51 protein-coding genes and 1 pseudogene (1 of these 52 running past the window's edge) are annotated in these 55,871 nt (G+C 63.7%); 24 read left to right on the top strand and 28 right to left on the bottom strand.

The window, feature by feature from the left end; all coding sequences use genetic code 11:
- From AC19YT_RS10205 to AC19YT_RS10240, 8 genes and pseudogenes are all read left to right on the top strand, one after another.
- Positions 1–119, top strand: a pseudogene (locus AC19YT_RS10205) (IS30 family transposase); the annotation flags it as partial.
- A gap of 385 nt (positions 120–504) precedes the next feature.
- On the top strand, positions 505–1,266 hold the full coding sequence (locus tag AC19YT_RS10210) for a hypothetical protein (protein ID WP_095109185.1): 762 nt from the start codon (positions 505–507) through the stop codon (positions 1,264–1,266).
- A gap of 268 nt (positions 1,267–1,534) precedes the next feature.
- A complete protein-coding gene (locus AC19YT_RS10215; protein ID WP_095109186.1) occupies positions 1,535–2,776 on the top strand; it encodes an SfnB family sulfur acquisition oxidoreductase in 1,242 nt (413 codons plus the stop codon).
- Between the two features lie 38 nt (positions 2,777–2,814).
- Positions 2,815–4,008: an SfnB family sulfur acquisition oxidoreductase gene (locus AC19YT_RS10220; RefSeq protein ID WP_500610181.1), complete on the top strand. Its 1,194-nt coding sequence runs from the start codon at positions 2,815–2,817 to the stop codon at positions 4,006–4,008.
- Positions 4,008–5,369, top strand: a complete 1,362-nt coding sequence (locus tag AC19YT_RS10225) for an LLM class flavin-dependent oxidoreductase (RefSeq protein WP_500610182.1) — start codon at positions 4,008–4,010, stop codon at positions 5,367–5,369. The genes AC19YT_RS10220 and AC19YT_RS10225 overlap by 1 nt, the downstream gene beginning before the upstream one ends.
- Positions 5,370–5,449: 80 nt before the next feature.
- Entirely contained in the window at positions 5,450–6,259 is an 810-nt protein-coding gene (locus tag AC19YT_RS10230; protein WP_095109189.1) for a MetQ/NlpA family ABC transporter substrate-binding protein, read from the top strand.
- A gap of 2 nt (positions 6,260–6,261) precedes the next feature.
- Positions 6,262–7,383: a methionine ABC transporter ATP-binding protein gene (locus AC19YT_RS10235; RefSeq protein WP_500610183.1), complete on the top strand. Its 1,122-nt coding sequence runs from the start codon at positions 6,262–6,264 to the stop codon at positions 7,381–7,383.
- Positions 7,373–8,017, top strand: a complete 645-nt coding sequence (locus tag AC19YT_RS10240; protein WP_095109191.1) for a methionine ABC transporter permease — start codon at positions 7,373–7,375, stop codon at positions 8,015–8,017. Before AC19YT_RS10235 ends, AC19YT_RS10240 begins: the two co-directional genes overlap by 11 nt.
- 48 nt (positions 8,018–8,065) lie before the next feature.
- Here AC19YT_RS10240 and AC19YT_RS10245 read toward each other — a convergent pair whose 3' ends face one another.
- A complete protein-coding gene (locus AC19YT_RS10245) occupies positions 8,066–10,804 on the bottom strand; it encodes an RHS repeat domain-containing protein (protein ID WP_500610184.1) in 2,739 nt (912 codons plus the stop codon).
- A 143-nt stretch (positions 10,805–10,947) separates the two neighbouring features.
- Between AC19YT_RS10245 and AC19YT_RS10250 the strand changes: the two genes are divergently transcribed.
- Complete coding sequence (locus AC19YT_RS10250) at positions 10,948–11,574, top strand: class I SAM-dependent methyltransferase (RefSeq protein ID WP_500599890.1); 627 nt, start codon at positions 10,948–10,950, stop codon at positions 11,572–11,574.
- 95 nt (positions 11,575–11,669) lie between these two features.
- On the opposite strand, the gene AC19YT_RS10255 is transcribed toward AC19YT_RS10250, so the two are convergent.
- The 4 genes from AC19YT_RS10255 to AC19YT_RS10270 form a co-directional block, all read right to left on the bottom strand.
- The gene (locus AC19YT_RS10255) at positions 11,670–13,904 is read right to left on the bottom strand and encodes a glycoside hydrolase (protein ID WP_500610185.1); all 2,235 of its coding nucleotides are present in this window, start codon (positions 13,902–13,904) and stop codon (positions 11,670–11,672) included.
- Between the two features lie 122 nt (positions 13,905–14,026).
- Positions 14,027–17,080: an efflux RND transporter permease subunit gene (locus AC19YT_RS10260; RefSeq protein WP_500610186.1), complete on the bottom strand. Its 3,054-nt coding sequence runs from the start codon at positions 17,078–17,080 to the stop codon at positions 14,027–14,029.
- Positions 17,077–18,147, bottom strand: coding sequence for an efflux RND transporter periplasmic adaptor subunit (locus AC19YT_RS10265; RefSeq protein WP_500610187.1), 1,071 nt, complete (start codon positions 18,145–18,147; stop codon positions 17,077–17,079). Before AC19YT_RS10265 ends, AC19YT_RS10260 begins: the two co-directional genes overlap by 4 nt.
- On the bottom strand, positions 18,144–19,238 hold the full coding sequence (locus AC19YT_RS10270) for an efflux RND transporter periplasmic adaptor subunit (RefSeq protein ID WP_095109197.1): 1,095 nt from the start codon (positions 19,236–19,238) through the stop codon (positions 18,144–18,146). Before AC19YT_RS10270 ends, AC19YT_RS10265 begins: the two co-directional genes overlap by 4 nt.
- 250 nt (positions 19,239–19,488) lie before the next feature.
- Between AC19YT_RS10270 and AC19YT_RS10275 the strand changes: the two genes are divergently transcribed.
- Positions 19,489–20,649, top strand: coding sequence for an AAA family ATPase (locus AC19YT_RS10275; protein ID WP_500610188.1), 1,161 nt, complete (start codon positions 19,489–19,491; stop codon positions 20,647–20,649).
- 304 nt (positions 20,650–20,953) lie between these two features.
- On the opposite strand, the gene AC19YT_RS10280 is transcribed toward AC19YT_RS10275, so the two are convergent.
- Entirely contained in the window at positions 20,954–22,033 is a 1,080-nt protein-coding gene (locus AC19YT_RS10280) for a fatty acid desaturase (protein ID WP_500610189.1), read from the bottom strand.
- 100 nt (positions 22,034–22,133) lie between these two features.
- Between AC19YT_RS10280 and AC19YT_RS10285 the strand changes: the two genes are divergently transcribed.
- Complete coding sequence (locus tag AC19YT_RS10285) at positions 22,134–23,138, top strand: AraC family transcriptional regulator (protein WP_095109200.1); 1,005 nt, start codon at positions 22,134–22,136, stop codon at positions 23,136–23,138.
- A gap of 132 nt (positions 23,139–23,270) precedes the next feature.
- On the opposite strand, the gene AC19YT_RS10290 is transcribed toward AC19YT_RS10285, so the two are convergent.
- Entirely contained in the window at positions 23,271–23,963 is a 693-nt protein-coding gene (locus AC19YT_RS10290) for a Crp/Fnr family transcriptional regulator (protein WP_095109201.1), read from the bottom strand.
- Between the two features lie 86 nt (positions 23,964–24,049).
- Here AC19YT_RS10290 and AC19YT_RS10295 point away from each other — a divergent pair, with 86 nt between their 5' ends.
- The gene (locus tag AC19YT_RS10295) at positions 24,050–24,550 is read left to right on the top strand and encodes an Mpo1 family 2-hydroxy fatty acid dioxygenase (RefSeq protein WP_500599879.1); all 501 of its coding nucleotides are present in this window, start codon (positions 24,050–24,052) and stop codon (positions 24,548–24,550) included.
- 210 nt (positions 24,551–24,760) lie between these two features.
- On the opposite strand, the gene AC19YT_RS10300 is transcribed toward AC19YT_RS10295, so the two are convergent.
- The 6 genes from AC19YT_RS10300 to AC19YT_RS10325 form a co-directional block, all read right to left on the bottom strand.
- Positions 24,761–25,741: a sulfate/molybdate ABC transporter ATP-binding protein gene (locus AC19YT_RS10300; protein WP_095109203.1), complete on the bottom strand. Its 981-nt coding sequence runs from the start codon at positions 25,739–25,741 to the stop codon at positions 24,761–24,763.
- A 3-nt stretch (positions 25,742–25,744) separates the two neighbouring features.
- Positions 25,745–26,611 (bottom strand): sulfate ABC transporter permease subunit CysW, encoded by an 867-nt coding sequence (cysW, locus tag AC19YT_RS10305; RefSeq protein ID WP_095109204.1) that lies wholly within the window; start codon positions 26,609–26,611, stop codon positions 25,745–25,747.
- A 12-nt stretch (positions 26,612–26,623) separates the two neighbouring features.
- Entirely contained in the window at positions 26,624–27,442 is an 819-nt protein-coding gene (gene cysT, locus AC19YT_RS10310; protein ID WP_095109205.1) for a sulfate ABC transporter permease subunit CysT, read from the bottom strand.
- A 101-nt stretch (positions 27,443–27,543) separates the two neighbouring features.
- Complete coding sequence (locus AC19YT_RS10315) at positions 27,544–28,554, bottom strand: sulfate ABC transporter substrate-binding protein (protein ID WP_095109206.1); 1,011 nt, start codon at positions 28,552–28,554, stop codon at positions 27,544–27,546.
- Between the two features lie 135 nt (positions 28,555–28,689).
- On the bottom strand, positions 28,690–28,872 hold the full coding sequence (gene oscA, locus AC19YT_RS10320; protein ID WP_020293745.1) for a sulfur starvation response protein OscA: 183 nt from the start codon (positions 28,870–28,872) through the stop codon (positions 28,690–28,692).
- A 282-nt stretch (positions 28,873–29,154) separates the two neighbouring features.
- Positions 29,155–31,050: an FTR1 family protein gene (locus AC19YT_RS10325; RefSeq protein WP_500610190.1), complete on the bottom strand. Its 1,896-nt coding sequence runs from the start codon at positions 31,048–31,050 to the stop codon at positions 29,155–29,157.
- Positions 31,051–31,535: 485 nt separating this feature from the next.
- Between AC19YT_RS10325 and AC19YT_RS10330 the strand changes: the two genes are divergently transcribed.
- Genes AC19YT_RS10330 through AC19YT_RS10345 form a run of 4 tightly spaced genes read left to right on the top strand, consistent with a single transcriptional unit; the run spans position 31,536 to position 34,681 of the window.
- The gene (locus tag AC19YT_RS10330; RefSeq protein WP_500599875.1) at positions 31,536–32,933 is read left to right on the top strand and encodes a COG3014 family protein; all 1,398 of its coding nucleotides are present in this window, start codon (positions 31,536–31,538) and stop codon (positions 32,931–32,933) included.
- Between the two features lie 13 nt (positions 32,934–32,946).
- On the top strand, positions 32,947–33,315 hold the full coding sequence (locus AC19YT_RS10335; RefSeq protein ID WP_095109209.1) for a YcfL family putative periplasmic lipoprotein: 369 nt from the start codon (positions 32,947–32,949) through the stop codon (positions 33,313–33,315).
- 34 nt (positions 33,316–33,349) lie between these two features.
- On the top strand, positions 33,350–33,937 hold the full coding sequence (gene lpoB / locus AC19YT_RS10340; RefSeq protein WP_095109210.1) for a penicillin-binding protein activator LpoB: 588 nt from the start codon (positions 33,350–33,352) through the stop codon (positions 33,935–33,937).
- A gap of 3 nt (positions 33,938–33,940) precedes the next feature.
- Positions 33,941–34,681: a penicillin-binding protein activator LpoB gene (locus AC19YT_RS10345; RefSeq protein WP_095109211.1), complete on the top strand. Its 741-nt coding sequence runs from the start codon at positions 33,941–33,943 to the stop codon at positions 34,679–34,681.
- Positions 34,682–34,723: 42 nt separating this feature from the next.
- Here AC19YT_RS10345 and AC19YT_RS10350 read toward each other — a convergent pair whose 3' ends face one another.
- The 3 genes from AC19YT_RS10350 to AC19YT_RS10360 all read right to left on the bottom strand — a co-directional run bounded on the left by AC19YT_RS10350 (position 34,724) and on the right by AC19YT_RS10360 (position 37,940).
- Positions 34,724–35,356, bottom strand: a complete 633-nt coding sequence (locus AC19YT_RS10350; protein ID WP_095109212.1) for a LysE family transporter — start codon at positions 35,354–35,356, stop codon at positions 34,724–34,726.
- Between the two features lie 92 nt (positions 35,357–35,448).
- Entirely contained in the window at positions 35,449–36,030 is a 582-nt protein-coding gene (locus tag AC19YT_RS10355) for a mechanosensitive ion channel family protein (protein WP_095109213.1), read from the bottom strand.
- Positions 36,030–37,940 (bottom strand): ATP-binding cassette domain-containing protein, encoded by a 1,911-nt coding sequence (locus AC19YT_RS10360; protein ID WP_500599870.1) that lies wholly within the window; start codon positions 37,938–37,940, stop codon positions 36,030–36,032. Before AC19YT_RS10360 ends, AC19YT_RS10355 begins: the two co-directional genes overlap by 1 nt.
- Positions 37,941–37,990: 50 nt before the next feature.
- Between AC19YT_RS10360 and AC19YT_RS10365 the strand changes: the two genes are divergently transcribed.
- Positions 37,991–38,455, top strand: a complete 465-nt coding sequence (locus AC19YT_RS10365) for a TIGR02444 family protein (RefSeq protein ID WP_500610191.1) — start codon at positions 37,991–37,993, stop codon at positions 38,453–38,455.
- Here the strand turns inward: AC19YT_RS10365 and AC19YT_RS10370 are convergent.
- The gene (locus tag AC19YT_RS10370) at positions 38,452–39,378 is read right to left on the bottom strand and encodes an AlgP family protein (protein WP_500610192.1); all 927 of its coding nucleotides are present in this window, start codon (positions 39,376–39,378) and stop codon (positions 38,452–38,454) included. The two genes, AC19YT_RS10365 and AC19YT_RS10370, sit on opposite strands and share 4 nt — an antisense overlap.
- A 192-nt stretch (positions 39,379–39,570) precedes the next feature.
- Between AC19YT_RS10370 and AC19YT_RS10375 the strand changes: the two genes are divergently transcribed.
- Entirely contained in the window at positions 39,571–40,233 is a 663-nt protein-coding gene (locus AC19YT_RS10375) for an FKBP-type peptidyl-prolyl cis-trans isomerase (protein ID WP_500599865.1), read from the top strand.
- 67 nt (positions 40,234–40,300) lie between these two features.
- Here the strand turns inward: AC19YT_RS10375 and rsd are convergent, their stop codons facing one another.
- From rsd to AC19YT_RS10410, 7 genes are all read right to left on the bottom strand, one after another.
- A complete protein-coding gene (gene rsd, locus AC19YT_RS10380) occupies positions 40,301–40,759 on the bottom strand; it encodes a sigma D regulator (protein ID WP_500599892.1) in 459 nt (152 codons plus the stop codon).
- A 211-nt stretch (positions 40,760–40,970) separates the two neighbouring features.
- Positions 40,971–41,489: a disulfide bond formation protein B gene (locus AC19YT_RS10385; RefSeq protein ID WP_095109218.1), complete on the bottom strand. Its 519-nt coding sequence runs from the start codon at positions 41,487–41,489 to the stop codon at positions 40,971–40,973.
- 233 nt (positions 41,490–41,722) lie between these two features.
- On the bottom strand, positions 41,723–42,955 hold the full coding sequence (locus tag AC19YT_RS10390) for a heme biosynthesis protein HemY (protein ID WP_095109219.1): 1,233 nt from the start codon (positions 42,953–42,955) through the stop codon (positions 41,723–41,725).
- Positions 42,952–44,076 carry a uroporphyrinogen-III C-methyltransferase gene (locus AC19YT_RS10395; protein ID WP_500610193.1) on the bottom strand — a complete coding sequence of 375 codons (1,125 nt, stop codon included), beginning with the start codon at positions 44,074–44,076 and terminating at the stop codon, positions 42,952–42,954. Before AC19YT_RS10395 ends, AC19YT_RS10390 begins: the two co-directional genes overlap by 4 nt.
- 16 nt (positions 44,077–44,092) lie before the next feature.
- Positions 44,093–44,860, bottom strand: a complete 768-nt coding sequence (locus AC19YT_RS10400) for a uroporphyrinogen-III synthase (RefSeq protein ID WP_500610194.1) — start codon at positions 44,858–44,860, stop codon at positions 44,093–44,095.
- Positions 44,857–45,798, bottom strand: a complete 942-nt coding sequence (hemC, locus tag AC19YT_RS10405; protein WP_095109222.1) for a hydroxymethylbilane synthase — start codon at positions 45,796–45,798, stop codon at positions 44,857–44,859. Before hemC ends, AC19YT_RS10400 begins: the two co-directional genes overlap by 4 nt.
- A gap of 137 nt (positions 45,799–45,935) precedes the next feature.
- A complete protein-coding gene (locus AC19YT_RS10410; RefSeq protein ID WP_095109223.1) occupies positions 45,936–46,682 on the bottom strand; it encodes a LytR/AlgR family response regulator transcription factor in 747 nt (248 codons plus the stop codon).
- Between the two features lie 607 nt (positions 46,683–47,289).
- On the opposite strand from AC19YT_RS10410, the gene argH reads away from it, so the two are divergent.
- Positions 47,290–48,684 carry an argininosuccinate lyase gene (argH, locus tag AC19YT_RS10415; RefSeq protein WP_095109289.1) on the top strand — a complete coding sequence of 465 codons (1,395 nt, stop codon included), beginning with the start codon at positions 47,290–47,292 and terminating at the stop codon, positions 48,682–48,684.
- Between the two features lie 55 nt (positions 48,685–48,739).
- Here the strand turns inward: argH and AC19YT_RS10420 are convergent, their stop codons facing one another.
- A complete protein-coding gene (locus AC19YT_RS10420) occupies positions 48,740–49,399 on the bottom strand; it encodes a glutathione S-transferase family protein (RefSeq protein ID WP_500610195.1) in 660 nt (219 codons plus the stop codon).
- Between the two features lie 125 nt (positions 49,400–49,524).
- On the opposite strand from AC19YT_RS10420, the gene AC19YT_RS10425 reads away from it, so the two are divergent.
- From AC19YT_RS10425 to AC19YT_RS10435, 3 genes are all read left to right on the top strand, one after another.
- Positions 49,525–49,812: a hypothetical protein gene (locus AC19YT_RS10425; RefSeq protein WP_095109225.1), complete on the top strand. Its 288-nt coding sequence runs from the start codon at positions 49,525–49,527 to the stop codon at positions 49,810–49,812.
- A 180-nt stretch (positions 49,813–49,992) separates the two neighbouring features.
- Positions 49,993–50,241, top strand: a complete 249-nt coding sequence (locus AC19YT_RS10430; protein WP_095109226.1) for a TIGR02647 family protein — start codon at positions 49,993–49,995, stop codon at positions 50,239–50,241.
- Between the two features lie 169 nt (positions 50,242–50,410).
- Positions 50,411–53,260, top strand: coding sequence for a class I adenylate cyclase (locus AC19YT_RS10435; protein ID WP_095109227.1), 2,850 nt, complete (start codon positions 50,411–50,413; stop codon positions 53,258–53,260).
- A gap of 6 nt (positions 53,261–53,266) precedes the next feature.
- On the opposite strand, the gene rnk is transcribed toward AC19YT_RS10435, so the two are convergent.
- The 3 genes from rnk to cyaY form a co-directional block, all read right to left on the bottom strand.
- Positions 53,267–53,680, bottom strand: a complete 414-nt coding sequence (gene rnk, locus AC19YT_RS10440; protein WP_095109228.1) for a nucleoside diphosphate kinase regulator — start codon at positions 53,678–53,680, stop codon at positions 53,267–53,269.
- 135 nt (positions 53,681–53,815) lie between these two features.
- Positions 53,816–54,046, bottom strand: a complete 231-nt coding sequence (locus tag AC19YT_RS10445; protein ID WP_095109229.1) for a DUF1289 domain-containing protein — start codon at positions 54,044–54,046, stop codon at positions 53,816–53,818.
- Between the two features lie 4 nt (positions 54,047–54,050).
- Complete coding sequence (gene cyaY / locus AC19YT_RS10450; protein ID WP_095109230.1) at positions 54,051–54,383, bottom strand: iron donor protein CyaY; 333 nt, start codon at positions 54,381–54,383, stop codon at positions 54,051–54,053.
- 239 nt (positions 54,384–54,622) lie between these two features.
- Between cyaY and lptM the strand changes: the two genes are divergently transcribed.
- Together lptM and lysA are read left to right on the top strand one after the other, a co-directional pair.
- Entirely contained in the window at positions 54,623–54,781 is a 159-nt protein-coding gene (gene lptM, locus AC19YT_RS10455; RefSeq protein ID WP_095109231.1) for an LPS translocon maturation chaperone LptM, read from the top strand.
- A 9-nt stretch (positions 54,782–54,790) separates the two neighbouring features.
- Positions 54,791–55,871: the 5' portion of a diaminopimelate decarboxylase gene (gene lysA / locus AC19YT_RS10460; RefSeq protein ID WP_095109232.1), read on the top strand. 167 nt of this gene lie beyond the right edge of the window; only the first 1,081 of its 1,248 coding nucleotides appear in the window; it begins with the start codon at positions 54,791–54,793; the stop codon falls past the right edge of the window.

A 55,871-nucleotide genomic window follows, 5' to 3' on the forward strand; every position in this document is an offset into this window, starting at 1 on the left:
TGACCGTCGAAGCCGTCAATCGGACAGTAGCGAGGATCAATCTACGCCCGCGCAAGCGCTTGGGCTGGAAGACGCCGTACGAAGTGCATACAGGGGTGAGCGTTGCACTTATGTGTTGAATTCAGGCACTACATATCTATATCGAGCAACATTAAATTCACCCAGCGCTTGTAACAACACGCCCTTATCCCCGTCTACAGCAGCGCTTACAACCTCCATTTCAACGCGGCTATATCGGCATAAAGTTCGCCAAGGGCCAGCGCTTAATGCCAATTCCAAGTAGGAGTTTTCTGAACAAATCTCTATTTACAAGTTAACTCCCGCGCACCCTTGACACTGTAACAAGTAAGCACTTATCTGTTTAATACCGATCACCCCACAACAACTTAAACTCCAACCGCACCCATATTGAACGCGCAACTTATGACGCCCCACGGATGTTCCTTTTCAACATCCAGGGCCGTTCAGAAACGGACTTCGCTGCACTGTTTCAAGGAGAACACCATGACCCGTACCGCCCCCCAACCCGAGCTGGCTGCTCCCAGCCTGTCCTGTTCCCACAAGCACAACGTCAATGCGACCAACGCCGCCCACCTGCTCATCGATATCGCGCCCTACCCTGGCATGGATGAGGGTGACCTGATCGAGCTGTTCTGGGACGACTGCTATGTCACCTCCACCGTGCTGGCAGCCGCCGACATCGGCCAAACCATCAGCCTGCGGGTCCCCGAAAGCTTTATCCGCAACGGCACATCGTGCGTCCACTACCGCCTCATGCACGTGGGCCACGGCCCGCTGCTCTCGGCGGCGCGGCGGGTGCAGGTCAAGCTCGACTGCCCCGGGGGCCAGCCATCGCCCCTGTGCGGCGACGAGAATCAGAGCCTGGAACCCTTGGCCATCCCTGGCGCCATTCGCCGCCAGGGGGTGAACGCCAACCAGGTCAAACGCGGCGTGCCACTGACCATCGCGCCGTACCTGAACATGGCCGCCGAGGATGAAATCACCCTGCGCTGGGGCGACGTGCGCCTGGACCTGCCCAAGGTGCGCGCCGACGAGGTGGGCAAGCCGATCAACATCTGGGTGCCGCCGGCCGTGATCCTGGAGGCCGGCGAAGACAACCAGTTGGAAATCACCTATTGCATCCTCGACCGCGCCGGCAACAACTCACGCTGGGCGCCGCCGCGCAAGCTGCGCATCGGCTGTGCCACCCCCTACCAGATCCCCGCCAGGCCCGCGCTGCAAGCTGCCGAAACCCGGCGCGGCTGACCCTCGCCCCTGTAGCCGCCAATGGCTACAGGGGCGGGCCTGCCTTGCCCCGAAGCCTCGTTCTGACCTTCTATGCATATTCCTAAAAGTTAGTTTATTAATTATTTATACGCGCTTAGGGTATATGCACCGGACCACCGGACATTCTTGTTTTCGTTTTCGCCGCCCATCGGCGGCGTTCCATGAGATGTGAGGTAGGTATGGTCCGGAACACAATTTCCCCAGTGCATAACGCCAGGGCATTGCGTGCAGCCAAGGAGCGGCGCTGATGTCCACACTGGCCGATGCACCCCTGTCCAGCGACCTGGACATCGCCCCGCTGCTGCTGCCCGCCCAAGTGCTGCGCAACGACGCCCAAGCCCTGCTGGCGGCCCGCGAGCTGGCGCAAACCGCACGCCAACACGCTGCCCGGCGCGACCAGCAGCGGCGCTTGCCGTGGTCGGAAATCGAACAGTTCACCCGCAGCGGCCTGGGCAGCATCTCGGTGCCGCGCCAGTACGGCGGCCCGCAGGTGTCGTTCGCGACCGTGGCCGAGGTGTTCGCGATTATCTCGGCGGCCGACCCGGCGCTGGGGCAGATCCCGCAGAACCACTTCGGCATCCTCCACGTGCTGATCGACAGCGCCACCGAGGCGCAGAAAAAACAGCTGTTCAAAAGCATCCTCGACGGCTGGCGCATCGGCAACGCGGGCCCCGAACGCGGCACCCAAAACACCCTGACCCTCAAGGCCCGCCTCACCGCCCAGGGCGATAGCCTGCTGCTCAACGGCCAGAAGTTCTACTCCACCGGCGCCCTCTTCGCCCATTGGGTGGCGGTCAAGGCGCTCAACGATGACGGCAAGCAGGTCATGGCGTTCGTACGCCGGGGCACGCCGGGGCTGCGTATCGTCGATGACTGGTCAGGCTTTGGCCAGCGCACCACCGCCAGCGGCACCGTGCTGCTCAACAACGTGCCGGTGGATGCCGAGTTGGTCATCGATAACTGGCGCCTGAGCGAAACCCCCACGACCCAGGGCGCGGTCTCGCAATTGATCCAAGCCGCCATCGACCTGGGCATCGCCCGCGAAGCCATCGACGACAGCATCCGCTTCGTGCGGGAAAAGGCGCGGCCATGGATCGACGCCAACGTCGAGCGCGCCAGCGACGACCTCTACGTGATTGCCGACATCGGCAAACTGAAAATCGAATTGCACGCCGCCGAGGCGCTGCTGCGCAAGGCCGGCCAGGTGCTAGACGAAGTCAACGCGGCGCCGGTAACCGTCGCGTCGGCCGCCCGCGCGTCCATCGCGGTGGCCGAAGCCAAGGTGCTGACCACCGAACTGGCGCTACTGGCCAGTGAAAAGCTCTTCGAGCTGTCGGGCAGCCGCGCCACCCTCGCCGAATTCAACCTCGACCGCCACTGGCGCAACGCCCGGGTGCACACCCTGCACGACCCGGTGCGCTGGAAGTACCACGCCATCGGCGCCTATCGCCTCAATGGCAGCGTGCCGGCCAGGCATTCCTGGATCTGACGCCCCGCAGACTTTTGACCAGATCTCTGGAGAAACACATGACCTATTCCCCCCACGTCGCGGTGATTACCAGCGACGAGCAAGCCCTGATCGTCGCCAGCGACCTGGCCGAAGACTTCAAACGCGACAGCGCCCTGCGCGACCGCGAGCGCCGCTTGCCCCACGCCGAGCTGGAAGTGTTTTCCCGCTCCGGGCTGTGGGGCATCACGGTGCCCAAGGCTTACGGCGGCGCAGACGTGTCCCACGTCACCCTGGCCAAGGTCATCGCGCTGATCGCCCAGGCCGATGGCTCCCTGGGGCAGATCCCGCAGAACCACTTCTACGCCCTCGAAGTGCTGCGGGTGAACGGCACCCCCGCCCAGCAACAACGCCTCTACGCCGAAGTGCTGGCCGGGCGGCGCTTTGGCAATGCCTTGGCCGAACTGGGCACCAAGAACGCCCACGAACGCACCACCCAACTGCGCCGCGACGGCGCCGGTTATCGCATCAACGGCCGTAAGTTCTACGCCACCGGGGCGATCTATGCCCAGCGCATCCCCACCTCGGTGGTGGACGAACACGGCGTGCAGCAATTGGCCTTCGTCCCCGCTGACAGCCGCGGGCTCACCGTCATCGACGACTGGAGCGGCTTCGGCCAGCGCACCACCGGCAGCGGTTCGGTGGTGTTCGACAACGTCTACGTCGCCGCCGAGGACGTGATCCCGTTCCAGAGCGCCTTCGAGCGCCCCACGCCGGTGGGCCCACTGGCGCAGCTTCTGCACGCCGCCATCGACACCGGCATCGCCCGCGCCGCGTTTGAAGATGCCCTGCATTTTGTGCGCACCAAGACCCGGCCGTGGATCGACGCCCTCAGCGACAAGGCCAGCGACGACCCCCTGACCCTGAAAAGCTTCGGCCACCTCAGCGCCCGCCTGCACGCCGCCGAAGCCCTGCTGGAGCGCGCCGGGGAATTCCTCGACCGCGCCCACGCCCAAGCCGACACGCAAACCGTGGCCGCCGCGTCCATCGCCGTCGCCGAGGCCCGGGCCATCAGCACCGAAGTGTCCCTGGCGGCGGGCAGCACCTTGTTCGAGCTGGCCGGCAGCCAAGCCACCCTGGCCGAACATGGCCTGGACCGCCACTGGCGCAACGCCCGCGTGCATACCCTGCATGACCCGGTGCGCTGGAAGTACCACGCCGTGGGCAACTACTACCTCAACGACGCAAACCCGCCACTGCGGGGGACGATCTGATGAGCCAGGGCGCGAAGAAAAAAATCCTCCTCAATGCCTTCAACATGAACTGCATCGGGCACATCAACCACGGCTTGTGGACCCACCCGCAAGACACCTCGACCCACTACAACACACTCGAGTATTGGACCGAACTGGCCCAATTGCTGGAGCGCGGCCTGTTCGATGGTTTGTTCCTCGCCGACATCGTCGGGGTGTACGACGTCTACCAGCACTCGGTGGCCGTGCCCCTCAAGGAGGCCATCCAGTTGCCGGTCAACGACCCGTTGCTGCTGGTCTCGGCCATGGCCGCCGTAACCCGCCACCTGGGGTTCGGCCTGACCGCCAACCTCACCTATGAGCCGCCGTATCTGTTCGCCCGGCGCATGTCCAGCCTCGACCACCTGAGCCGTGGCCGGGTGGGCTGGAACATCGTCACCGGCTACCTCGACAGCGCCGCCAAAGCCATGGGCCTGAGCGAGCAGGTCGAACATGACCGGCGCTACGACCAGGCCGACGAGTACCTGCAAGTGCTCTACAAACTCTGGGAAGGCAGTTGGGAGGACGACGCGGTCATCAACGATCCGGTGCAGCGCATCTACGCCCGCCCGGACAAGGTGCACAAGGTTGAGCACCACGGCGAGTTCTACCAGGTCGAGGGCTATCACCTCTGCGAGCCGTCGCCGCAGCGCACACCGGTGCTGTTCCAGGCCGGCAGTTCCGAGCGCGGTTTGCAGTTCGCCGGGCAGCACGCCGAATGCGTGTTCATCAGCGGCCAGAACAAGGCCGCGACCCGGGCCCAGGTGGACAAGGTACGCGCCAGCGCCGTCGCGGCCGGGCGTAACCCGAACGACATCAAGGTGTTCATGGGCCTGAACGTGATTGTCGGCGCCACCGAACAAGAGGCCCTGGCCAAGCAGGCCGAGTACCGCCACTACGCCAGCGCCGAGGCGGGGGTGGCGCATTTTTCCAGCTCCACCGGCATCGACTTTGCCCAATACGCACTGGACGAACCGATCCAGCACGTCAAGGGCAACGCCATCCAATCGGCGACCAAGATCCTGCAAAACAACGACTGGACCCGGCGCAAATTGCTCGACCAGCACGCCTTGGGCGGGCGCTACATCACCCTGGTGGGCAGCGCCGAGCAAGTGGCCGATGAACTGGAATCCTGGATCGGCGAAACCGGCCTGGACGGCTTCAACCTGACCCGCATCGTCACCCCGCAAAGCTATGTCGATTTCATCGACCTGGTGATCCCCGAACTGCAACGGCGCGGCTCGTACAAAACCGCCTACGACAGCGGCACCCTGCGGGAAAAACTGTTCCACGAACACCCGCGCCTGCCCCAGCGGCACACCGGCGCCCAGTACCGCCACTGATTTTTTATGCCAGTGAACACCCCCTCCCACAGGGAGATGGATGCCAGATACCACCCACCTTTATTGACTGGAAACCGACCATGAATAACCAACGCCTCAGCCACCCAGTCAAAGCACTGGCCCTCGCCTTCGGGCTCTTGAGTTCGACCGTTTTCGCCGCCGAGGCGCCGCTCAAGGTCGGCACCACCGCGGCGTTCGCCATCCCCCTGGAGGCCGCCGTGCAAGAGGCCGGCAAGCAGGGCCTGAAGGTCGAACTGGTGGAGTTCAGCGACTGGATCGCGCCCAACGTCAGCCTCGCGGCGGGGGATATCGACGTGAACTACTTCCAGCACATCCCCTTTCTGGAAAACGCCAAAGCCGCCGCCGGTTTCGACCTGGTGCCGTTCAAGCCCGGGATCATCAACAACGTTGGCCTGTACTCGAAAAAGTACAAAAGCTTCGCCGAACTGCCCCAGGGCGCCAGCGTGGCCATCGCCAACGACCCGATCAACAGCGGCCGCGGCCTGCAATTGCTGGCCAAGGCCGGGCTTATCAGCCTCAAACCGGGCGTGGGCTACAAGGCCACCGAAGACGACATCATCGCCAACCCCAAGGGCATCAAGCTCCTGCAAGTCGAAGCGGTACAACTGGTGCGCGCCTATGACGACGCCGACCTGGTGCAGGGCTACCCGGCCTATATCCGCCTGGCGAACACCTTCGATGCCGGCTCCGCCCTGCTGTTCGACGGCCTCGACCACAAGGAATACGTGATCCAGTTCGTCATCCAGCCCGAGAAAAAAGACGACCCGCGCCTGATTAAGTTCGTCGACATCTACCAGCACTCGCCGGCAGTGCGCGCCGCCCTGGATAAAGCCCACGGCACGCTCTACCAAGCCGGCTGGGAAGGCTGACCATGGGCGCCACCACCGCCCTGCGGCGCACGGCCCCGGCCACGCCCCACACCGCCAGCCCCAGCGAGCTGCACCCGCAACTCAACCACGCCCATGTGCGCTTTGTCGGCCTGGGCAAGACTTACCCCGGCCAGCACGGCCCGGTGGCGGCCCTGCACGGTATCGACCTGGCGATCCAGCGCGGCGAAGTGTTCGGCATCATCGGCCGCAGCGGCGCGGGCAAGTCGTCGCTGATCCGCACCATCAATCGCCTGGAACAACCCAGCAGCGGCCGGGTGCTGATCGACCAGGTGGACATCGGCGAGTTCAACGAAGACCAACTCGTGGCCCTGCGCCGGCGCATCGGCATGATCTTCCAGCACTTCAACCTGATGTCGGCCAAGACCGTGTGGCAGAACGTCGAGCTGGCGCTCAAAGTCGCAGGCGTGGCCAAGGCCCAGCGCCAGCACAAGGTGCGCGAGTTGCTGGAGCTGGTGGGCCTGCACGACAAACACCAGGCCTACCCGGCGCAGTTGTCCGGCGGGCAAAAGCAACGGGTGGGCATCGCCCGCGCGCTGGTCCACGACCCCGAGATTCTCCTGTGCGACGAAGCGACCTCGGCCCTGGACCCGGAAACCACCCAGTCGATCCTCGGCCTGCTGCGCCAGATCAACCAGCGCCTGGGCCTGACCATCGTGCTGATTACCCACGAGATGGCGGTGATCCGCGAGGTTTGCGACCGCGTGGTGGTGCTCGAACACGGCCGCATCGTCGAGCAAGGGCCGGTGTGGGAAGTGTTCGGCGACCCGCAACACGAGGTCAGCCAAACCCTGCTGGCGCCGCTGCAACATGCCTTGGCGGCCGAGCTGCAAACCCGCCTGCACACGGCGCCGCCATCCTCGGACGCGGCCGTGGTGCTGCGTTTGCAGTTCACCGGCGCCAGCGACGAACCCGACCTGGCGGCGTTGTTCAGCGCCCTCGGCGGGCGGGTGCGCCTGTTGCAGGGCGGCGTCGAACGTATCCAGGGCCACGCCCTGGGCCAACTGCTGCTGGCGGTCAGCGGCTCGTCCCTGGGCGCCGCAGAACTGCGCCAACGCGCCCGCCAGTGGGCGCCCCGCACGGAGGTACTGGGTTATGTGGTTTGATCGGTTGCTACAAGGTTTTATCGACACCTTTTTGATGGTCGGCGTGTCGTCGCTGATCGCCTTGCTGGCGGGTATTCCACTGGCAGTGATCCTGGTCACCAGCAGCCCCGGCGGGATCTTCCAGGCGCCCGCGCTGAACCGGGTGCTGGGAGCGTTCGTCAACCTGTTCCGCTCCATCCCGTTCCTGATCCTGATGGTGGCGCTGATCCCCTTCACCCGCCTGATCGTCGGCACCACCTACGGCGTGTGGGCCGCCGTGGTGCCGCTGACCATCGCCGCCACGCCGTTCTTCGCACGCATCGCCGAAGTCAGCCTGCGCGAGGTGGACCACGGCCTGATCGAAGCGGCCCAGGCCATGGGCTGCCGGCGCTGGCATATCGTCTGGCACGTGCTGCTGCCCGAAGCCCTACCCGGCATCGTCGGCGGCTTCACCATCACCCTGGTGACCATGATTAACTCCTCGGCCATGGCCGGCGCCATCGGGGCCGGCGGGCTGGGCGACATCGCCTACCGCTACGGCTACCAGCGCTTCGACAGCCAGATCATGCTCACCGTGATCGTGCTGCTGGTACTGCTGGTGGCGGCGATCCAACTGGGCGGGGATCGCCTGGCGCGGGGGTTGAATAAGCGTTGAGACAGTAGCCAAGCGCAATCGTGACGGCACGATTGCGCGATCAAGGCGTCACGCCCCTGCCAACTGTTTTTTCCAAACCGCCTCATGCCCTAAAGAAAATACCAGCAAGCTAAATGAATCGGCGTTATTAAACAGTGTGTTCGTGCGCAACCCAGGCGTATCTTTAAGCGCTTTCTCTATATCTTCCGCTCGGCTCGCTCCAAACAATTTCACCCGATCTTCTTTGGAAAAATTCTTCTCTATGTATTGGGACAACACATTATCTTTATGCCCCATGGAAACCCTATCAGCCTCAAGTGCCTGCTGACTTGGGTCCGCAGGATTCAGCGTGTGGCCGGACGGGTAGTAAATACTGTCTGATTTCCCAAGTTTTATATGGCTCAACTCATGGACCAGCACCATGCCTGTGTACTTTGGAGATGTCTTCAAGGCAGCCTCAGTCATGAAAATTCGTTCATGCGGGTCTTTGCGATAAGTAAAGGCATTGGTTCCATCCTTCATTTTCACCCAAACGAGTTGCTCCTTGCCTTGCTCCTGGGCTCTGAAGTCAAGAGCGTCAACCATGATCTGAACTTCAGACCGCAGTCGTTCCATGAACACTTTCGGCTCTGCTAACTTGCCATAAACACGACTAATAACCTCGCGGTACTTCCTTGGAATTTTCTCCATAGACAAAACGTTCAACGCTGCACCTGCTGCAACTTTTGCGTACTCAAGGCCCTCGTCGAGATTTCGTGCGGCGACCTCATCATGTTTTTTAATTTCCGAATAACCCCGCGCAACAAAACTCCCACCACTCATCTTTAATTGAATTTCCGACCCATCATATTTCCCCTTGTATTTAACCAGCCCGTGAAAATCGCGAAAGCGCACTGGATTATTACTTACAAAACAGAACCAGTTAATACCGCCGATATCCCCACCCGGATCCGCACTCACCCACCGCTGTAACCAAGGCGCGTAATAGCGATAGCCATAGTAATAAAGCCCTGTCGCATCGCGCTCTTTGCCCGAATAACGAAAGCTCTTGTAGTTGGCTTCAATTGCACTCGGCCCGGCCCACCACGCCGTACCGCCGAAGGGGTAATAACCTTCCTGGCTCAATAACGCGCCTTGCTCGTCCAGCTCCAGGGTGCAGGAGCCTAAATGGTCGCCCAGGGTGTAGCGAACCTGGTCGTTGCGGGTGCCGCCGGGTAACGCCTGGGCCCAGTGCAGCACGCACACTTGGCTGCGCCCGGCCTCGACCCTGAGCACATGGCGTTCTTCGCCACTGGCACTGTCGCGGTGCACCTCCAGCCCCGGCAGGTAGCGCACTTCGCTGCGCAGGGTGCGGCTGCGGGTTTGGCTCAGGCGTACCTTGCGCAGCCGTTGGCCGGGCTGTTGGTAGAGGTACTGTTCGCTGTCGTCGGGGCCGTCCTCGCGTTGCACCTGGGTGACGCAGCTCAACTGGTTCTGCCCGTCCCAGCTCATCAGTTGCCCGCGCTGCAACTCCAATTGGTTGCCGTTGGCGTCAAAGCCCCCGGCCAGGTCTTCTTCGCGGGCGCTGCTGCGGTTGCTGTCGGCGGCGGTGAACATCTGGAAGGTGGCGCTGGCGCTGTGTTGGCGCGTGCGCAGGTTGCCGGCGGCGTCGTAGGTGAAGGTCTGGGTGTAGGGGCGTAGCTGATTGGGATCAACGGCAGGCGACTGCCATGGGGGCAATTGCGGCCCATGGCTAGGCTGGGCGACTTCGCGGCCCGTGGCTTGAACCACTTGGTAGAGGCTGTCGTAGTGGTAGCGATTGAGCGGTTCGATGCGCCGGTTGCGGGCAAAACGGGTGGGCTGGGACGCATCCTCGATGCTCAGGATGTTACCCACCGGGTCGTAGCCATAGCGCAAATCCTGCACGGTCTTGCCGCCCGTCGCCGTAGCCCGCAAGCGGTGCAGGCGCCCGTCCTCGGCGGCGTACTCGGCGGATAGCTGCACACCGTTGCCAGCGGTTTCCCGCTCGGGCTGGCCTGTGGCGTTGTAGTCGATAGCGCTCACCAGCCGCGTCGGCGTTTGCCCGGCGCCCGCCAGGGTGAGCCACGCCGCGCTCACTTGCCCGCCGCGGCCGTGGGTAAATCGCCGGAGGTTGCCCATGGCGTCGGTCTGCTCGCGCAGTTCACCGCAGGCGGTGTAGGCCTGTTGGTTGGCGAACGTTCCCGCCTCCAGCAAGGCGTCGCGGGCGGCTACGCTGACCGGCCAATCGGGCAGCGCCAGGCTGTCGAGAAAGCGGTTATGGTCCAGCAGCGGTTGGCCGGCCAGGTTGTATTCGACGAGCTGCCGGGTGCCAGCGCGGTGGTCGTGGCGCCCCAAGCGTGCGCATTGGTTATGGCCGGCGTTCACCGCGCCGTAGCCCCAGCGCTCCACCACCCGGGGCGCCTGGCCGGCCAGTTGTTCGGTCATGGCGATGGGGCGCAGCTGTGGATCGAACTGGGTGTGGTGGCCAGTGCCGCGAGCGTCCCAACTCGACAGGGGCGCTTGGGCGACGCTCAACAGATGCAACTGCCAGCCGCCATCCACGCTGTCTGTCAGCAGCACCTGCGCCGAGAGGCTGTAGCGCGTCGTGAGGTTGGGCCGTTGCGCATGGCCCCACAAACGCGGATCCCACGCGGCCACCTGGCGCCACGCTGCATCGAACACTTGCCGGGTGATGCGCGGTTCGCTGGCCTGGGCTGCGGTTTCCCGGCAATAAGCCACGTGGCGAACCGGTAGGCCGCGGGGGTCGATGCCCCTCAGCGTCGGGGTGGCGGTGTCATGGTTGGGCATGGTCGCGGCTCCACTCAGCAGGCAGGCCATAGCATGCGAGGTTTTTTTGCAGCCTGATACTGTCAGAAGTTACAGGTAGGCTGGCGCACCCGGCGCGGCAAAAGCGCTTATAGTCGAGGCCTCTCACCTTCTGCGCAGCCGCCATGAAACAGACCGCCGACGATCTCCAGCACATCACTGCCACCACCCTGGGCCATTACCAGCAGGTCGCCGAGGAGTTCCGCCACGGCACCCGCGACCACGATGTGAGCCAGAACATCGATGCGCTGTTGCGCCATATCCACGGGGTGGCGCCGTTCACCCTGCTGGATTTTGGCTGCGGCCCGGGGCGCGATTTGCAGACGTTCACTGGCCTGGGCCATGTGGCGGTGGGCCTGGACGGTTGCGAGCGCTTCGCGCAAATGGCCCGCGAAGACAGCGGCTGCGAGGTGTGGCAGCAAGACTTCCTCAGCCTGCAACTGCCGCCCGGGCACTTTGATGGGATCTTCGCCAATGCCGTGCTGTTCCACATCCCCAGCCAGGAACTGCCGCGGGTGTTGCGCCAATTGCAGGCCTGCCTGAAACCGGGCGGCGTGCTGTTTTGCTCCAACCCCCGGGGCGACAACCAGGAAGGCTGGAACGGCCCGCGCTACGGCGCCTACCACGACCTGGAAAACTGGCGCTTGCTGCTGACCGACGCAGGGTTCATCGAGCTGGAGCACTACTACCGCCCCGCCGGCCTACCCCGCGAGCAACAGCCTTGGTTGGCGAGTGTGTGGCGCAAGGGCTAGAGCGCCCCAGAGCAGACATTTCCCGCGCCTGGCCCGCCCATGTGTGGGAGCGGGCCCACCCGCGATGGCGCCGGCGGGGTGACGGCGCACGCCGCTCAGTCGGCGCGGTAGACCATCACCCGCCCGTCCGCGACGAAGGCGGTGATGCTATGGCCGGGAAGGTCGCGGCCGTCGACTTTGCGCCGTTGGCGGGTGAAGTTGGCCACTAGCCGGGTGCCGTCGGCGAAGGTGGTTTGTTGCACCTGGCGGTCGGCGCTGAGCCAGCGGAAATCCGTGAGCACCTGGGTGGCCAGGCGTTGGTGCAGCGGGCGGAAGAAGCGGTCGTGGCGCTGGATCAGCGCCAGGCGCTGTTTGAGGGTGGCGGCGCTGAGGTGGTACAGCGGCGGCACGTTGTAGAGCAGTTGGGTGAGTTCGTTTTCCACCCGCACGTTGCTCAACTTGAGGTTATCGAACAGCCAGTGGTGGCTGGTGATGACCGAGCCATGGAACACCGCTTGGTACAGCGGCAGCCGCGTGGCCGGGGCGAAGTGCAGGCTGCGGTAGGGTTCCTTGAGGGGCGCGGGGCGAAAAAACACGCTGGGTTGCTGCGGCGGATACCAGTTGCCCAGGTAATAGGGCGATTGCTTGTCCTTGAAGTCTGCATCGCCCCAGCCGATCACCGGGGTCTGCATGCCATGGGCGAACAGAATGCCCTGGGCGGTGACGGCATTGCCGTCCTCGGAACCCACCGGCAATTGCAGGGTTTCGCCCACCCAACGGGCGGCGGCGATATTGCCTTGGGCCTGCTGCGCCTGGGTCATGGGCGCATCGCGGCGGTAGCTGTCGAACAGCATGCCGGTAGCGTAGGCGTCGAGAAACCAACTGTTGAACCCCACACGCTCCTGCACGGCGCGGGTCCGCGCTTGCAGCAGGGGCCGCACGCAACGCGGGTCGGTGTAGTGCCCCGCTTGCTGGAAGCCGCGCTTGGGCTGGCCGTCGCGCAGCACAATGGCGCAGTCGCGGTTGGCCTGGGTGCCGAGGTGGGCGGTGACCCAGTCCGGGTTTTCAGCAGTGGCCAGGGCGGTCTGGTAGGAATCGTAGGGCGCCACCAAATAGCCAGCCGCGACCATGGCCCGCACGGTTTCTGGGTGCCACAGACCCCCTTCCCAGCCGTCGCCCAGGCCCAGCCACAAGCGTGGCAGGCCGGTACTCTTGAGCTGTTCCAGGGTGCGCAGCGACAACCCCGCGCCCCAGCCCTGCGGGTCGGGGGCCAGAAAAACGGCAAACTCCCCGGCCACCCGCGCGCGCACCTGCCCGTAGGCGCGGCCGAGGGCTGAAAGGTCAGGCTCGTCGGTGGCACGCCACAGCTGCCGCGCCTGCTGATTGAGGGCGCGGTTCACGCCGCCCAGCAAAGCGTCGCGCTGGTAAGGCGTGAGGGGCAGGCTGGCGCTGGCGAGAACCTGCGCCGCCTCAGCGTCGAGGCGCTCGCGCAATTGAGCGGCCAGCGAACCCTGCGGGCCCGAGGCCAGGGCCTGCAACAACTGCCCCCAATCACGCACATCCTCGGCGCCCAGCAGGTCGTTGCCCCACAGGTAGATATGGCTGGCGCCCAGCAATTGCCGGGCCTGGGGGCTGGCGAGCAGTTTGCTGCCCAGGCTTTCGTAGCGCCCGGTTTCCATCAGCCACTGGCGATAGCGCTTGGCCCCGGCCAATGGGTCGGCGTCGCCCAGGTACAGGCGCAGGGTCAAGGGTTCATCGGGTTTGAGGGCGGTGAATTCGTGGCTGGCGCTCAGGCCCAGGGCCTCGCCCTCGGCGCAAAAATGCAGGCGATTGTTGAATGGGTTGGTCAGCAGCCAATGCAGGCTGAAGTTGCCGTGGTCGCTGCCCCACAGCGGCAGGCTCAGGTCCTGGGTGGTGTTGATCGCGCCGTAGTCGAGCAGGTACGCCTGCCAGCGCCGGTCGCCACGTGGCACATAGCGGCCCTCGGTCAGCGGCCAGAGCAGGCCCCGGCCCATGGCGCTGCCCGGTTGCTCCAGGAAGGTCAGGCTGCCGGCCTCGCGGGCGCTGATGCTCAGCAGCAGTTCCCGTTGCTGGAGGCGGGCATTGACGGTGAAGGCGCCATCGTCCCATTGCCAGTCGGCGCCCTCGGCGCTGCTCGACAATGCCCCGACGCGCCGTGCCTGGCCCCCGGCGGAGGCTTGCACCGCGTCGCCGTCGCGGGGGGTCACGCGGATCGCCAGGGTCGCAGGCTCCAGTTCGATGCGCCACAACGGGTTCTGCAGCTCGATACGGGCCTGTGCCCAAGGCATGAACAGCACGGCACAGGCCAGCAGGACGTAACGCGGCAACATGGTCAGCCCCCTTTGCAATCAAGGGGGGCGAGGCTACGCCAGGTGGCCTTGGCGGCGCACTGGCGGGGCTTCCGATTTATGCGTAAGGCCCTTCCCGCGCGGGCGCGGGAAGGGCCTGACAGCTAGGCATCCTGGGGCGTCGGTTCCTTGATCTTGTACCAGGCCACATAGAGCGCGGGCAGGAACAGCAAAGTCAGCAGGGTGGCGACGATGATCCCGCCGATCATCGCGTAGGCCATCGGCCCCCAGAACACCTCCCGGGCGATGGGGATCATGCCCAGGCTGGCCGCTGCCGCCGTCAGCAGGATCGGCCGGCGGCGGTGCTCGGTGGCTTGCATCACCGCGTCCCACGGCGTGTAGCCGTCGCGCTCGAAGGCCTCGATCTGGGTCACCAGGATCACCGAGTTGCGGATGATGATGCCGATCAGCGCCAGGATGCCGAGGATCGCCACGAAGCCCATGGGCGTGCCCGTGGGCACCAGCGCCAGCACCACGCCAATCAGCCCCAGTGGCGCAACGCTGGCCACCAGGAACAGCTTCTGCACGCTGTGCAACTGGATCATCAGGAAGGTCGCCATCAAAAACAGCATCAGCGGCACGACTTTGGCGATCGGGCCTTGGGCCTTGGCGCTTTCTTCCACCGTGCCGCCGGTGGCCACCGAGTAGCCGGGCGGCAGGCTGGCGGCGAATTGGGCGATGGTGGGTTTGAGTTGCGCCACCAGGTCGGTGGGTTGGATTTCATCGCGCACGGCGGCCTTGATGGTGATGGTCGGCTTGCGATCGCGGCGCCAGACCAGCGGCTGCTCCAGCTCATAGCGCACCGTGGCGAAGGCCAGCAACGGGATGGAGATGCCACTGGGGGTGACAATTTGCAGGTTCTGCAGGGTTTGCGGCGAGCCGCGTTCGGCATCGATGGCGCGCCCGACCACGTTGATGAGGTAGATGTCGTCGTCCACCTGGGTCACGGGCGCGCCGCTGACGATGCCGTTCATCAGCTTGGCCACGTCTTCGGAGGACAGCCCCAATTGCCGCGCCTTGTCCTGGGCGATGTCGATGCGCAGGACTTTGCCCGGCTCGTTCCAGTCGTAAATGATCTCGCCGATGTGGCTGTTTTTGTCCAACTCGGTGGCCAGGGCGATGGCGTGCTTGCGCACCTGGTCGATGTCCTTGCCGCTGACCCGGTACTGGATCGGCCGCCCCACGGGCGGGCCCATTTCCAGGGCCTGGACGTAGCTACCGATGCCGACGAAGTCTTCGCGCAGGCGCTGGTTCAGGCGTGCGGTAAGGCCGGTGCGCGATTCCAGGCCTTTGCTGACGATCACCAGTTGGGCGTAGTAGGGGTTTTGCAGTTGTTGGTCCAGGGGCAGGTAGAAACGGATCGCACCTTCGCCGATGTAGGTGCTCCAGCGCAGCACGTCGGGGTCGTCCTTGAGGGTCGCTTCGAGGCGGTCCACGGCTTTGCGGGTTTCATCCAGCGAGGCGTTTTGCGGCAGGTTCAGGTCCACCAGGATTTCCGGGCGGTCGGACGAGGGGAAGAACTGGTTCTGCACAAAACGCATGCAGAACACCGACAGCACAAACAGCAGCACGGTGATGCCGATCGCCCACCAGCGGTTGCGCATGCACCACAGCAGCCCGCCGTTGAAGGCGCGCCCGACCCGGCCCGGCTCGGCGTTGTGGGCTTTAACCTTGGCGCTGAGGATGTGCACGCCCAGCACCGGGGCGAAGAGCACGGCGACGATCCAGGACACCAACATGGCCACCGCGATCACCGCGAACAGGGTGAAGGTGTATTCCCCGGCGGAGCTGGCGTTGAGGCCGATGGGCACGAAACCGGCCACGGTCACCAGGGTGCCGGTAAGCATGGGAAACGCCGTGGAGGTGTAGGCGAAGGTGGCGGCCTGCTCCTTGGTTTCGCCCATTTCCAGGCGCGTGACCATCATTTCCACGGTAATCATCGCGTCGTCCACCAACAGGCCCAGGGCGATAATCAGTGCGCCGAGGGAGATGCGCTGCATGGTGATGCCGCTGTACTCCATGAACACGAACACCATGGCCAGCACCAACGGGATCGAGCACGCCACCACCAGCCCGGCGCGCACGCCCAGGCTGATGAAGCTGACGATCAGCACGATCACCACCGCCTCGAACAACGCACTGGTAAAGCCGCCCACCGCTTCTTCCACCACTTCAGCCTGGTCCGAAACTTTGTGCACGCCCACACCCACCGGCAGGTCGGCGGTGAGGCTGTCCATGCGCGCATGCAGGGCCTTGCCGAAATCCTGGATATTGCCGCCCTTTTTCATGGCGATGGCCAGGCCAATGGCCGGTTGGCCGTTGAAGCGGAACATGGGCGTGGCCGGGTCGACGTAGCCGCGGCTGATTTCAGCAATGTCGGCCAGGCGATAGAAACGGTCGTTGAGCCGCAGGTTGACGTTGGCCAGGTCTTTTTCCGAGGCGAACTGCCCCGAGGTGCGCACCGAGATGCGCTCCGGCCCGGCGTCGATCACCCCGGCCGGGGTCACCGCGTTCTGGCTTTGCAGGCTTTGCACCACTTGGCGCTGGTCGATGCCCAGGGCCGCCAGTTTGCGCGTGGAGAAGTTGAGGTAGAGCACTTCGTCCTGCTCGCCGATCATCTCTACCTTGCCCAGGTTCGGCACTTCGCGGATTTCGGCGCGCACTTGCTCGACGTAGTCGCGCAACTGGCGCATCGACAGGCCATCGGCGGTGAAGGCGTAGACCGAGCCGTACACATCGCCGAATTCATCGTTGAACCCCGGCCCCTGCAGGCCCCGGGGGAAGTCGCCGCGAATGTCGTCGATCTTCTTGCGCACCTGGTACCAGATTTCGGGGATGTCCTTGGCACTGGTGGTGTCGCGCAGGAACACGAACACCGTCGACTCGCCGGGGCGGGTGTAGCTTTTCACGTAGTCGAGGGAATCGAGCTCTTCGAGCTTTTTCTCGATGCGGTCGGTGACCTGCTTAAGGGTTTCCTCCTGGGTCGCACCGGGCCAGCGGGTCTGGATCACCATGGTTTTGATGGTGAAGGACGGGTCTTCCTCGCGGCCCAGGTTGAGGTAGGAGAACACCCCCATCAGTAACGCGACGAACATCAAATACCAAACAAACGACTGGTGCTTGAGGGCCCATTCGGAGAGGTTGAAGCTGCCTTTCATCGTGGGCTGTCCTTATCGACTTTGACTTTTTGCCCCGGCTTGAGGCTGTTCACACCGGCACTGACCACCCGCTCACCTGCCACCACGCCGCCGGCCAGCACCACGCTGGCGCTGTCGCGGCTGAGCAGGCTGACGTCACGGGGGGCGACGGTTTGGGTCGCGTCGTCGATCACCCAGATCCGGGTTTTGCCGTCGAGCGTTTGTACGGCGCTGGCGGGCAACTCGATGCGGGGTGCAATGGCGGAGCTGAGGGTGACGCTGATGGCCGTGCCCAGGCGAAAGCCTTGTGGCGCCTGGGCCAGGGTCAGGCGTGCGCGGCGGGTGCGGGTGGCGCTTTGCGCCTGGGGTTCGATCTCGCGCACGGTGGCCAGGCTGTTGATGCTCGGGTCCAGCTGGGCGGCGACGGTGAAGACGACGTCTGCGGGCAAACGGTCGACGAGCACATCGGGCAGGTCGATCACCGCTTCCTTGATGTCGGGGCGCGCCAGGGTGACCACTTGCTGGCCCGCCGCGACCACTTGCCCGGCCTCGGCATTCCACGCGGTGACGATGGCCGCGTGGTCGGCGCGCAGTTCGCTGTAGGCCAATTGATCGCGGGCCTGGTTGACCGACGCCCGCGCCTGGGCCAGGGAGGCGGCGGTGGTTTTCAGGTCGGTATGGGCGATGTCCAGTTGGGCCTGGGCGCCCACACCACGGTCGAACAACTGCTGCTGGCGGCGCGCATTGGCCTGGGCGTTGATCCACTGCGCCTCGATGCGCGCCAGGTCGCCCTGGGCGGCACGCAATTGGTTCTGTTGGTCGGTGGGGTCGAGGGTGGCGAGCAGCGCGCCATCGGCCACTTCGCTGCCCACATCGACATTACGGCTGGCGATGCGCCCCGGCACGCGAAAGCCTATGTTGCTTTCGTAGCGCGCCTGGATGCTGCCGGCGAAACGCCCCAGGCTTTCTTCGGCCAAGGGTTGCACCTGCACCCACAACACCGGGCGCACCGGCTCGGGCGCCGGCGCCTCTTTGGAACACGCGGCCAGCGACAGGCTGGCGGCCAACAGCCAGGGGATGGGCTTCATGGCGCGTCTCCCTGGGAGGTGGGGGGCGTGGCGATCTCGACGCGCATGCCCGGGTGCAATAACTGGCCACCGGCAGTGACGACTTTTTCCCCTGCCTCAAGCCCCGCGCTGATGATGACCTTGCCGGTGAGGTAGCGCGCCACGGTGACCGGGCGCAACTGCGCCTTGCCGTCGTCATCGACCCACCACACGGCGGGTGCGCTTTCGTACTTGGTCAGGGCTGACCAGGGCAGTTCGACGCTGGCCAGGCTCGGCGCCCGGGCCGTGACGCTGACCACCGAGCCCAGGTCCATGCCCGCCGGCAACTCGCCGAGGCTGACCTTGACCTGCACGGTGCCGGTCTGCGCCGACACCGCCGGGGTGACTTCGCGCACTTTGCCGGTGGTCTTGACCGCCGGGTTGTCCAGCAGGCTGACCACCAGCGTCTGGTCGCTCGGCGGCGCCATCAACAGCGACTCGTAAACGTTGAACACCGCGTCCCGTTCGCCATCGCGGGCCAGGCTGAAAATCGGCACCGTGGCCTGCACCACTTGGCCCACTTCAGCCTGGCGCGCGGTAATCACCCCCGGCGCGTCAGCCACCAGCTCGGTGTAGCTCAGTTGCTCACGGGCGTTGGCCAGTTGCGCCTGGGCGGCCACCAGGGCGCTCTGGCTGCTGCGCAGGGCGGCTTGCGCGGCGTCGTATTCGCTCTGGCTGGTGTAGCCCTTGGGCAGGAGTTTTTGCTGGCGCACGAACGCCGCGCTGGCCTGGGCCACCCGCGCCTGCTCGGCGGCGACCTGGGCGCGGGCCGAATCGACATTGATCTGCAAGTCCTTGGGGTCCAGGCGCGCCAGCACTTGCCGGGCCGTCACCCGGTCGCTGACATTCACGAAGCGCTGGATGATCTTGCCGCCCACGCGAAACGACAACTCGGTCTGCACCCGCGCCTGCACATCGCCGGTGAGGGTCACGGACGCGGCAAAGTCGGTGGGCCGCACCTCCTGCACATACACCCGCGGCCGCGCCTTCTCGACGGCCGGCTTGTCCCCGCAGGCAGCGAGGGACAACAGCACAACCAGAGCCAATAATCCTTTAGATACACAACCGGCCATGCAGACTCCTTGGCGGCGATACAAGCGAGCAAGTGACTATGCGACTGTGAGCTTAGATCAGGGTTCCGTCTCTGCATGACGGCAGGCCCATGCTATGTTCAGCGGCCACGAAATCTCCCTTCCCCTGTAAGAGCGGGCTGGCGCGCCAGGGCGGTCTATCGGCCCCTCGCCCTGCGGTGAATGTACCGGCCTCATCGCGGGAGAGCCCGCTCCCACAGGGGTGAGGGCAACACAGCCATAGGACCTTGCCATGCTCCAAACCCTCGCGGTGGCCAATTACCGCTCTATCAACAATCTGGTGATCCCCCTGGGGCGGTTGAACCTGATTACCGGCCCCAACGGCAGCGGCAAGTCCAACCTGTACCGGGCCTTGCGCCTGTTGGCCGAAACGGCCCAGGGCGGGGTGGTCAACGCCCTGGCCCGCGAGGGTGGGCTGGAATCGACCTTTTGGGCCGGGCCGGCGTCCGTCAGCCGGCGCATGCGCAACGGCGAGGTGCCCATCGAGGCCAGCGTGCGCAGCGGCCCGGTGCGTTTGCACCTGGGGTTCACCGCAGAGGATTTCGGCTACGCCATTGCCCTGGGCTTGCCGACACCGAGCCGGTCGCAGTTTGCCCTCGACCCGCAGATCAAGCACGAAGCCATCTGGTCTGGCCCGGTGTACCGCCCCGCCAGCCTGTTGGTGGAACGCAACGGCCCGATGGTTCGCGCCCGCGAGGGCCGCGCCTGGGACGTGCTGGCCCAGCACACGCCGGAGTTCGACAGCCTGTTCGACCAGGTCGGCAGCCTGCGCGCCTCGCCCGAGGTGCTGCATATGCGTGAGTTCATCCGCCGCTGGCGTTTTTACGATCACTTTCGCAGCGACGCCGAGGCCCCCGTGCGCCAGCCCCAACTGGGCACGCGCACGCCGGTGCTGCACCACGATGGCCGCGACCTGGCGGCGGCGCTGCAAACCATCATCGAGATCGGCGATGCCCAGGCCCTGCACGCGGCCATCAGCGATGCGTTCCCCGGTGCGCGGGTCAATATCGACCCGCTGCCGGGGGCGCGTTTCGCCATCGAGTTCCATCAGCAAGGGTTGCTGCGCCCGCTGTCCGCCGCCGAGCTGTCGGACGGCACCTTGCGCTACCTGCTGCTGATCGCTGCGCTGCTGACCCCGCGCCCGCCCAGCCTGATGGTGCTCAACGAGCCGGAAACCAGCCTGCACCCGGACCTGCTGCCGGCCCTGGCGCGCCTGATTATCCGCGTCTCGCAGCATTGCCAGGTGTGGGTGGTATCCCATGCCCGGCGCTTGATCGCGGCCTTACAGCAGGACCCTGAGTGCAACTGCATCGTGCTGGAAAAAAACTTCGGCCAGACCGAAATCGTCGGCCAAAAAGCGCTGGATCAACCGGCCTGGCATTGGCCGCACTAAAAAGGGCGGGGGCTAAAAGAATGACCCGGGCATTGGCCGGGATGGAATCTGACGGCTATTTTTCTGGCGGGCGTAGGAGGGCTCTGGTTTTTGCCAGGGCCCTCCAAGGAACTACGGCTTTTGCTCAGAATCACACCCCACACCCTCCACGGACGGCACCGCCAATGGCAAGCGCACCCCCTCCACCCCGGCACCACCCGCAAGACCTGGTGAAATGGCTCGCGGCCCTGCAATTGAGCTTGCGCGATGCCCCCCCTGTAGTCAGCGGGCTCGCCCGCGCTCGGCGGCAAAGCCGTCCGCCTTCCTAAGGGTTGCTGCGCAACCCCGCGCGGGCGAGCCCGCTGGCTACCGGAGGGGCCTGCAAGCGGTTGGCCCGTGCGAACGTGCCCAGGTCATTGAAACGCACGCCCATCTCGGCCATCACCTTGTGGGCCACGGGCACCGTCAACTGGCGGATGTAGAAGGGTTCCTTGACCACGAAATGGTGAATGCCGTGGCTGCTGCCGAAGTTGAAGCAGAACGCCTGCAACGGCCACAGCCACCAGGGGTTGAGGACTTGGGTCTGCTGGATCACGTTGCCCCGCTCCACGTCGCCGTAGTAGTGCATGTTGGAGCTGACAAAGTGCAGGCAAAAGGTGCGCAGCACGTTGGGGCCGACCAGCACCACCACGGCGATATCCACCCCCTGCATCACCGCCAGGGTGGTCGCCGACCATTCGATAGGCGCACCCAGCAACGCGGCCACGCCATTGGCGCCGTGAAAGCCGAGGAACACGTACCAGGTGCCCCAGTTCAGTAGCGCCAGCGGCGCGTAGACCTTGAGCGTGCGCATGAAGATGCTGCGCTTTTGCGCCCAGGTCTTGGCCCGCAGCATGCGGATCAGCGAGGACATCATGTTGTCGCCAACCATCAGCAGCCGTGCCAGGCCCCAGGGTTCGCCGTTGGTGATGGCGCGCTCCTCCATGTCGGCCTCGCTGCCCGACACCTTGTGGTGGTTGAGGTGCAGGTGGCGGCGGATCCACGGGTTGATGGTGCTCGGGCGCGCCAGCCAGACCAGCGCCAGCATCAGGTTGTGGGGCACGCGTTGCTTGCGAAAGTACATGCTGTGGATCAGGTCGTGTTCCAGCTCATGGGTCAAGGAGGCGAAAAAGGCGTTGAGCAGCAGGCACACCCACCACGCCATGTGGCCCGTGATGTAGAGCGCCGCCGAGCCGATCATCCCGGCCAGGGCAAAGGCCAGGATGGCCGCGCCCAAGGCGTCCTGGTGGTTGAGAACCGGGTAGCGTTGGCGCAGTTCCATGCCTTTGGCCAGCACCACTTCGCGTATGTGCGCTGCTCGTTGTTGTGCATTCTGGCGCTCGGGGCTTGCGCTATTGGCGTGCATGCTTCCATCCTCTGGTCATTGACGCTCCCATCCTGCCCCGGCGCCGCGCCAGGCAGAGTAGCCGTGAACGCCAACCTGTTGACCCCAGGCGCCAACCATCATGATCGAACCCACCATCCTCGCCAGTTGGACCCGCGCCCTGCGCAAGCAGCTCGACGCCCTTGACCTGGACAGCACGGCCCTGTGCCGCGAGGCGGGCCTGGACCCGCAATGGATGGACGACCCCAACGCCCGCTACCCGGTTACCGGCACCACGCGCCTGTGGGCGTTGGCGGTGCAAGCCAGCGGCGACCCGGCCCTGGGCCTGCGGGTATCGCGGTTCGTCAGCCCGACCACCTTCCATGCCCTGGGCTATGCGCTGGTGGCCAGCGGCAGCCTGCGGGAAGTGTTCGAGCGCATCGTGCGTTATCACACAGTGGTCAGCGATGCCCTGGAGCTGGAGCTGAGCCGCACCCCCGACCGCTATTGCTTTCACTTGCGCCAACCCAGCGACCGTACCGCGCCGGCACCAGAAGCCATCGACGCCTTTGCCGCGATCTACGTGCGCACCTGCCGTAATCGCCTGGGCCGCGACTACGCGCCCCTGGCGGTGTACCTGCGCCGCGCCGCCCCAGCCGACCCCGAGCCCTGGCACCGGGTGTTCCGCGCCCCGGTGTTCTTTGGCGCCGAGGAAGATCGCCTGGAGTTCGCCCACCAGGATTTCGACAGCCACCTGGACGACGCCAACCCGGAACTGGCCGAACACAACGAAACCGTGCTCAAGCGCACCCTCGCCCAACTGCGCCCGCTGACTTGGGAGCGCAAAGTGCGCGCCGCCATCGAAGCACGCCTGCCCGAAGGCGAACCCTCGGCCGAAAGCATCGCCCAGGCCATGCACCTGAGCCTGCGCAGCCTGCAACGCCACCTGGCGGACGAGGGCTGCCGCTTCGACAACCTACTCAATGAATGCCGGGAAAACGCGGCCCTGCTGCACCTGCGCGACCCGCAGTGCTCGCTGAGCGAAATCAGCTACCTGCTCGGGTTTGCCGACACCAGCAGCTTCAGCCGCGCCTTCAAACGCTGGACCGGCATGACCCCGGGGCAGTTTCGCGATGGGTTGCGCTGAGCACCTGCGCGCGATAGCGGTACATCAGCACCCCTTCAGTGCCTGACAGATTGCAATCGGGGGCAGAGCCCGCTCCCACAGTTGAACAGTGATGTGGGTGGGATTTTCATTTTCCTTCTGTGGGCCCGCTTGCTACACGGCGGGGCTTGCCGCGGCGCGCAGGCGGGCGAGGTCCAGCACTTCGATTGCGCCGTAGTTGAGCCGCACGATGCCCTGGCTCTGCAAGTCGTTGAGCAACTGGTTGGTGGTCTGGCGCGACAGCGACAGCATCAGCGCCAACTGCTCCTGGGGCAGTTGCAAGGCGCGCAGCGGTGGTTCGGTCTGGCCGTAGCCTTCGGCGATCAACAGCAAACGGTGGGCGACCCGGGCGGCGGCGGGCATCAGGCTGCGCTGTTCAAGGCTGATGAAGGTCAGGCGCAGCTTCTGGCTCATCAACAAGGCCAGCGCCCGCCAGTGCTGGGGCTGTTCCTCCAGCAGGGCATGCAGGGTCGCCTGGGGCACATGCAGCAGGATGCAGTGGCCCACGCCGTAGGCGTCGTGGGTGCGCGGGCGGCCATCGAACACACCGATCTCGCCGAACCACTGCGGCGCTTCCACCAGGGCCAGCAGCGCCTCCTTGCCCTCCTCACTGACTCCGCCCACGCGCACCGCGCCTTCGAGCACCGCGTACAGCCCGCACGGCGGGTCGCCGCGCTGGAACAGCCGCTGCCCCGGCGCCAGGCGCCGCACCCGGGCGCGGGTCAGCAGGCTATCCTGAAAAGGCGCAGGCACTCGACTGAACCACTGCCCCTGGGACAGACATTGACTCCACGCCCGCATATCCATGAAAACCCCGTCTTGATTGTCGCCTGGCCGACAGAGCCAGGATGAGCCGCAGGGCATGATCCAGCGCCCTACAGGAGGAAACAACAATGAAAAGCCTCGTCGACCACCTCAGTCAATACGCCGCCTACCACCGCGACCGGCGCAATATCGCCAGCCACTTCATCGGCATCCCGCTGATCGTGGTCGCCGTGGCGGTCCTGCTGTCACGCCCGCAATGGCCGCTGGCCGGGCTCTGGCTGTCACCAGCGGTACTGCTGGCCCTGGCGTCGGCGGGGTTCTACCTGCGCCTGGAAATACGGCTTGGCGTACTGATGAGCGTGCTCTTGGGCCTATCCGTTTGGCTAGGCAACGCCATGGCGCAACAGAGCACCGGGGTATGGCTGGGCAGTGGCGTGGGGTTATTTGTGATCGGCTGGGCGATCCAGTTTGTCGGCCATTACTACGAAGGCCGCAAACCGGCGTTCGTCGATGACGTCACTGGGCTGATTGTCGGCCCGCTGTTCGTGGTGGCGGAGCTGGCCTTCCTGCTGGGCCTGCGCCACGACCTCCAGCGCGCCATCGAAGAACGCGCCGGGCCGGTCAAGTAGGCGCGGACACAAGCGCTGGGGGAGCAACTGTCTTACCCCTGCCACTCAGGCCGCCATCGCGAGCAGGCTCGCTCCCACAGAGGGAAAATCAAAACCCCACCCACACCACAGTTCAACTGTGGAAGCGGGCCTTGCCCGCGATGGCGGCGGTACATCCCACCTCTTCGCTGCCTGAGGCAGCGCCTTGCGGGCAAGCCCGCGCCCAACGGCCTAGGCCTTTTGCCAGACCTTGGGCTTGAAGAACAGCGTCTCGCCCCGCGTCAAACCGGTGAGGCTGTCGTGGTCCTTGACCACTTCGGCTTCGATCAGCTCGCTCTGGCCTTCGACCTTGAGGGTCACCCGGGTGGTGGCGCCGAGGGGGCGGATGTCGCGCACTTGCGCGGCGTGGTGGTCTTCCAGTTCATGGCGCGACAGCGACACTTCGTGGGGGCGGAACAGCAGGTGTTGGTCTTCGCCCAGGTGCAAGCGGTTGGAGTCGCCGAGGAAGTGGTAGACGAAGTCGCTGGCCGGGTTTTCGTAGACCTCGCCCGGCGAGCCGATCTGCTCGATCACGCCCTTGTTCATCACCACGATGCGGTCGGCCACTTCCATGGCTTCTTCCTGGTCGTGGGTGACGAACACCGAAGTCAGGTTGATGTCTTCGTGCAGGCGCGCCAGCCAGCGGCGCAGCTCCTTGCGCACCTTGGCGTCGAGGGCGCCGAAGGGCTCGTCCAGCAGCAACACCTTGGGCTCCACCGCCAGGGCGCGGGCCAGGGCGATCCGCTGGCGCTGGCCACCGGAAAGCTGCTCGGGGTAGCGGTCGCTGAGCCAATCCAGTTGCACCATGTTCAGCAGCTCATGGACCTTGACCGCGATCTGGCTTTCGCTCGGGCGCTGGTTTTTCGGTTTCATGCGCAGGCCGAAGGCGACGTTGTCGAACACGGTCATGTGGCGGAACAAGGCGTAGTGCTGGAACACGAAACCGACGTTGCGATCGCGCACGTCATGGCCCGAGACGTCTTCACCGTGGAACACGATGCTGCCCTCGTCCGGGGTTTCGAGGCCCGCGATGATGCGCAGCAAGGTGGTTTTGCCGCAGCCGGAGGGGCCGAGCAAGGCCACCAGTTCGCCGCTGTTGATATCCAGGTTGATGCTGTTGAGCGCCTTGAAGGCGTTGAAGTTCTTGCTGACGTTACGGACTTCGATCGACATGGGTTATTCCTCAGCCGCACCGGCGCGCAGGCGGTTAATACGGTTCTCGCTCCACTGCTTGAGCAGCAGGATGAAGAGCGCCAGGATCAGCAGCAGACTCGCCACCGCAAACGCGGCGACGTGGTTGTATTCGTTGTAGAGAATCTCGACATGCAGCGGCAGGGTGTTGGTCACGCCGCGGATGTGCCCGGACACCACCGACACCGCGCCGAACTCGCCCATGGCCCGCGCGGTACACAGCACCACGCCGTAGATCAGGCCCCATTTGATGTTCGGCACGGTGACATGCCAGAACATCTGCCAGCCGTTGGCGCCCAACAGGCGCGCCGCCTCTTCTTCCTGGGTGCCCTGCTCCTGCATCAGCGGGATCAGTTCACGGGCCACGAACGGCACGGTGACGAAGATGGTGGCCAGCACGATGCCCGGCAGCGCGAAGACGATCTGGATGTCGTGGTCCGACAGCCACGGGCCGAAAAAGCCCTGGGCGCCGAACATCAGCACGTAGACCAGGCCCGCGATCACCGGCGACACCGAGAACGGCAGGTCGATCAGGGTCACCAGCATGCTCTTGCCACGGAACGAGTATTTGCTCACGCACCACGCGGCGCTGACGCCGAACACCAGGTTCAGCGGCACCGAGATCAGCACCGCGATCACCGTCAGCTTGAGGGCCGACAAGGCATCCGGCTCAAAGATCGCGGCAAAAAACGCCCCCAGGCCCAGTTTCAGCCCCTGGGACACCACGATAAACAGCGGCAGCAGCAGGAACAGGGCAAAAATCAGCCAGCCCAGGCCGATCAGCACCCGGCGCGAACCGGCGCTGCCCCGGCGGGCGGCGTTGGTGGAGGCAGCAATAGACGATTGGGACATGTGTGCGCCTCCTTAAGGTCGTTCGATGCGCCGCTGCAGCAAGTTGATGAGCAGCAGCAGGACGAAGGAAACCACCAGCATCAGCACGCCGATGGAGGTGGCGCCGGTGTAGTCGTATTGGTCGAGCTTGACCATGATGAGCAGCGGCAAAATCTCGGTTTTCATCGGCATGTTGCCGGCGATGAAAATCACCGAGCCGTACTCGCCCACGCCACGGGCAAACGCCAGGGCGAACCCGGTCAGCCAGGCCGGTAACAGCGCGGGCACGAGGATGTGGCGGAACACCTGCCACGGCTTGGCGCCCAGGCACGCAGCGGCTTCTTCGACTTCGCGGGGGATGTCGGCCAGCACCGGTTGCACCGTGCGCACCACGAACGGCAGGGTGACGAAGGTCAGCGCCAGGGTGATGCCCAGGGGCGTGTAGGCGATTTTGAAGCCCAGGTCAGTGGCGAACTGCCCCACCAGGCCGCTGGGCGCGTAGAGCGCGGTCAGGGCGATGCCGGCAACGGCGGTGGGCAGGGCGAATGGCAGGTCGATCATCGCGTCGATGACCTTGCGCCCGGGGAAGGTGTAGCGCACCAGCACCCAGGCCAACAGCGTACCGATGATGCCGTTGATGATCGCGGCGTACAGCGCCGTACCGAAACTCAGCTTGAGCGCCGCAATGACCCGCGGCGCGGAAATGATGGCCCAGAACTGATCCCAGGTGAGTTGGGCGGCATGGACGAACATCGCCGCCAGCGGAATAAGCACAATCAGGCTGAGGTACACCAAGGTGTAGCCCAGCGTCAGCCCGAAGCCGGGTATGACGGGGGAGATACGACGCGACATAAAAGTCCTTGGTTAGCGGGTAGATGCAACGCTAGGAGCGGGGCTATGCGCAGGCTCGGATATCAGCCCCCGCATAGCCCCGCTCCTAGCGGTTGCCTGGCTTACTGCGCGGTGTAGATCTGGTCGAACACACCACCGTCGTTGAAGAATTTCGGTTGGGCAGTCTTCCAGCCGCCGAAGTCTTTGTCGATAGTCACCAGGTCCAGTTTCGGGAATTGCTGGGCGTACTTGGCGGCCACTGCGGCGTCACGCGGGCGGTAGAAGTTCTTCGCCGCGATTTCCTGGCCGGCTGGGCTGTACAGGTGCTTGAGGTAGGCCTCGGCGATTTGCGCGTTGCCCTTTTTCTCGGCGTTCTTGTCCACCACCGCCACGGGCGGCTCGGCGAGGATCGACAGCGACGGCACGACGATGTCGAACTTGTCGGCGCCGCCGTCTTCCTTGAGGGCCAGGAAGGCTTCGTTTTCCCAGGCCAGCAGTACGTCGCCCTGGCCGTTGTTGACGAAGGTGATGGTCGAGCCGCGAGCGCCGGTGTCCAGCACCGGCACGTGCTTGAACAGCTCCTTGACGTATTCCTGCGCCTTGGCTTCGCTACCGCCGGCCTTCAGGCCATAGGCCCAGGCCGCGAGGAAGTTCCAGCGCGCACCGCCGCTGGTTTTCGGGTTCGGGGTGATGACTTCCACGCCGTTCTTGACCAAATCGCCCCAGTCCTTGATGCCTTTGGGGTTGCCCTTGCGCACCAGGAACACGATGGTCGAGGTGTACGGCGTGCTCGCTTCGGGCAGGCGTTTTTGCCAGTCCAGCGGCAGGCTCTTGCCCAATTTGGCGACTTCGTCGATGTCACCGGCCAGGGCCAGGGTCACCACGTCGGCGCGCAGGCCATCGATCACGGCGCGGCCCTGCTTGCCCGAGCCACCGTGGGACTGTTGGATCTTGACGTTGTCGCCGGCGTGGTCCTGCTGCCAGAACTTGATGAACTCGGCGTTGTATTCCTGATACAGCTCGCGGGTCGGGTCGTAGGAGACGTTGAGCAGCTCGTAATCCTTGGCCACTGCAGAACCAGCAAAAACGGCACTGGCCAGGGCGGCCAACGCGTAACGGCGAATCGACGACATAGTGAAGCTCCTGAAATTTTTTAGTGTTGGCTGTTCTTATGGCGCTTCAGGCCCGCATTCGTGCTTGAACGCTGGTGTAGCTGCTGGCTGGGGTCATGGGCGTGCCCTGCGGTGGTCCGGTTGGCGTGCGGCAGTTCAGCTCGGCTTGGTGCCGGGGTTCTGCAAACGGAATTTCTCTTTGCGTTCGATCTGGACCACTTGCGCGTTGTGCACGGTGATTTCCACTGCGCCAAAGCGCAGGTCGCGCAGGGCGCTTTGGATCTCGCGCAAAATGGCTGCTTCGTCCTGGCCGTCAACGCTACGTAGAGATGCGCTCATGGTGCTGCTCCTGAATGAGATGTGCCCGGCAGTGGCGGCACTGCGTGTGGCTTGGAGCAGATAGTAGTGAGCGGCAGATATTCTTAAAAATACTATTTAAGAATTTTTATATAACTGGAACGCATTACCTGATGGCACAAGGCTTTGCGCCGGGAATGAGGGCGATCTGGCTGCAAAATCCCTTCTTGTGGGAGCAAGCCTGTGTATGGGCTTGCCCGCGATGAGGCTGGAACACCTGCCGCCATCGCGAGCAGGCTCGCTCCCACAAGGGGTTAGGGTGGCCTACACCTGCACCCGCCGTTTGTCCGCCACGCGGCTGCGGCTGTAGAGCACGACGATGGCGATGATGGCCACGACCTGTGCGCTCAGGGAGTAAGCGTCGGCGTGGATGCCCAGCCAGTCGAAGTCAAAGAACGCCACCGGGCGGGTGCCGAAGATCCCCGCTTCTTGCAGGGCTTTGACGCCATGGCCGGCGAACACCACCGACAACGCGCACAACAGCGCCGCGTTGATGCCGAAGAACAGCGCCAGCGGCAGCTTCGCCGAACCGCGCAGGATCACCCAGGCCAGGCCGATCAACAGCACCAGGGCCGTGGCGCCGCCGGCGATGACTGCGTCATGGCCCGCGGGGCCGGCCTGCAGCCACAGGGTTTCGTAGAACAGGATCACCTCGAACAGTTCGCGGTACACCGAGAAGAACGCCAGGATCGCAAAGCCGAAACGCCCGCCTCCGCCCACCAGGCTGCTTTTGATGTAGTCCTGCCAGGCTGCTGCGTGGCGGCAGTCGTGCATCCACACGCCGAGCCACAGCACCATGACGCTGGCAAACAGCGCCGTGCAGCCTTCGAGCAATTCGCGTTGGGCGCCGCTGACGTCGATCACATAGGCGGCCAGCGCCCAGGTCGCCAGGCCCGCCAGCAAGGCCAAGCCCCAGCCGATGTTGACGCTGCGCACCGCCGATTGCTGGCCGGTGTTGCGCAGGAAGGCGAGGATCGCCGCCAGTACCAGAATCGCTTCGAGGCCTTCGCGCAGCAGGATCAGCAACCCGGAGATGTAGCTCAGCGACCAGCTCAAGCCGTCGCTGCCCAGCAACCCGGCCGACTCGGTGAGCTTGGCCTTGGCCGCGCCCAGGCGCTGTTCGACCTGCTCCAGCGGCAAGCCGTCCTGCAACGCCTGCCGGTAGGCCATCAGGGATTTCTCGGTGTCTTTGCGCACGTTGGCGTTGACGTTATCCAGGGAGCTTTCCACCAGCTCGAACCCTTCCAGGTACGCCGCCACCGAGAGGTCGTAGGCCTGCTCGTGGTCGCCGGCGCGGTAGGCCGTCAGGCTTTTGTCCAGGGTCGCGGCGGTGTAGTCGAGCAACTGCCCGGGGCCGCGCTTGACCTGCGGCGGCTGCGCGCGCTGGGCACGGAAGGTGGCGGCCGCGGCCGGGCCTTGGGCGGCCAGCACTTCAGCGGGAGTCTGGCGCGCCAGGTCGGCGAGGTTGAAGGCCTCGGCGCTTTTGGCCTGGGCCGGGTCGCTGCTGAAACCGGCGATGTAGGTGGCCAGGTCCCAACGTTGGCGCTCATCCAATTGGTCGGCGAAGGACGGCATGTCGGTGCCCTCCACGCCCAGGCCAAGGGTGCTGAAGATGCCGTAGAGGCTCAGGCGATCAAGCCGCGCCGCGTCCCGCAGGTTGGCGGGCGGCGGGGTCAGGCCCACGCCCGCCGGGCCATCGCCGACGCCGCTGGCGCCGTGGCACACCGAGCAATGCTGGGCGTAGAGCGGCGCGCCACGCGTGGGGTCGGGGGTGATGATCGGCGCCTGGCTGACTTCATAGGCCGCCGCCAGTTGCGCGCCCAGTTGCCGTGCCTGGCGGGCCACGGCGCTGCCGTCCTCGCGGGCAACCACGGCGGCCTTGAGGCGGGCGATGCCTTGTTCCAGCTCGGTTTTTTGCGCCTTGGCCGGCAGCTCGGCGACCGCGCCTTGCAGCACGCCGAGGAATTCCACTTGCTCGCGGTACTCAGACTCGTCGATCACCTGGCCCGCCTCCACCGTGGCTGGGTAATCGGCGCCGATGTAGTCGAGCAAATGCAGCGCCTGGGGCGCACCTTCGACGGTATCGGCCAGCAGGTGCGGGCTGCTGGCGATCAGGATCGGCAGCACCAGCCAGCCCAGGGCGCGGGAAAAGGCAGTCATGAATGATTCTCACCTGGAAACAATAAGTAACATATTGTTCACTTCGATAAGAGTTTGCTCAAGGGGTTCGTGGGACCAGGGACCTAAACCCGTGAGGAATCAGGCAAGTGGCGACCGGCGGGAGACTTCGATAAGGGTTTGCTCAAGAGGTTCGTGGGACCAAGGACCTAAACCAGTGAGGAATCAGGCAAGTGGCGACCGGCGGAAGACTTCGATAAGGGTTTGCTCACGGGGTTCATGGCGCTAAGGGCATGAACCGGGAGGAAATCGGGCGAGTGGCGCCAAACATGAATGATGGCACCACGTCTCAAAACGGAATTAAAAAGCCATTACATGGCCATCTTCGGCCCTTATAATGCGCCGCCCTCGTTATCGCGACCGGGCATTTAAGCTCCTCTTTTTATGAGGAATTGGCCTTACGCCAATTGGTTCCTCCAGCCCGACCAGCACACTCGGCTGTCTACGTTCAGGGAAGAAGTAACTCGATGGCATCCCGCGCCCTTACCGTGCTCGCGCTCAGCGCAGCGACCCTGCTGGCCGGTTGTTCGGCCTTTCGCAGCTACGACTCCGAACTCCAGGAAACCAACCAGCACTTGACCCGCGGCAATGTCGAGGCGGCGTTGACCCTGCTGGAGAAGAACAACAGCGGCGAAAACAAAGACCTGCTGTATTACTTCGAGAAGGGCGAGCTGCTGCGCGCCAAGGGCGACCTGAGCGGTAGCCAGGCCGCTTGGGGCAGCGCCGATAAAGTGGTCGGCGCCTGGGAAGATGCGGTCAAGTTCGACACCGAGAAGTACGTGGCCCAATTCGGCAGTTTCCTGGTCAACGACAAGGTGCGTCGCTACGAAGGCTACGACTACGAAAAAGTCATGCTGACCACGCAGATGGCCCTGAACCTGCTGGCCGTCAACGACTTCGACGGCGCGCGCACCGAGATCAAGAAAACCCACGAACGCGAAGCGGTGATCGCCGAGCTGCGCGACAAGGAATACCTCAAGCGCGAAGACGAGGCCGAGCAGCAAGGAATCAAGACCGAGTACAAGGATTTGCAAGGCTACCCGGTGGCCAGCCTCGACGCGCCGGACGTGGTCAGCCTGAAAAACAGCTACCAGAGTGCCTTCAGCCATTACCTGGCCGGTTTCGTCTACGAAGCCCTGGGCGAGCGTGACCTCGCCGCACCGGGCTACCGCAAGGCCGCCGAGCTACGCCCCAACACGCCGCTGCTGGAAAAAGCCCTGCTGAACCTCGACAAACCGGCCAGCAAGGCCCAGGACAGCGACATCCTGATCGTGGTGCAAAGCGGCCTGGCGCCGGCCCGCGACTCGATCCGCATTCCCCTGCCCCTGCCCATCAGCGGCAACCTGGTGATTACCCCGCTGTCGTTCCCGATCATCAAGCCCGACACCTCGACCGCTGCGTTCAGCCAGATCGGCATCGACAACCAGCAACACGACCTGACCGCGCTCAACAGCACCACCGCCATGTCGCGCCGCGCCCTGCGCGATGACATGCCGGGGATCATCCTGCGTACCAGCGTGCGGGCCATCAGCCGTGGCGTGGCGCAAAAGCAGATGAACGACAGCAGCCCGCTGGCCGGCCTGGCGATGGGTATTGCCTCGGCCGTGATGGAAGGCGCCGACACCCGCACCTGGCGCACCCTGCCGGACAACACCCAGGTCGTGCGCCTGCGCATGGCCAAGGGCGAGCACCACCTGACCCTGCCCAACGCCCTGGGCGGGGCGGTGGTCAAGGTGAAGGTCGAGCAACCCTACCAAGTGATCGCCGTGCGCGTGGTCGGCAACCAGGCCTTCGCCAGTGGCGTCGATGCTCAGGTAGTGCCCAACAGCAGCGCCGCAGCCGTCGCCAGCCTCAAACAACCTTAAGCAGAGAGTCGCCATGCGTTTGAAAGTCCTCGCCGTCGTCGCCCTGGCCTTGCTGGCCGGGTGCGCCACCCCGCCGCCGGAACCCGGTAGCGCGGCCAGCAAAGTCGTGTCCATGGGCAAGCTGAAAAACATCGTGGTCGGCGCTATGCGCGTGGCCCGTGAAAACGGCTTCCTCACAGTCAACGTGCAGTTGAGTAACACCAGCTACAACAACAAAACCATGTACTACCGCTTCGCCTGGCTCGGCCCCGAAGGCTTCCCGGTGGGCGAAGAGGAAACCTGGAAAAGCCTGACCCTCTACGGCACCCAGACCAGTTTCCTGCCGGCCATTGCGCCGACACCCAAAGCCGTGGATTTCCGCCTGGAAATCAAAACGCCTTAAGGCCCCCAACGACCCGTTTCTAGAGAGCTTTCCCATGTTTGCACGCATTTCGTTTCTCGCCGTCGTCGCCCTGCTGGCCAGCGGCTGCGCCAATAATTCGCCCGTACTGGGCGGCAAGAACATCGGCTACGGCGACACCAAGGCTGTGGAGCTGGTGACCAACGAGTTCGGTTCCACCGACCTGCAAATGATCGCCGAAACCATGACCCGTTCCCTGGCGCAGTCCGGCATCCTGCAAGGTCGCCCGGTGGTGCAGGTCTACGATGTGAAGAACAAGACCAGCGAGTACATCGATACCCGCGAGATCACCACCTCGATCAAAACCCAACTGATGAAGTCCGGCACCGCCCGCTTCGCCAGCGACAACACCGCGATGCAGAACCAGGTCGACCAGCTCAAGCTGCAAAACCAGAGCGGCCTGTACAAGAAAAACACCGTGGCCAAGACCGGCAACATGATCGCCGCCAAATACCGTCTTGAAGGCTCGATCAGCTCGATCGTCAAGCGCAGCAGCGACTACAAAGACGTGTTCTACAAATTCAGCCTGCAATTGATCGACGTCGAAAGCGGCCTGGCTGAATGGATGGACGAAAAAGAGATCCGCAAGACCACGGAGCGCTAAGCAATGCGTGCATGGATTGGCATCATCAGCCTGGCGTGCGCCTTTGCCGCCCAGGCCGCACCGAAAGTCGCCGTGACCGACCTGGCCTACCAGGAACGGGTGGAGCAATACATCCACATCGTTTCTGCTGCCAGCCAGTCCCAGGCTGGCCTGTACAACGCCAGCGGTTCGTCGAGCTACAACGAGTTCGAGAGCAGCACCAGCTACATCGAGCAAACCGAGCTGCGCAAATTCAGCGGTGACATCAAGGGCGAGATTCTCAAGTCCGGCATGTTCCAACTGATTCAGGGCACGCCGTACACCGCCAAGTCGCGCGAGGACGTGTACGACGTCATCAAGCGGATCAAGGCCGGCAACTTCAAGGGCGCGGACTACGTGCTGTTCGGCACCCTGTCGGACATCGACTTCACCCGCGATATCACCGCCCTGGACAACACCGACAGCTACTCGGCGATCCTGGGCCTGAGCCTGGTGGCGGATTTCAGCCTGATAAACACCAAGACCTACGAAATCACCTCGGCCTTTACCGCCATGGGTGAAGGCCAGGACACCAAATTGGTGAAGAGCCGCGACGTTCGGGTCTCGCTGAACCGCCCACGGGTGGTGCGCGACGTGTCCAAGGCCCTGGGCGAGGACGTGGCGAATCAGTTGAAGGAACAGCTGATCGGCGCCGACTACGGCCAACCTGAGCAAGCCCCGCGCAACAACCTGCCCCGTGACACGGCGCCGGTGATTTTGCGCTGAACCGCTCTTGGCCAGCCCGCTCCCACAAAGGATTTTGGGGGGCTAGACCGGAGCGCGGCGCAAGGTGGCCATGAAGGCTGCCGCGCCGATGAACAAGCCGGCGAAGGTGCGGTTCATGCGCTTTTGCTGCTTGGGTGTGCGCAACAGGCGCAGCACCTTGGAAGCCAACCCGGTGTAACCGGCCATCACGATCAAATCGACCACCACCATGGTCACGCCCAGGGTCAGGTACTGCGCCACCAACGGTGCGTGCGGGTTGATGAACTGCGGCAGCACCGCAAGCATGAACACCAGAGCCTTGGGGTTGCTGATGTTCACCAAAAAGCCACGGAACACCAGGGCCAGGGGTTTGCCGATGGGGCGGATGCTGGCGTCGTCGCTTATCTCGCTGGGTAGCGCGCGCCATTGCTTGACGGCCAGGAACACCAGGTAAGCCACGCCGAACCACTTGATGGCATAGAACGCCGTCGAAGAAGCGGCGAGCACCGCGCCCACTCCGGCGGCGACAATCGCGATCTGCAACGCCAGGCCCAGTTGCAGGCCCAGGGCATTCCAATAGCCGCGCCAAAAACCGTACTGCAACCCGCAGGACATCGACGCAATGGCACCCGCGCCAGGGGAAAGGCTAATCACCCAGCACGCGGCGAAGAACGCCAGCCATGTTTCAAGCACCATCACACACCTCGGCTAAGACTTGTTACAGCCGTCTAAGCTAATGCGCCGCTGGGCGAATGACTATCGATATTTTTGCGTGCAACAAGGAAGGGCTAGCGGTCGCCCAGGCCCAAAGGCAGGCCATCGCTGCCGCGCCAGCGGCGCACCGAGCGCTGGAAGAACAGGCTGTTGGGCACTTGCACCATAGCGCTACCGGTGCCGAGCTCTTCGGCTTCGATCAGCGTGGTGTAGAGCAGGTTAATGGCCACCACCCGGCCCTTGACCCCAGGTTTGTCGGTGGTGTCCACCAACTCCACCACATCGCCCAGGCGAAACGGCCCGACGGTGAAGATCAAAATCGCGCAGAGCAGGTTGGAGAGCACGCTCCACATGGCGAAGAACGCCACCGCCGCCACGGCCACGAAGCCGGACAACGCCGTCCAGAGCACCGTCGCCGATACCCCGAGGCGTTCAAGCACGAAAATCAGCGCGCTGCCCATAATCAGCCAGCGCAAGCCGCCACGCAGGGGCAAGAGCAATTGCGGCGGAAACGGGTAGCGCTCACCCAAGCGCGTCAGGCCCTTGGCGACGAACCGCTGGGCCAGGTAGCCGGCCAACAGGATCAGAAGGATTTGCAGCCCAAGCCACAGCGGCTCGGTCCATACCGACGACAACGGCCACTTGAACGCTTCCATCAGGACAGCGCCTCCAGCTCCGCTTGCAGGCTTTCCAGCAGCTCCAGCGCCTCCATCCAGGTTTCCTCCAGCTCGGCTTCGCGCACCTTGAGCTTGGCCTGTTCGGCCAGCAGGTCACGCAACTCGTCCTTGCGCGCCGCTTCGTACACCGCGCTGTCGCCGAGGCTGGTTTCGATCTTGGCGAGTTTTTCGTGGACCTTGCCCAACTCAGCTTCGAGCTTGTCGGCTTCGCGCTTGTGCGGCGCCAACTGCTGGCGCAACGCGGCGGCGGCCTGGCGCTGGGCCTTCTTGTCGGTTTTGTCCGGGTTGACCGGGGTGGTGCTGACCGGCGCATTGCGCAAGCGATAGTCGTTGAGCCAACGCGCGTAGTCTTCCAGGTCGCCGTCGAACGCCTGGACCTTGCCATCGGCCACCAGCAGGAACTCGTCGGTAGTGCTTTTGAGCAAGTGCCGATCGTGGGAAACCACCAGTACCGCGCCGCTGAATTCCTGCAGGGCCATCGTCAGCGCCAGGCGCATTTCCAGGTCCAAGTGGTTGGTCGGTTCGTCGAGCAACAACAGGTTCGGCCGGCCCCAGGCGATCAGGGCCAATGCCAGGCGCGCCTTTTCGCCGCCGGAGAAGTTCAACACCGGCTCGTCGATGCGTGCGCCACGGAAGTCAAAACCGCCGAGGAAATCGCGCAGGGTCTGCTCACGCTCGGTCGGCGCCAGGCGCTGCAAATGCAAAAGCGGGCTGGCTTTGGCGTCCAGCGAGTCCAACTGATGCTGGGCGAAATAGCCCACCACCAGGTTCTCACCGCGGACCAGGCGACCGGCCAGCGGCTCGAGTTCACCGCAAAGATTTTTAATCAGGGTCGATTTACCCGCGCCGTTGGGGCCGAGCAAACCGATGCGCGCGCCCGGGGTCAGTTGCAACTTGACCTTTTCCAGCACAGTTTTGTCGCCGTAGCCCAGGCGAGCGTCGGACAGGTCCAGCAAAGGGCTGGAGATTTTCAGCGACTCGCGGAAGACGAAATCGAACGGCGAGTCCACGTGGGCGGCGGACAGTTCTTCCATCCGCTCCAGCGCCTTGATCCGGCTCTGGGCCTGGCGGGCCTTAGTGGCCTGGGCCTTGAAGCGAGCGATGTAGCTTTCCATGTGCGCCCGTTGCGCCTGCTGCTTCTCAAAGGCCTGCTGTTGCTGGGCCAAGCGTTCGGCACGGGCCCGCTCGAAGGCGCTGTAGCCACCGCGATACAGGGTGATCTTGCGCTGTTCGACGTGGGCGATGTTATCGACCACGGCATCGAGGAAGTCGCGGTCATGGGAAATCAGCAGCAAGGTGCCGGGGTAGCTTTTGAGGAAGTCTTCCAGCCACAGGATCGCATCGAGGTCCAAGTGGTTGGTGGGCTCATCGAGCAACAGCAGGTCCGAGGGGCACATCAGCGCCTGGGCCAGGTTCAGGCGCATGCGCCAGCCCCCGGAGAACGCCGCCACCGGGCGGTCCATCTGCTCGTTGGTGAAGCCCAGGCCGGCGAGCATCTTGCGGGCGCGGGCGTCGGCGGTGTAGCCGTCGGCGCTGTCGAGCTCCGAGTGCAAGCGCGCCTGGGCGGCGCCGTCCTGGGCCAGTTCGGCTTCGGCCAACTCGCGTTGCACCTGGCGCAGACGCAGGTCGCCATCGAGCACGTAGTCGATCGCAATGCGGTCGAGGGTGTCGATCTCCTGGCGCATGTGCGCAATGCGCCAGTCGGCGGGCATCAGGCAATCGCCGGAATCAGGGGCCAATTCGCCCAGCAACAGGGCAAACAACGTGGATTTACCGGCGCCGTTGGCACCGATCAAGCCGGCTTTGTGACCGGCGTGCAGGGTCAGCTCGGCGTCTTCTAGCAGACGTTGCGGGCCGCGCTGTAATGTTAGGCTTTGAAGTCGAATCATAATGGCGGCGGAGTCTACCAGCTTCGCTCGCAACTGGCGCGAGTCTGAATATGCCCTCTGACCTATGGAATACGGCCCTGGCCCTCTACGCCCGGCCCGGAGTCGAAAGCGCCTGCCTGCAACTGCAAGCCGCGGGTGGCAACGTCTGCCTGTTGCTGTGCGCTTGCTGGCTGGAGCAACGAGGCACCGCCTACACCGCGCAACGCCTGCGCCTGTTAAAGGAGTTGGCTGACCCCTGGCACGAAAAGGTCATCCAGCCGCTACGACAATTGCGCACGCAATGGCGCGAACCGGCGCACACAGACGCACACCTATCGGCGTTGCGCGAGCAGGTCAAAAACCTGGAACTGGAAGCCGAACGGCAATTATTGATACGGCTGGAAAATGCTGCGCAGGGTTGGCCACAAGCTCAAAGCAGTGACTCGACGCAGTGGCTGGAAGGTTTGGCGGCGGGTGCCGCCAACCTGAACCGCGACGCGCTCAATCAATTGCGCGTCGCGGTGACCGGCGCTTAGGAAGCGCTGGTCGGCGTGGTGGCGGCTGGCGTAGCGGGAGTGGTTGGAGCGGTGGCGGCTGGCGCTGCAGTGACAGGCTTGGCGGCAGCAGGCGTTGCCGGTTTGGCCGCAGGCTTGGTGGCTGCCGGTTTTTTCACCGCAGGTTTGGCAGCAGGTTTTGCCACAGGCTTGGCAGCCGGTTTGGCGGCTCTGGAAGCAGCGGGCTTAGCGGCCGGTTTGGCCACAGGCTTGGCGGCTCCAGGTTTTACCGCAGCAGGCTTGGCCGCAGGTTTAGCCGCTGCCGCCTTGGTCGCGGGCTTGGCAGCTACCGTTCTGGCAGCAGGTTTTGCGGCGGGTTTGGCCGCGATGGTTTTAGCGGCGGGTTTGGCAGCACCAGCGGCGGGCTTTTTCACCGCAGGTTTGCTCGCGGCTTTAACCGCAGGCTTGGCCGTGGCTTTGGTCGCTGGCTTGGCGGCGGCTTTCGATACAGTCGGCTTCGCGGCGGGTTTCTTTGCCGCAGAAGCGACAGCAGCAGGCTTCGCCGAACGCAAGGTCAGTGCCTTGCCCACGGCCTCTTTCACGCGGCCAACACCCTGGGCCAATTTCAGGCTTTCCTGGGCATCGCGCTTGAGCTGAAGAATGTAGGTGCGGGTTTCGGCCTGGCGATCCTTGAGGGCATCGAGCAGGTCTTCGAGTTCTTTCACCGCGCCTTTGGCTTTGGCTTGCGCCTTGGCCTTGCCGGTCGCCGCAGCGTCCTGCAATTTGATGCGCGATTTGTGCAGTTTTTCCTGAGCCTTGCCCCGTTGCTTTTCCAGCTTGGCGAGCAGTTTTTCAGCATCAGCCAAGGCTTGCGAACAAGCGTTTTCCAAATGTTCGAGCAGGCTGCCCGAAAGCTGTTGGAGCAAATGCAACGGAGTATTTACAGGCTTCTTCTTGGCCGACATGGTTTACCTCCTGGCTGACGTGGGTGCGGCTCATACTAGACCTCTGCTGCTACCGCCGCTAGGGCATGTTGACAGTATCCAAAGCGCTGCGTTGCAACCGATGGAAAATGTTCTTCGCCCTGGCGCAAGTTGCCCCGACACTCACCGTTTCAGGCTGGCATAATCGGCCCCCTATCCGGTCGGAGCACAGTCATGTCGCGTGTTTTTTTTCTATCGTTATGCCTGTGTTTCGGGTTGGCCCATGCGGGCGAAAAAACGCCGGCCAATGACCGTCACGACCTGGCCTATAGCCTGGGCGCCAGCCTCGGCGAACGTCTGCGCCAGGAAGTCCCGGGCCTTGAACTCAAGGCGCTGTTGGACGGTTTGCAACAGGCCTACCAAGGTAAGCCGCTGGCACTCAAGGACGAACGTATCGAGCAGATACTCGCCGAGCACGAAGCCCGCACCAACGAACAGTCGGCCAGGCCGCAAAGTGAAATCGCGCTCCAGGCACAGCAACGCTTTCTTGCCCAAGAACGCGCCAAGCCGGACGTTCGCGAATTGGCGGGCGGCATTCTGCTGACCGAACTCAAGGCTGGTAACGGCCCCCAGCCGAGCGCCGAAGGCAGCGTGCAGGTTCGCTATGTGGGGCGACTTCCCGATGGCTCCGTCTTCGACCAGAACGCTCAACCGCAGTGGTTCCGACTCGACAGTGTTATCAGCGGCTGGCGCAGCGCCTTGCCCCAGATGCAGGTGGGCGCGACGTGGCGCTTGGTGATTCCAGCCGACCAGGCCTATGGCGCGGAAGGTGCCGGCGACTTGATCGCTCCCTTTACACCCCTGGTGTTCGAAATCGAATTGGTGAACGTGCGCTGAACGGCGGCACAAATGAAAAACGGCACGCCAAGCGCACCGTTTTGATGGAAAGAGGTAGAGAAAAAACTCAGACCTGAACCGGGACTTCCTCCTTGTGAGCGGTGTGCAACACTTCGATCAGGCAGTCTTCCAACTCGAAACGCTCATGTAGCAGTCCACCCAACTCCTTGAATTTTTCCGCGACGCAATTACCGGCATCGCACAGGTCATTGAACGCCAAGAGCTTCTCGGTAATCACATCGATACGCGGGTAGAGCGTCTCTGCAAGCTCAAGCCCACGTTTATCCTCAAAGGCCTTGGCCTCGCTGGTGAGCTGTTCGTATATCTCGAAATGCCCCGCTGACACGTAGTCGACCAGCACGCCGCAGAACTCCTGCAGTGACTCGCGGTTCTCACCCAGCACTTCGGGCTTGGCGCCGAGAGCATCATAGGCCCGAACCAGTTCGTGACGCTCCTGCAACCAGCGGTCGATCAGCAGGTGCACTCCACCCCAGCGTTCCTGAGCATTCTGACAACTTTCGAGCATGGTGATCTCTCTTCCCTTAAGGGCCATGTCGCTCTATGCCCGTCGCTAGGTTTAAAACCCTATAAGCGCCCAGGCAGAACGCCATCGAACAACCTAATTGCGTTAACACGTGCGGGCCAGATTATGCCCGCACGACTACTGCTTCAAGGTACGCAGCAGATAATGTTCATACAAGCGTTTAATCTTCAACAGCGCCGTGCAATGACGCAAATCAGCTCGCCGCTTTCAGGCAGGTGAGCCGCACCAGGTGAAAAAGCTGGAAAACACTCAGCAGCACCATCGCCACAAAAAACAACAGGCTCCACTCCGGCACGCTCAGGTCGAACAGGCTCCAGGTCAGTTGCGCGCATTCGGCATCGCCCTGGAAGAACTGCCTGAACACGCACATCCAGGGTGCCTTCCACACCCCGGAGTTCAGGATGTTCGAGCACGTGAAGCCTTGTGCCGAGTCGACGCTTTGCAGCAAGACATGACGCCAGGCAATGACCATCCCCGCCAGGCTACTGAACAGGTTCAGCAACCAGTACCCGTAGCAGCCTCTGATTTTTGCTCCATGCAATGTGGCAACCAGACTGGTGAGCGTGAACACGATCAGGAAGAAACGCTGCATCATGCACAGCAGGCAAGGCTCAAGTCCGACGACATATTCCAGATAATACGAAGCACCCAACGCCAGAGTTCCTGCGAGGAAAGTCATGAGAAACAGGGGTCGTGAGCAGGCCAAGAACATGGCTTATCCGTAACAAAAGAGACAGGCAGTTACGGTAGAGGAAAGGACTTGACCCTTTCAAGGAGGCTCCCCGCGGACAAATCCTCAATGATGTAAGGAATCGCCGACAGATACAGAAGGCCTACGAGTAGGCCTTTGTAGGATTTCACCACAACAGTTCATATTGCGTAGAAAGCTCTGTCGCCGCGAAGGGGCAGAAGTCAACTTGACGACAAATCAGCCCCGCCCACGGACTACACCGGAACCGGCAGAGAAAAAGCCAGTAAACGTTCATCCAGCAGGCCCAGGCCTTCCTGGAAGAGCTGGTTGCTCTGTTCAGTATCACCCAGCCGAGCCAATAGCCGGGCAAGTTCAGCACAAGCTTCTGGATTGCGCTGAACCCGCAGGCTGCTCTCCAGATAATCCCGCGCCTTGCCCCAGAGACTGTTTTGCAAACACAGGCGGCCCAATGTCAGCAGCAGGCTCGGGTCTTGGGGATGCTCCTTGAGCCAGCCTTCGGCAAGCTTGAGCTGGCGATCCGGGTCAGCGCCACGCAACAAGCCATACAACCGCACCAGATGGCTGTCGTATTGGCGCTTGAGCGCGATACGCAGGACTTCCTCGGCCTCGGCCTGCGCGCCCAATTGCCGTAACTGCTCGGCGTAAGCGAGCACCAGCTGCGGTTCTTGGCGTTGAGCGGATGTCAGCTGCTGCCAGGCCCGCGTCAGCGACTGCAGGCCCACAGAACCATCTTCATCGCGATGGGCTGCCAGCGACAGATTTTCGCCCCAGGCCCGACGTTCCAGATCTGCCAACTCGGCCGCCGGTAGGATCTTGTTCTTGCGCAACTCCGGCAGCAGGCGAATCAATGCCGACCAATCGCCGCGCTGCTGATGCAGGCGCTGCAACTGTCGCAGCACCTGTATGCTGTGCGGATGGCGCTCACGCATGGCTTGCAGGGTCGCCAGAGCCCCCTCTGTATCGTTGCGATCGGTCTGCAACTGGGCATGACTCAAGGCGATCGCCAACTCGGCCTGAGGCTGGCGCTCCAGTGCGCGCTCAAGCAGTCGATCGCTTTCTTCGTAGAGACCTTGCTCGTTCGCCGCGCGTGCGGCGCCAAGGTAATACAACAAAGGCTGGCGTTCGGCCTCGGCGGCCCGGTGCAGGTGCTTCTGGGCACTGGCCCAGCGACCTTCGGCGAGGTCCATTTGGCCTTGCTCGATGGCAATCTGCACACGCCGACTGCGGTTGCGCCGCGACCATGGATTCACCACACCGCCGGAGGTGGTCAGCAGTTCGATCAGCACCTTGATTCCCCAGATCACCAGCCATAGCACCGCGACCAGTGCCAGTGTCGCCCACAGTGACGACTCGAAGCGGAAGTTCCGGTAGGCGATCAGCACATACCCCGGGTGCTCGGCGATGGCCAGGCCCAGCAACGCGGCGGCGGCGATGACCAGGAACATCACCACATACAGGCGCTTCATGGCGTCGGCTCCGGCAAGGCAGCGGCGGGTTTGACCGACTCTTCGGCGCTGACATTACGCCGCTCCAGATAGGCCTGGACTGCACCGAGAGTACCGGCCAGGTCTGGTGTGACCACCGTGACCGGTTGCTTGGCCAGTTCCGCCACGCGTTCAAGCATGACTTTGCTTTGTGGGTTGTCTTGGTTGAAGTTGTTTTTCAGTACGTCCCGCGCCTCATCCAGCGCTTGGGTGTACACCGCAGCTTGGCCGTTGAGGGCCGCCCACTGGGCTTGCTCCAACGCGAGGCTGAGGGCCAGGCGTACTTGTGCCAGGCCCTGGCCCGCCAGCAGCGGCCGGATATTTTTGTCGGCGTTGAAATCGATACGCACGTAGCGCGAGATCTCTGCCCACCATTGGGCCCAGCGGCTCGCGCCGTCACCGTCGGCGGTCAACCCCAGCAGAGCCTCGCCACGGTCGTGGTACTCAGGCGCCAGCGCGCTGAGCTCGATGACTTGATCGCGCAAGGCGCCCAATTGCAAGAACAACCCGGTGCGGTCCGGTTGCTCGGTGCTACGCAGGGCCGCCAGGGTTTTGGCCAACTGTTCGCGGGCGGCGAATGAGCCGGGATCGTTTTGTTCGCGCAGGATCTCATCGGCGCCCTGGACGAGCGCCTGAGCACTGCTGATGTCCTGTAGCGCGGAAAGACGCAGGCTGGCCAGGCGCAGGAGGTGCTCGGCCTCAGCCAGACGCCAGTCCTTGCGACTCGCCCCCAGGACAGTTTCCAGGCGCTGGTTCAAACGCTGCTGGTCGCCTTGCAACTGCGCCACCAGGCGCCGGCGTTCTTCCAGCTCCTGCGCGCCGGGCAACTGTTCGAGCTGCTCGCGCAGGCGCTGCTCACTGAGTTTGAGGTTTTGCGCCTGGTCGCCCAAAGCCTGAAGTTGCCCCAACTGCTGCTGGTTGCTCGCTTGCAGGCTGCGCACCTGCCAGACACCCCAGCCACCGGCGGCGGCCCCCGCGGCTCCCAGCAGCAAGGCCAGAACCGCCAAGCCATTGCCTCGGCGTCGAGCGGTTTCGGTCACAGGTTCGGCAGGCGCCTGAAGCTGTGGCTGGACGTCATCTTTGGGCAAGGTTGTTTCGCTCACGTATCCATCCTTTGTGTTAGAGAACGGCACCGGTCTCCCGCAACGCCGTTAGCAGAGCCGTGGCACTGGCACCACTGCAGTCCACCACTTGTCGGGCCCCGGCAGCTCGCGCCAACTCGGCGACCCGGGGGCTAGGCACGAACAGTGGCAGTTGCGCCAGTTCCGGCCAGGCCGCATCCGCCATTTGGCGCAGATGCAAAAAACCCTGTCCACTGCTGACCACCAGGCCGTTCAGGCGTTCCGCTTGAATTATCCGGGGCAATGTCGCGGGTTCGTAGTGCGGCAGGTAGCGGCGATACAGCTCCAGACCCTCGACACTAGCACCTTGCTCGCGTAAACGCTCAGTCAGCAGTTCGCGCCCGCCCTCACCCTTGAGAATCAACACCCGGGCACTGGGCCGTGAAACCGCCTCGACAAAGGCAGGCAACGCCAGCAGCGCCTCGCTGTCGTCGCCTTGCGCCGGGAAGCTCACATCGAGGCCGCGGTCGGCGAGAAGCTGCGCGGTGGCGGCGCCCACACTGAACCAGCGTGTTGCTGCAGGTGGCGTGGGCCAGGTCTGGTCAAGCAGCGCAATGCCCAGCCGGGCGGCGGGTTTGCTGACGACAATCACCGCACAATAGCGGTCGAGGCCGATCATCTGCTCGCGTTGTTGCACCGAAAGCGGCAGCGCCTCGGTTTCCAGAAGCGGCAGGCTGCTGCTGAACACACCGGCCTCGGCCAGCGTGGCGGCCAATGTCGCCGACTCCAGCTCAGGGCGGGTCAGCAGCAAACGCCAACCCTTCACTCGTGGCCCGCCTCACCGTAGACCGCTTGCAAGATGGCATCGGCGCCCTGTGCCAACAGGTCTTCGGCGACCTGCACACCCAACTGGGCGGCGGCGCTTCGCGGCCCGCGTACATCCGCCGTCAATAGCAGGCCACCATTGGGGTCGCCCACCAGGCCACGCAACCACACCTGCTCGCCTTCGAGCACTGCGTAGCAGGCGATGGGTACCTGGCAACCGCCGTTGAGGTGTTTATTCAGCGCACGTTCGGCGGTGACCCGCGTGGCGGTGTCGTGGTGATGCAGCGGCGCAAGCAACGCATGAATCGCGCTATCAGCGCTGCGGCATTCGATGCCCACCGCACCCTGGCCGCCGGCCGGCAGGCTGTCATCGACACTGATGGAAGAACTGATACGGTCCTCGAAGCCCAGGCGGATCAGCCCGGCCGCCGCGAGAATGATGGCGTCGTATTCGCCTGCGTCAAGCTTGGCCAGGCGCGTATTGACATTGCCCCGCAGGAAGCGGATCTGCAGGTCCGGGCGACGGGTCAGCAACTGGGCCTGGCGGCGCAGGCTGGAGGTACCGACCACGCTGCCCTGGGGCAGCGCATCGAGGCTGGCGTAAGTGTTGGAGACGAACGCATCGCGCGGGTCTTCGCGCTCGCAGATGCAGTACAGGCCCAGGCCTTCGGGGAAGTCCATCGGCACGTCTTTCATCGAATGCACGGCGATGTCGGCTTCATTTTCGAGCAGCGCGGTTTCCAGCTCCTTGACGAACAAGCCCTTGCCACCGATTTTCGACAGGGGTGAGTCAAGCAGCTTGTCACCACGGCTGACCATGGGCACCAGCGTCACGATCAGGCCTGGGTGTGCCTGCTCCAGACGAGCCTTGACGTATTCGGCCTGCCATAAGGCCAGGGCGCTTTTACGGGTAGCGATGCGGATTTCGCGAGAGGACATGGATCAATCCGTACTGAAAAGATACGGCAGATAATAACAGCTCGGGCAATGGCGCTTTGATTTGAATCAGGAACTGCGCGGCCTCCCTGGCCCCACTCGCCTGGCGATGAAGTGAAATATGCGCCGCAGGCCGCGAACTAAAGCTGTTGCATCATCTTGCGCACGCCCGCCACATGGCGGCGGCTGACGATCAGCGCGTCGCCATTCAAGCCCTTGAGGAACAGCTGGAAATGCCCCAGCGGTGTGCGCTGCAAGCGCTCGATGCGGTCGCGGGCCACCAACGCGTTGCGGTGAATGCGCACGAAGCGATCGCCAAACTCGTCTTCCAGCGCCTTGAGCGGTTCGTCCAGCAAAACTTCGCCGCCCTCGTGGCGCAAGGTCACGTATTTGTGGTCGGCAATGAAATAGATCACCTGGTCCAGGGGAATCAGCTCGATGCCTTTGCGGGTGCGGGCACTGATGTGGCTGCGTGGGCCGCTGCCCGTCTCGGCGGCGGGGCGGGTCAGGGCGGCCAGTTGCACGCGATTGGGCCGCTCAGCCTTCCTCAACGCCTCGAGCAGTAATTCGGCGCGTACGGGCTTGACCAGATACCCCACCGGGCTGCCCTGCAGCACGTCCAGGGCGAATTCGTCATAGGCCGAGCAGAACACCACCGCGGGGGGCGCTTCGCGCTCGCACAACCGGGCGGCGACCTGCAAGCCATCGAGGCCGGGCATGCGGATGTCGAGCAACACCACGTCCGGCCTGAGGCTGTCGATCAGTGCCAACGCCTCTTCGCCATTGGTGGCGCTGGGTTCCAGGACTGTATATCCCTCAAGCTCACTGACCATACGGCTCAGGCGCTCGCGGGCTAGGGGTTCGTCATCAACGATCAGGACATTCATATTGCGCTGGATTCCTGCGTGAGTCTCGCACAAGGATAGCGTAGACAGGTGAAGTGACGTCCGTCACGGCAACCCACGCTAAGACTAGCGCGAGAGCCAAAAAGTGCCGCGAGACAGGCACCAATATTTAACGGTGTCTGAGCAGCACCGCCCCAGGACCGGCCTGGCGCGGTGTCGTCGTAGGGATTGCCGATAAACACTATGAACACCCCCTCTTCTTATAGTCAGCTTCTACTCCGGGCGCACTGCCCACTACTTACGGGCAGGCAAGTCGATCAGAGCGCTTTCGGGCGACGGTGGCAAGAGCCGTTAGTTACCGGATAACACATGCCGTATTACACCGATCTATTAGTGCAACTGTAGACGTTCGCCAAGACGATATGGCTCATTTGAAAAATATCCTTTGATCCAAGCCTTAATATCACCACAAACATCCAGCGCCAGTAGGCCCAGTCTCTGCCCGCCGTCATTAGGCCGCAAGGCGACAAACACCTGGCGGGGCAAATAAATGAACCGGGCGACCAGTGTCAACGATAGCCTGGGCAACCCTGTTATTATCCGCGGCAACTTTCACGCCATCTTTCTTCAGCACATCACGAGCGAATTCATGAGCACTGACAAGACCAATCAGTCCTGGGGCGGCCGCTTCAGTGAACCCGTCGACGCCTTTGTTGCGCGTTTCACCGCCTCCGTCACGTTCGACCAGCGCCTGTATCGCCACGACATCATGGGCTCCATCGCCCACGCCACCATGCTGGCCAAGGTCGGCGTGCTCACCGACGCCGAACGCGACACCATCGTCGATGGCCTGAAGACCATCCAGGGCGAAATCGAGGCCGGCCAATTCGACTGGCGTGTGGACCTCGAAGACGTGCATATGAATATCGAGGCGCGTCTGACCGACCGCATCGGCATCACCGGCAAAAAACTGCACACCGGCCGTAGCCGCAACGACCAGGTCGCCACCGATATCCGTCTGTGGCTGCGCGACGAAATCGACCTGATCCTGGGCGAAATCACCCGCCTGCAAAAAGGCCTGCTGGAACAGGCCGAGCGTGAGTCGGGCACCATCATGCCCGGCTTCACCCACCTGCAGACCGCGCAGCCGGTGACCTTCGGCCATCACCTGCTGGCCTGGTTCGAAATGCTCAGCCGCGACTACGAACGCCTGGTGGACTGCCGCAAGCGCGCCAACCGCATGCCCCTGGGCAGCGCCGCGCTGGCCGGCACCACCTACCCGATCGACCGCGAGCTGACCTGCCAGTTGCTGGGTTTCGAGGCCGTGGGCGGTAACTCCCTGGACGGCGTGTCGGACCGTGACTTCGCCATCGAATTCTGCTCCGCCGCCAGCATCGCGATGATGCACTTATCGCGGTTCTCCGAAGAGCTGGTGCTGTGGACCAGCGCGCAGTTCCAGTTCATCGACCTGCCAGACCGCTTCTGCACCGGCAGCTCGATCATGCCGCAAAAGAAAAACCCCGACGTACCGGAGCTGGTGCGCGGCAAGACTGGCCGCGTATTCGGTGCGCTGATGGGCCTGTTGACCCTGATGAAAGGCCAGCCGCTGGCCTACAACAAGGACAACCAGGAAGACAAGGAACCGCTGTTCGACGCGGCCGACACCCTGCGCGATTCGCTGCGCGCCTTCGCCGACATGATCCCGGCGATCAAGCCCAAGCACGCCATCATGCGCGAAGCGGCCCTGCGCGGTTTCTCCACCGCCACGGACCTCGCGGACTACCTGGTGCGCCGTGGCCTGCCGTTCCGCGACTGCCACGAAATCGTCGGCCACGCGGTGAAGTACGGCGTGGACACCGGCAAGGACCTGGCGGAAATGAGCCTGGAAGAACTGCGCCAGTTTAGCGACCAGATCGAGCAGGACGTGTTTGCCGTGCTAACTCTGGAAGGCTCGGTCAACGCGCGCAACCATATCGGCGGCACCGCGCCCGCCCAGGTCAAGGCTGCCGTGGTTCGCGGCCAGGCGCTGCTGGCCAGCCGCTAAGCCTGGTGCTCGCGAGGTCGACCCGAAAATCGCCCTCGCGAGCACAAACCCCGCCTTACTTCTTGCTGTTGACCATCTCCAGAAAGGCCGGCATGCAGGCCTCTTTGTCAGCAGCAATGCGCTGCACATTCGGGTTCTGCTCCAGGCGCTCCAGCAAGGCCTGGGCCGCCGGCAATTCGGCCAGCAGGTCCAACCCGAACAACTTCTTGGCCACCCCACAGGCCAGCGGCACGCTGTAGAGAAAATACAGGTCCGCCACAATCAAGCCATCCCCCGCCACGTAGGGCGCAAAGCGGCCGTGCCGCGCCAGCGTCGCGATGCCCAGCAGCAAATCCTCCCTGGTTTTGTCCTTGATCGCCTGCGGCACCGTCATGCCTAAAAAAGCCTCGGTGTAGCAGGCGCGGGCGGGCAGTTCGATGTACAGCTCGATTTCCCGGGCCAGGGCCAGCACCTGGGCGCGCTGGAACGGCTCGGCGGGCAGCAGCGCGGTGCCTGGGTGGGCGTGTTCGAGGTATTCGAGAATCACGCTGGTTTCGTTGATGAAGCCTTGCTCCACCCCCAGCACCGGGATCTTGCCCCGTGGGCTGATGGCCAGGACCTGGGGTGATTGGCCGGAAAAGAACTGTACTTCCTCGAAGGGCAAGCCCTTCTCCAGCAGCGCCAGCTTGACCATGTTGTAGTAGTTACTGACGCAGAATCCATAAAGCTTGAGCATCGCAGAGCCTCCGGGCCGTACAGGGGTGGGCCGGGGTTGTTTATAGAACCTGGCGGCGGTTGTTGCCAGCAGCATCACGGCCTTGAATGCAGTTAAACTGCCCACTTTTCCTTGAGGAGCCTGCCATGAGCGAGCCAACCGATATCGACAACGACGAAGAAGCGTTCGCCGAAGATACCCTGATCCAGGCCATCGAAAACCAGATCGAAAGCGACAATCCGCCCGCCGCCAAAGCCACGTTCAACAAGCTGACCCTGGTGGGCTACGAACGCGACGAGATCCTCAACCTGATGGCCCACGTGCTGGCCGTTGAGATCGACGCAATCCTGGAAGAAGACCGTGCTTTCGATACCCAATGGTACGAAGCGGCCCTGCGTGCTCTGCCTGAGTTGCCGCCAGAAAAGAACGGATGAATGCAGCACCTGGCCCCCGCGCACGGGCCAGGCTGCCCCAGGTCAACGCAGCCCGCACATTTGCCGCCTACACTGCCTCCAGTCATTCACCAGGCAGCGCCGGTCAGTACTGGACAGCACGGGCAAGTGCGTTCACCTTAGGAGCCGCTGTCATCTATTCCTAGAAAGTCTGGAGTCCTTATGTCGTATACCCCTGAGCTGGTTGCCGAACTGGAAATCCTTGCACTCTTCAACCTGGACAGTTCCCAGGAAGGCCTGAAAATTCATCAGACCGCCGCCCCAACCGCCATCGCCGCCGCAAAACGCCTGTACGAAAAAGAACTGACCACCCAGCCCGATGGCGGTTACCTGACCAGCCTGGGGCGCGACGCTGCCGAGCACGCCCAAGGCCTGCTGACCATCCTGTCACCCGTCGAAGAAGCCGCATAACCCACCACCTGACGCCCACGGAATCGCCCGCCACGGGCGTTCCGCGGGAACATCCACCCGCCGCGCTGTAAATCTGGCGCCAGAAATAAAAATTCCGCTTAAAGCTCCCCACCCCCACGCTGTAGACTGGCCCCCGCCCGACACCTTTCACGTCCGCGCCCGGTGAGCCATGCCCCGCACCCATGAAATCCGCCCAGATCTGGACGAGGGAATCGACCGTAAGGTTCTGAGCCAACTGCGCGCGCGCTTTCTCACGCTCAATTCAGGTCGCCTGGCCCGCGCCATGGAAGGGCTGACGCCGCGCCAGCAATTGGTACTCAACCTGCTGCCGCTGTTTTTCCACGTCAACCACCCGCTGCTACCCGGTTACGTGTCCGGCAGCACGCCGGCGGGCCTGTCCAATTTCGAGCCCGACTCGCAAGCCCTGGCCGAAGCCCAACGCCTGACGCGCTCCTTTTCCTATAAACCGCGCCACGGCAACCCGCCGCGGCCCATCCATGGCCTGTTCCTGATGGGCAGCCTGGGCACCCTCGCCCAGGCCGACCAGAGCGACATGGACGTGTGGGTCTGCCACGCCCCGGACTTGAGCGAAAGCGAACTGAACGAGTTGCGCAAAAAATGCCAGCTCCTGGAAGCCTGGGCCGCCAGCCAGGGCGCCGAGGCGCATTTCTTCCTGATCGAGCCCAACCGCTTCGTGCGTGGCGAGCGGGATGCGCCCCTGAGTTCCGACGACTGCGGCACCACTCAGCATTACCTGCTGCTCGACGAGTTCTACCGCACCGCGATCTGGCTCGCTGGGCGCACGCCACTGTGGTGGCTGGTCCCGGTGTACGAAGAAGCGCGCTACGACCAGTACGGCCACACGCTGCTGTCCAAGCGTTTTATCCGCGCCGACGAGACCCTGGACCTGGGGCATTTGGCGCGAATCCCGCCGGGCGAGTTCGTCGGCGCCGGGCTCTGGCAACTCTATAAAGGCATCGAGTCGCCCTACAAGTCGGTGCTCAAGCTGCTGCTGATCGAGGTTTACGCCAGCGAACACCCCAAGGTCGAATGCCTGAGCCTGCGCTTCAAGCAGGCCGTGTTCGCCAATCGCCTGGACCTCGATGAACTGGACCCCTACATCGTCGTCTACCGGCGCATCGAGGAATACCTCACCGCCCGCGGCGAACCGCAGCGCCTGGAGCTGGTGCGCCGCAGCCTGTACCTGAAGGTCAACCGTAAGCTCAGCGCCAGCCCCGGCCAGCGCGCCAGCAGTTGGCAACGCGACCTGCTCGAGCGCCTGGCCGCGGAATGGGGCTGGGATTCGCGGCAACTGGCAATGCTCGACAGCCGCAGCCAATGGAAGGTGCGCCAGGTCAGTAGCGAGCGCCGGGCGCTGGTCAACGAGCTCAACTACAGCTATCGCTTCCTGACCCAGTTCGCCCGCACCGAGCAGACCGTCAGCCAGGTCAACAAACGCGAACTGAACATCCTCGGGCGCAGGCTCTACGCGGCGTTCGAGCGCAAGGCCGACAAGATCGAGTTCATCAACCCCGGCATCGCCCCGGACCTGGCCGAAGACACCCTCACGCTGGTGCAAGCAGCCCCTCGCAAAGACATGGGGCAACTCCACTGGAGCTTGTTCAACGGCAGCCTCAGCGCCCACGAATGGGAACATTTTGCCCCGATCAAGCGCAGCCGCGGCTTGCTGGAACTGCTGACCTGGTGCCACCGCAACGGCGTGATCGACAGCAGCACCCGCCTCGCCCTACACCCCGGCAGCAGCGACTTGAGCGAGTTCGAGCTGTTCAACCTGCTCGGCAGCCTCCAGCAAACCATTGCCTTGCCACTAATCGGCGTCAGCGAAGAGGCCTTGCTGCACGCCAGCAAGCCCAGCGAAGTGCTGATCCTGGTAAACGTCGGCATCGACCCGCTCAAGCAACACCGCGACCTGAACATCCTGATGACCACCGAGCGCACCGACTCGCTGAGCTACGCCGGGGTGCGGGAAAACCTGGTGCTGACCCTCGACCAAGTCACCCTCAACAGCTGGAACGAAGTGCTGGTCAATCGCTACGACGGCGCCCACGCGCTGCTCGACTGCCTGGGCGACTACCTCAACAACCTGCCCCAAGGCTCGCCGCAACCGCGCCTGCGGGTGCGCTGCTTCTGCCACAACCGCGCCCAGTTCATTGCCCGGCGTGTAGAAGAGTTGTTCGACACCGCGCAAAACCTGCTGCTCAGCCAGCTCAACCACCGCTATTTGATCCAGGTTCAGCAGCACTACCACGTGCTGGAGCTGATCCCCGGCCAGGTCAGCCACGTCGCCCTGCCCAGCCTGGCAGCGCTGCTCGATTACCTGGGGGAAGAACAACCGCGCTACAGCCCGCTGCACCTGGACCCGATGGCCCTGCAAGAGCACGACCTGGCGCTGATCCTGCCCATGGGCCTGCCCGATTGCATCCAGGTGTTCTACCGCATCGACGAGGCCCGGGCCGAGTTGTATGTGCTCGACGAACACAACGCCCTGTGGCAACAGCAACTGCCCTATCACGACGAACAGAGCCTGCTGGTGCCGCTGCAACGCTTCCTGAATTCCGTGGTGTTTCGCCGCGAGGCGTTGCTGCCGCTGGACGCCCCCCCGCCCCTGGCGGACCTGGACCTGCACTACTACCAGCTCCTGCCCTCGGGCAACGGCCGGGCACGGCGCGTCGAAGCACGACCAGCGCCGCAAACACCGATCAACACGGCGTTTTATGACGTGCAGGCGATCATCGGCAAGGGTGCGCCCGGGCAGGTGCAGGTCACCTTGTTTTGCGATCAACAGGAGTTTGGCGAGTTGGAGTACGGCGACCAGCTGTTCAGCGTGGTCGCCCGGCAGATCATCGGGCAGCGCCGGGAGGTGGAGCGCTACCGCTGCTATATCACTGACCTGGACCTCTCGGGCCTGCTCGGTGACGGGCCAAGCCCGAGCAATCTGTATCTGCGCTACAAGGCCGACCTGGAACGCGCACTCAACGATGCGCTGGACCAGGCCTGAGGCATATCAGAGCTCGAAATCGCCAGCGGCTTCAGGCTGGTACTCAACTTCGATCAATTCCAGCTTCAGGGTCTTGCCACCCGGTGCCGGCCAGTCTATGTGCTGGCCTGCCTGCAAGCCCAGCAGCGCGCTGCCGACCGGGGCCAGGATGGAAATCTTGCCTTCGTCGGCGTTGGCGTCCTTTGGATACACCAGGGTCAAGTGATAGTCCTTACCGCTGCCTTGCTCACGGCAGTGCACACGCGAGTTCATGGTGACGACGCCGGCCGGCACTTCCTCGTGACCAACCACGGTGTCGGCGCGGTCGAGTTCATCCTGCAACGCCGCGACGCCTGGAGTCGATTCGTCCAGGCTGTCAATCAGGCGCTCCAGACGTTGCACGTCGAGGCGGGTGAGAATGATGGAAGGTGCGGTGGTCATGATTCAGGCAGACTCCTTTTTTCTGCACAACAAAAGCAAAACCCCGCCAGGAATAGGCGGGGTTTTCACTGACCTCGGTGGGTTGAGGCGTACCCGGACACTACCACAGCTCAATAAATAAACAAGCCGTGGGCGTCAGCCGCACGGACCGGCGGCGCTGCGGCGGGTTGCCGCCTGGCCGCAGATCGCCCGGCGCCGCGCGTCGTCCGCCGAGCGCCATTCGCGGATGTCTTCGACATGGCGAAAGCAGCCGATGCAGACTTTCTGCTCATCCAGACGGCAAGTGCTGATACAAGGCGACGGCACCGCCGGGCTGACGTTGCTGAACAACGGCTTGGCGGGGCGGGCGGGGGCAGGCTGGGTCACGGTTTCACAGCCCTTCGAAATCGAGCTTGGCCCCGGCCTGCGCAAACACGATGCGCTCGAGCATTTCGCCCAATTGCTCTTCGCTCTTGTCGCACATCCAGCGCTCGCTCTCTTCGTCGTAATCGAAGTGGAAACCACCGCAAACCGCCGCGAGCCAGAGCTGGCGCAAGGGTTCCTGGCGGCTGAAGATCAACTGGCTGCCGCCCTCGAACTTGACGGTCAGCACACCGGCCGAACTTTCCAGATCTACATCCAGGCCACTCTCGTCGAAAATATCTTCCAGCGTCTGCTGGGTCGCATCGACCAGATCGTGGAAACGGGCTTCGGTCAAACTCATTGCGGCAACCTCAAAAAGTGTCTACTCACGCTCAAGCGCCGCAAGATACGGGCGCGCCCCGGCGATTGCAAAGGATACCGACCAGGCGCCCGGCAAGCGTATGAATTATCCACAGGCTGCGTGCGATCAATTTCCAGAACCTCGGCAAAGGCCCGCCAGACGGGTGCCCCACTGCATAGGCAAGGCGCCGGGTGGCCGGTATACTCCGGCGCAATTAACGCATTTTCAAGGATTTCGCCATGAAGCGCCTGATCTCTTCCCTTGCTGCGCTTGTCGCGGTTGCCTGCCTTGTTTCTGCCTGCGGCCAGAAAGGCCCGCTGTATCTGCCCGATGACAGCAAGACCCCTGAAGAACAGGCCAAGTCGCAATCGCAGTCACACAAGCACGACACCTACTAAGGGAACGCCATGGACGCTTTTAACTACCGCGACGGGCAACTGTTCGCGGAAGGCGTAGCCCTGTCCGCCATCGCCGACCGCTTTGGCACGCCGACCTACGTGTACTCCCGAGCCCACATCGAGGCCCAATACCTGGCCTACGCCAACGCCCTGAGCGGCATGCCGCACTTGGTGTGCTTCGCGGTCAAGGCCAACTCCAACCTGGGCGTGCTCAATGTCCTGGCGCGCCTGGGCGCCGGTTTCGACATCGTCTCGCGCGGTGAGCTGGAGCGTGTTCTCGCCGCGGGTGGCCAGCCCGACAAGATCGTGTTTTCCGGCGTCGGCAAGACCCGCGAAGACATGCGCCGCGCCCTGGAAGTGGGCGTGCACTGCTTCAACGTCGAATCCACCGATGAGCTCGAACGCCTGCAAGTGGTCGCTGCCGAGCTGGGTGTTCGCGCGCCGATCTCCCTGCGGGTCAACCCGGACGTCGACGCCGGCACCCACCCGTACATTTCCACCGGTCTCAAAGAGAACAAATTCGGCATCGCCATTGCCGACGCCGAAGACGTCTACGTACGTGCCGCGCAATTGCCCAACCTGGACGTGGTCGGGGTCGATTGCCACATCGGTTCGCAACTGACCACCCTGGCACCGTTCATCGACGCCCTCGACCGCCTGCTGGGCCTGGTCGATCGCCTCGGCGACTGCGGCATCTACCTGCGCCACATCGACCTGGGTGGCGGCCTCGGCGTGCGCTATCGCGACGAAGAGCCGCCGCTGGCCGAGTCCTACATCAAAGCCGTGCGCGAACGCCTCGATGGCCGCGACCTGGCCCTGGTGTTCGAGCCCGGCCGCTTCATCGTGGCCAATGCCGGCGTGCTGCTGACGCGGGTCGAGTACCTCAAGCACACCGAGCACAAAGACTTCGCCATCGTTGATGCAGCCATGAACGACCTGATCCGCCCGGCCCTGTACCAGGCCTGGATGGACGTCACCGCCGTGCAACCTCGCGCCACGGCCGCCCGCGCCTACGACATCGTCGGGCCGATCTGCGAGACCGGCGACTTCTTGGCCAAGGAACGTGAACTAGCCCTGGAAGAAGGCGACC

It is taken from the genome of Pseudomonas sp. MF08875, assembly GCF_059862525.1.

What these genes read in the sequence shown, in the direction of transcription:
- AC19YT_RS10210 (WP_095109185.1), top strand. Translation starts at nt 505, where the DNA reads ATGACCCGTACCGCCCCCCAACCCGAGCTGGCTGCTCCCAGCCTGTCC.
- AC19YT_RS10215 (WP_095109186.1), top strand. Translation starts at nt 1,535, where the DNA reads ATGTCCACACTGGCCGATGCACCCCTGTCCAGCGACCTGGACATCGCC.
- AC19YT_RS10220 (WP_500610181.1), top strand. Translation starts at nt 2,815, where the DNA reads ATGACCTATTCCCCCCACGTCGCGGTGATTACCAGCGACGAGCAAGCC.
- AC19YT_RS10225 (WP_500610182.1), top strand. Translation starts at nt 4,008, where the DNA reads ATGAGCCAGGGCGCGAAGAAAAAAATCCTCCTCAATGCCTTCAACATG.
- AC19YT_RS10230 (WP_095109189.1), top strand. Translation starts at nt 5,450, where the DNA reads ATGAATAACCAACGCCTCAGCCACCCAGTCAAAGCACTGGCCCTCGCC.
- AC19YT_RS10235 (WP_500610183.1), top strand. Translation starts at nt 6,262, where the DNA reads ATGGGCGCCACCACCGCCCTGCGGCGCACGGCCCCGGCCACGCCCCAC.
- AC19YT_RS10240 (WP_095109191.1), top strand. Translation starts at nt 7,373, where the DNA reads ATGTGGTTTGATCGGTTGCTACAAGGTTTTATCGACACCTTTTTGATG.
- AC19YT_RS10245 (WP_500610184.1), bottom strand. Translation starts at nt 10,804, where the DNA reads ATGCCCAACCATGACACCGCCACCCCGACGCTGAGGGGCATCGACCCC.
- AC19YT_RS10250 (WP_500599890.1), top strand. Translation starts at nt 10,948, where the DNA reads ATGAAACAGACCGCCGACGATCTCCAGCACATCACTGCCACCACCCTG.
- AC19YT_RS10255 (WP_500610185.1), bottom strand. Translation starts at nt 13,904, where the DNA reads ATGTTGCCGCGTTACGTCCTGCTGGCCTGTGCCGTGCTGTTCATGCCT.
- AC19YT_RS10260 (WP_500610186.1), bottom strand. Translation starts at nt 17,080, where the DNA reads ATGAAAGGCAGCTTCAACCTCTCCGAATGGGCCCTCAAGCACCAGTCG.
- AC19YT_RS10265 (WP_500610187.1), bottom strand. Translation starts at nt 18,147, where the DNA reads ATGAAGCCCATCCCCTGGCTGTTGGCCGCCAGCCTGTCGCTGGCCGCG.
- AC19YT_RS10270 (WP_095109197.1), bottom strand. Translation starts at nt 19,238, where the DNA reads ATGGCCGGTTGTGTATCTAAAGGATTATTGGCTCTGGTTGTGCTGTTG.
- AC19YT_RS10275 (WP_500610188.1), top strand. Translation starts at nt 19,489, where the DNA reads ATGCTCCAAACCCTCGCGGTGGCCAATTACCGCTCTATCAACAATCTG.
- AC19YT_RS10280 (WP_500610189.1), bottom strand. Translation starts at nt 22,033, where the DNA reads ATGCACGCCAATAGCGCAAGCCCCGAGCGCCAGAATGCACAACAACGA.
- AC19YT_RS10285 (WP_095109200.1), top strand. Translation starts at nt 22,134, where the DNA reads ATGATCGAACCCACCATCCTCGCCAGTTGGACCCGCGCCCTGCGCAAG.
- AC19YT_RS10290 (WP_095109201.1), bottom strand. Translation starts at nt 23,963, where the DNA reads ATGGATATGCGGGCGTGGAGTCAATGTCTGTCCCAGGGGCAGTGGTTC.
- AC19YT_RS10295 (WP_500599879.1), top strand. Translation starts at nt 24,050, where the DNA reads ATGAAAAGCCTCGTCGACCACCTCAGTCAATACGCCGCCTACCACCGC.
- AC19YT_RS10300 (WP_095109203.1), bottom strand. Translation starts at nt 25,741, where the DNA reads ATGTCGATCGAAGTCCGTAACGTCAGCAAGAACTTCAACGCCTTCAAG.
- cysW (WP_095109204.1), bottom strand. Translation starts at nt 26,611, where the DNA reads ATGTCCCAATCGTCTATTGCTGCCTCCACCAACGCCGCCCGCCGGGGC.
- cysT (WP_095109205.1), bottom strand. Translation starts at nt 27,442, where the DNA reads ATGTCGCGTCGTATCTCCCCCGTCATACCCGGCTTCGGGCTGACGCTG.
- AC19YT_RS10315 (WP_095109206.1), bottom strand. Translation starts at nt 28,554, where the DNA reads ATGTCGTCGATTCGCCGTTACGCGTTGGCCGCCCTGGCCAGTGCCGTT.
- oscA (WP_020293745.1), bottom strand. Translation starts at nt 28,872, where the DNA reads ATGAGCGCATCTCTACGTAGCGTTGACGGCCAGGACGAAGCAGCCATT.
- AC19YT_RS10325 (WP_500610190.1), bottom strand. Translation starts at nt 31,050, where the DNA reads ATGACTGCCTTTTCCCGCGCCCTGGGCTGGCTGGTGCTGCCGATCCTG.
- AC19YT_RS10330 (WP_500599875.1), top strand. Translation starts at nt 31,536, where the DNA reads ATGGCATCCCGCGCCCTTACCGTGCTCGCGCTCAGCGCAGCGACCCTG.
- AC19YT_RS10335 (WP_095109209.1), top strand. Translation starts at nt 32,947, where the DNA reads ATGCGTTTGAAAGTCCTCGCCGTCGTCGCCCTGGCCTTGCTGGCCGGG.
- lpoB (WP_095109210.1), top strand. Translation starts at nt 33,350, where the DNA reads ATGTTTGCACGCATTTCGTTTCTCGCCGTCGTCGCCCTGCTGGCCAGC.
- AC19YT_RS10345 (WP_095109211.1), top strand. Translation starts at nt 33,941, where the DNA reads ATGCGTGCATGGATTGGCATCATCAGCCTGGCGTGCGCCTTTGCCGCC.
- AC19YT_RS10350 (WP_095109212.1), bottom strand. Translation starts at nt 35,356, where the DNA reads ATGGTGCTTGAAACATGGCTGGCGTTCTTCGCCGCGTGCTGGGTGATT.
- AC19YT_RS10355 (WP_095109213.1), bottom strand. Translation starts at nt 36,030, where the DNA reads ATGGAAGCGTTCAAGTGGCCGTTGTCGTCGGTATGGACCGAGCCGCTG.
- AC19YT_RS10360 (WP_500599870.1), bottom strand. Translation starts at nt 37,940, where the DNA reads ATGATTCGACTTCAAAGCCTAACATTACAGCGCGGCCCGCAACGTCTG.
- AC19YT_RS10365 (WP_500610191.1), top strand. Translation starts at nt 37,991, where the DNA reads ATGCCCTCTGACCTATGGAATACGGCCCTGGCCCTCTACGCCCGGCCC.
- AC19YT_RS10370 (WP_500610192.1), bottom strand. Translation starts at nt 39,378, where the DNA reads ATGTCGGCCAAGAAGAAGCCTGTAAATACTCCGTTGCATTTGCTCCAA.
- AC19YT_RS10375 (WP_500599865.1), top strand. Translation starts at nt 39,571, where the DNA reads ATGTCGCGTGTTTTTTTTCTATCGTTATGCCTGTGTTTCGGGTTGGCC.
- rsd (WP_500599892.1), bottom strand. Translation starts at nt 40,759, where the DNA reads ATGCTCGAAAGTTGTCAGAATGCTCAGGAACGCTGGGGTGGAGTGCAC.
- AC19YT_RS10385 (WP_095109218.1), bottom strand. Translation starts at nt 41,489, where the DNA reads ATGTTCTTGGCCTGCTCACGACCCCTGTTTCTCATGACTTTCCTCGCA.
- AC19YT_RS10390 (WP_095109219.1), bottom strand. Translation starts at nt 42,955, where the DNA reads ATGAAGCGCCTGTATGTGGTGATGTTCCTGGTCATCGCCGCCGCCGCG.
- hemC (WP_095109222.1), bottom strand. Translation starts at nt 45,798, where the DNA reads ATGTCCTCTCGCGAAATCCGCATCGCTACCCGTAAAAGCGCCCTGGCC.
- AC19YT_RS10410 (WP_095109223.1), bottom strand. Translation starts at nt 46,682, where the DNA reads ATGAATGTCCTGATCGTTGATGACGAACCCCTAGCCCGCGAGCGCCTG.
- argH (WP_095109289.1), top strand. Translation starts at nt 47,290, where the DNA reads ATGAGCACTGACAAGACCAATCAGTCCTGGGGCGGCCGCTTCAGTGAA.
- AC19YT_RS10420 (WP_500610195.1), bottom strand. Translation starts at nt 49,399, where the DNA reads ATGCTCAAGCTTTATGGATTCTGCGTCAGTAACTACTACAACATGGTC.
- AC19YT_RS10425 (WP_095109225.1), top strand. Translation starts at nt 49,525, where the DNA reads ATGAGCGAGCCAACCGATATCGACAACGACGAAGAAGCGTTCGCCGAA.
- AC19YT_RS10430 (WP_095109226.1), top strand. Translation starts at nt 49,993, where the DNA reads ATGTCGTATACCCCTGAGCTGGTTGCCGAACTGGAAATCCTTGCACTC.
- AC19YT_RS10435 (WP_095109227.1), top strand. Translation starts at nt 50,411, where the DNA reads ATGCCCCGCACCCATGAAATCCGCCCAGATCTGGACGAGGGAATCGAC.
- rnk (WP_095109228.1), bottom strand. Translation starts at nt 53,680, where the DNA reads ATGACCACCGCACCTTCCATCATTCTCACCCGCCTCGACGTGCAACGT.
- cyaY (WP_095109230.1), bottom strand. Translation starts at nt 54,383, where the DNA reads ATGAGTTTGACCGAAGCCCGTTTCCACGATCTGGTCGATGCGACCCAG.
- lptM (WP_095109231.1), top strand. Translation starts at nt 54,623, where the DNA reads ATGAAGCGCCTGATCTCTTCCCTTGCTGCGCTTGTCGCGGTTGCCTGC.